This is a genomic window from Gammaproteobacteria bacterium (assembly GCA_032250735.1).
Classification (GTDB): Bacteria; Pseudomonadota; Gammaproteobacteria; order SZUA-152; family SZUA-152; genus SZUA-152.
In genome coordinates, this window is the sequence record JAVVEP010000023.1 from 1 (window position 1) to 47,921 (window position 47,921).

Genomic DNA, 47,921 nt, shown 5'->3' on the forward strand with positions numbered 1-47,921 from the left:
TCCTGTTTCAAAATTCCCGGTGGTTTTTACCCACTAATTCTGCTGAAGAGCCAAATATTCTTTTTCCGCTTGGGGTGGTAAATCGCACCCACCATGTATTTCCGCGCTTGTAGATCGACATCGGGGCACCTGTTTGCTGCGAATATAATTGATTAAATCATCTTTTAAGAAGACCCATGATTTCCCTACTTTCGCACCAAGGAGCTCTTGTGCCTTAACACGACGTCGCAGTACTTCATGATTTATCTTTAAGAATAATGCCGCCTCTTTTAAATCTAATGTTTCCATCTTCCTTTAACCCTTGTTATGGCTTCACTAGATATATAGTCAGCGTCCGGAAATTACCCCGTAACGTATTGATATTATTAATTTGTTACTTGGTCATCTAAATTAAAGCGTTGCTCAACCAGCACCCGCTGCGCAGGCACCGGTTGAGCACCACAATGAACATGAACACGTTTTTTTGATGCGTAGATAATGCTTTTGCAAAGACCATTAGATATGACGCTATAACCCATTCCCTCGATGTCAGAGGTTGTTAAGTCCCCAAGCGGTGTGCGGAATATCTTTTTGTCGAACACAGAACCAACTATAAATAAAGGCTCAATATCCCATGGTTTTTCATTTACTGTTTTTGTTATTTCTATCTGACTTTGAGGAATTTCTATTTTTGAAATGTTTTTTATTGATTGAGGTTCATTTTGAGAAGCAACCGTTTGAACTGCAAACGCTGAACCAATGCCTAGTACAAACGGTACAAACCATTGTTTAAAAATGCGAATAATTTTTTTTACTGGAGATTCATATTCTGTAAATTGACCTGTTGTTTGCCAAGGAGAAAGACAAGTATGAACACCGCTAGGATAATTAGCTGAAAAAACTTGCCGAGTATCATAGGCATCATAAAGATCTTTTGCTCTGTACCACCATCGATCAACACGCGCGGCTTGAGTGTTATCTCCATAATAAACGGAGCCAACATGTATTTTGGGAAGGGTGATGAATGATAAGAATGGAAGTTTAAGTCGATCAGAGCGCCTACAAATTACCAAAAATTCGCATAATGAATCACGTGCTTGTTTGTCAATCAAACTAATATCTTGAACAATAAATAATATATCCCAGCCAAGTTTTCTGGCATGCAAAAACCAATCAAGAACAGGCAGACGTGCCTTATCACTCCAGTTTCTAGTGTTCAACCAAGTTCCCAGCTCATCTAAAACAAGAAGGCCATACGTTGACTCGTCAACTTTATTGCTACCACGACCAATTGCGTTTAGATCATCTATGTTAGGTTTGTCAGGAATTCGAACATATGTTTTTCTGGATCTTTCCGAGTACATCTTGTCCAAATTTAGATCTACATTACTAACAACTTTTTTGCCAGAATTTAAATAATCTCGCGCACGTCCAACAGCAGCTAATGTTTTTCCTGAGCCCAATTTCCCAGTAATAAAATAGACAGACATAATTATTAAAAAAGTTTGAGTTGAATGACTTTTGTATTCCAGTCATAGGCCCACCGCAAAAGATGCGCAGAGATATAGGCTGAAATACACGCAGACGTGTTGGTTGGTAAAAACCAGCTTGCGCCGATGACAATTTCTGTAGGTAATGTAACTGCCATAGCAGTATAGAGCGCATCAATTGCAGTGATAAATGCAGCAGTCAATGACACTATGACAGTAATACCTGTTAAAACGAGCGCAACTCGCTTTGTGAGCCATGACGAAAAGAAACCGACTATGCCTGAAAATAATGAACCCATCCAAGCAGCTAATAAAGGCATTAAGAGGGTCTCCTAACAGCGATTTGGAAAATAAAAAGGCCGGTTAAAATATATAAAAACCAAGCAATTATTGTTTTCAACTGATTTAGTTTGGAACACTGATCTACGCTTGGGAATGTATAATTAAATCCAGCGTATGACATTGGAATGGTTTGGCATGTGGTTGTGCCATTGGGTATGGGTGGAGACCATGATGGTGCAGCCATTGTGACACCATCAGTTAGATTTGAAGTCAGTGCATCAATACCAATTGAATCTAGTTCAGTTTGATAGCTGACAGTAGAGCTGGGAGTTCCAGTTTCATCAATGGAAACGCCGCATTTTGGTTCATTGATACCACCACAAGCACCAATTCCGCCGGTACCGGTACCAGTGCCAGGTACAGATCCGGTGCCAGGAATAACATTTGTATCAACGCTCGTTACAGTTCCAGTTGGACCGTCAATTGTGAAATTCTGAAATTCGCCAGTTTGTGGATTTGACTGTTGAACTGTTATTTCACCAGTGGCATCTGAGTAATCAACCTGGAGAATTTTGTCATCGTCTGTAACAGATATTTGGTTCGTCCAAATTACCCCGAGGCAGTCTGGGTCTCTTGCATGAGCGACAAAAAGATCAACTCCAGGCTGAAGGGAAACATCACACGCACCGTCAGTTTTCCAAGTTGGGACAGCAGGATCAGTTAATTCGCATACGCCTGCATTTGAAGTATAGCCAGCGTCACACGTAGTTTCAGTATTTACTTTTTCAAGAGTAAACGTGTTAGACCAACCAGTATTATTAGTTACTGCAGTGTCATCAACGTTAGTGAGAGTGCATTGACAGCTAAATTTACTGGCGGTACATGTTCCAGGTAACGTGCCTTTAAAACCTGATCCATTGCCAACAGCTTGAACATAGACTGCATGCTCCTGAGCCGCAGCATTACAAGCAATGAAACGATCGGGGTCTAGTGCAGCATAATTATAAACATCCGTGGCTTTCCAGTTTTCACCACCTGACACAATTGCTTCAGATGTTGCAGGAGGAGTATTTTCATCTGGCCAGTCCGACGGTGCTCGTGATTCAGTTGGCTCATCAAGATAAATATTAATGACGCCAGAACTTGTGCCGGAGGGAGTAACTGTATCAGATGTAAAATACGTGATCGCTAATAAAGAAATATGAGCACCAATCGATATTCCCCACCAAATCGGAGCGAGCGCAAAGCTCGATGCACTTAATGAAATAAGTGCAATAAAAACTATTTTTTTTGTAATTTTTTTCATTTTAAAAAATAACGGGCCAAATTAATTGACCCGTTATTAATATTGCTTTTAAAGCTTTGCGATACCACGTTTGACAATTTTGAACAGGAAAAACCCACCAACGATCGCTGCGAAAATCGGCCAGATAAGATCGATTACCGAGAGGGCGTCAGTCTGCATTCCAGTGATGGTTGTGCCGACAACAGCCGGTACAGCAGCAAATGCACCAACTGAAGCGGTACTCAAAATGCCAGCTACAATGATTTTCATTTTTTTCATTTTATTCTCCATTTAATAGTTTAAAAGTAGATCAGAGTTGATCCACGCCTTTTTTGAAAGCCAACAAAACGTTAGCCATTGAGAAACCGATTACCCATGCGCCCATGAGGTAACCGATCACTTCGAGAAGCGCTGAATCCCAGGTCATCTTTGAAATCCAGCACTGAATCCCAGCGCCCACATCAACACAATGGCGACTGTTAAAATGACGTCCGACAAATTATCGAGTGTGAGAACTTCCACTATGACTATGCAGCCCGAGTTTTACTGGAAACATGAAGAGGTAGGAGTTTGAGACGACCAACTGATAAATTTTGAAACCGGTCAATGACAAAAGATTTTTCATCAACTTGATATTCGCCAGGTGGGTAAGGTTGTTGCTGATCGTCGAGTTGAATTTTCAACTCCATTGGATAAGGTTTATCGCGTAGATGAATCCAGCCAAATTGATTTCGAATTGAAAAGGGATTGCCGGTTTTCTTCGAGTTGCCAGTAAAGACGTCGATTTCAGTAGTTTTAATTTCAATTTTGAACATTTCATTCTCCTTTAATTTTTAATTGCCATCACAATACTAATAGGCAAGGGGCGGAAATATCTGTATAAGTATTTGTTTTGTATGAAAATACTGCTTGTCTTAAAATAAAAGCGGCCGTGATTATAAAATTATAAAAAGACAAAATTATAATTACAGTAAATAATCAAACAAGTCAACGAAAATTGTTTATAATTTTGTCATGATTAAAAAAGCGTCTGATGAAAAAAAAATAAGGAGAGATAAAGTGACGATCTGGGTAGATCGGGGGCTGCGCGACGATCTGAAAATTGCTGCAGTAAAAAAAAGAGTAACAATTGAAGAGCTGGTTGATGCCTTGCTGCGAGAGCACCTAAAATCAAAAAAAAACCAGATTGATGATCAAATTTAAACTTTTCTTAATTCCAAATTCACCAATTGAATCAATAAGATGCGAGCAGATTCGGAAACCCGAATCTTTTGAAAAATAAAGAAGGGGAGAACAATGAAAAAGATATTCATTTTGCTGGGTGCAAGCTTTTTTATGGCTACTGTGAATGCCGATGATGGACGGTACTGTAATGTTGATGTTAGCGCCTCTTTGCGAAGCGATAACGCGTTTGGTAACTGCCAGGCAGGTGATGTTATCCAAACTGGTTTAAACAAAATAACTACCGTCTGTGACTTCAGTAAGACTATATTTTTGGCTGATCAATCAAAGTTTGGAAGAGACCAGGCATTTTGTGTATATCGAGGCTCACCCAGGACAACCGTTAAATAAATAATATATGGAAACAGGGAGAGAAATGAGCGAAGCAGGGCTAGCAGCCTTCTTCTCGATCGCCCGAGAGATTGGACTGAGTACTGAGCAGCAAATTACCCTGCTCGGCTCCCCAGGCCGCACAACCTTCTTTGAATGGAAAAAGAAACTTCACGGTCAGCTTAGCCATGATGCGATGGATAGGCTGAGTTACATCATAGGGATATATAAAGCTGTACAGATGCTCTTTTCGGGTGCGAATGTGCAAGAATGGCTGACGAACGTTAATAACAACCCTATCTTCTGTGGTAAATCACCGTTGGAATACATGCTGAGTGGGCATTTAGTGGCCTTAGCTGATGTCCGGCGCTACCTTGATTCAATTGTTCAATAATTAATCAATTATTCCCATGGTGGGACAAAAGTCCACTGGTTATATACGTGGACCTAAAATCAAGCAGCCTGGTACCAGCCTGGATATTGCGCACAAAAATCAACCTCTATAAACCGAATCATCGGCACGACCTCAGAGGCAAGACCATGACCGCGATGCTGCTGTAACAGAGCCTTACTTAGACCGACAGAGTGTAAACCAGCCAAATGACGAGAACGAGTAGATGAAGGGGTGTTTTTAGACCACTCAGCATACCCCTCACTTCTAATCAACCGATAACTCTTATACATGGCAATGGCATTCGCATTAGAATATTTACCTGTTTTTTCACTAATCACACCATAATTTAATTCTAAAAGACTTAAAACATTATCATCAGAAGGTATTCTCATTTCTTTATTTCCTATACATTTCAATAACTTATCAAAAGATTCTTTCCAAATATCTATTGCAATTTCACGAGTCCAATATTTACATAACATTTTTAAATTAGTTGGATATTGATTTCTTATTAACCATCGAGATTTTACTTTAGCTTCCCACCGAACCATACACTTAGCAAAGTCTAATAATTTTTCATCATAAATCGCCAATTTATGTTGATTTTTTATTTCATTTTTTTTTAATTTTTCAAGTGTAGTCAAAACCTCAGGATACTTCGCGTACACTGTTTGAGTTTTCAGACGAGAATGTTTTTTACCAAAGTAAGAAGTTGTAGCGTATCCACCATTTGATTTTGTATGTCCGTTGGAGACATTTTGTAGAGCTTGAATAAATAAACCTGCTTCGCGTTCTGATTTCGCGCGAGAAAAAAAAGTCACATGCATTTCAGCAACTTCCCAAGTTGGTTCATCCAAATGAAATACTAATTCTGGATATGTCGTGTATAAAACCTCAAACAACGCCATTGAACATTCCAACAAATTTGTACTTCCAAAAACATTATGACCCAGCATCAATTTTGCAGGCGATGCCTTAATCTCAATGTATGGCTCAGGCTTAATTTTATTTTCAGGTGAATGAAAAACCTTAAAAGACAACCCAGAATTCGAGGTAGGAATACTTTGCCAAGGAACACGAAGATCCTCAAAAGTATCATCAGGCATTAATGTGCCGGCTAAAGGAATTTTCAGATTAGTAATACTAAAATCCATCCATGGATCAGAAATTTTTTCACGCTTTAAAGGATTTTTTTCTGCAAGATAACTAGCATCCTTTTTAAAAGTACATCGTAAAACAAGCATATCAATCATGACGAAATGCCTGGTGTATCAATTTTGTATCAAAGCAATATTCGAGAAACCTAGAAATAGATATGGGTGGAATAGGTTCTGATGGGGGTGGATTCTGTAAACCTTTGATTTTATTGAGGTGATCATCAGCCAGTCTGGCTACGAACCAGGCGGTCGGGAGTTCGAATCTCTCCGGGCGCACCATATAGCAGCAAAATCAGACGGTTACCGAGTTGCTCGGTAACCGTTTTTTTTTTGCGCCTATTGTTTGCCGGGCCGTGAATACCTAAATCTCCCTCGCGCACCATCGCTGCGGCGCCCTTTACCGGCCTGTCGAAATGGCCCGCTATTTGGACACGATAATGAGCACGGCGACCAGGATCCCGGCGCCGAGGGCGCACAGGCTGTACTTGCGATGCTCCTTTTCCGCCTGCGGCAACAGATGGGTCGCGCCCACATACACCAGCGCGCCGGCCGACAGCGAGAGCAGGGCGCCCAGCAGGGGGGGGTCGATGCGGTTGATGTAGGGCCAGGAAACCAGCATGCCCAGCGGTGTGGAGAGTGATGCGGCAAGCACAGCCAGCAGCAGCGCGGTCTTCTCGCTGAATCCGCTGCGCAACAGCAGCAGGTAGGTGATGATACCTTCGGGAAATTCATGCAGCACCATGCCGGTGGCAGCCAGCACGCCGGTGAAGATGCTGACGGTAAAGGTGATGGAGTAGACGAAGCCGTCGATGAAGGAGTGAAAGCCGATGCCGATCATGGGCACCAGGCCGATGCCGTAGTCTGGATCCACGCCCCGCTCACAGACGAAGGCGGTGATGAAACGATTGAACAGGTGCATCATCAAAAACCCGCCAAGCAGGTACAGCGGGGCGTGGGGGCTCAGCTCGAAGGACTTGGGGATGATGTGCAGGAAGGACACCGAGATCAGCACGCCGGCGGCGAAGCACACAAAGTAGATGCTGTACCTGCGCCCCCAGGCCTCGAAGTGGCGGATGGTGTAGATGCCGACGCCCGTCACCAGCGCCGCAAGCATACTGGCGCCAAACGCCGTCCAGAAGGTGTTTCCCATATTATTTGCCCTCTGCTGCGCTGTGCATCAGCGAGGGCCGTTTGACCCTCACCACCACAAAGGCCCCCGCACCATGGCCGGCACTCAGGGATTCGATCTCATGCGTTGCTTCCAGCGTCTTTGATAGGGTCTGCACCCAACGCGGTTCGATAAATCCCGTGTCGTGAAGTAACTGGTCCACTTCGGTGGCCGAGAAAAAGTGCGCATCACGATAGAACACATTCTCGACCTGGTGCACCAGATAGTGCTGCCCCAGTGCACTGGTGCGATCGATAAAACCGATCACCAGTACGCCGCCGGGTTTCAGTACGCGCCAGGCCTCGTTCAGCATCGCGCCAACGTCATTCACGAAGCAGATCGTGGTGACGCACAGCACACGGGCGAAACGGTGATCCGCAAAGGGCAGCGCCTCGGCCACCGCCTGCACGGTGGTGATACCGCGGCGTGCCGCATAGCCCAGCACGGCGCGAGCCGGATCGATGCCGACCTGCACACCCAGCGGAGCGGCAAAGCGCCCAGTGCCAACACCAATGGAAAGCCCCGGCCCTTGCCAGGGCAACTGCGCACGCACCGCCAGCAGCTCCGAGTGATAGGCCGCCGCATGCTGCACGAACCAATCGTCATAGCGCTGGTGATGGCTTTCAAATGGCGCGGTTTTAGGCATCGCCAGGGTCACTCCCGTAGGCTCGCGACTGGATGGATAGGGTTCACAGGCACCGCTGACTTTTTCAGGTATCGATGACATGGTTTATCTGGTGCAGTGCGCGGATTATTCTGCGTGCCTATAGGGTCCGCGCAACGCGCACATTGCGCAACGTGGGTGTTCTGAAAGCGCCCAGCGTTGCACTGTGCCAGATTGATTTATAGCACGTAAATCAGGCGGCAATTTGATTAGTAGCTTTGGCTGAGCACTCTGGTGGGGCACTTCGGCTGATGGTGTGCTACGTTTTTAATGGCATAGGAGCCTGTCGGGCCTGGGACAGGGTCAGACAAAACACAGCGCACAGTCAAGAGAGAACGGACAACAACAAGGAGGTTACGATGAAGATGACAATCGATATGCCAGTGGTTAAGGCCTGTAGCATCAGCGAATGTGGCTATAACCGGGCCAACAAGTGCCATGCCCGCGCCATCACTATCGGTGGGGGTACCCATCCCGGCTGTGACACCTCGTATCTGGGGGCGCCGGTGCGCACGACGGGGAATAATACGGCGGGTGTCGGTGCCTGCAAGATTACAGGCTGCACATTTAATGATGACCTGGAATGTAACTCGAGCAACATCACGGTTAGCATGAAAAATGACAGCATTCAGTGCATGACCTTCCAGGTGCGCTAGGCGTCTGCCGACCGACAATGGCCGGCTGTAGCTGGTCATTACCTGTAGGCGGTGCGAGGCCGGAGCATGAGACCTAGCGCCGGCACTGGCGGCCAGGGCCTATACTAACGAGACGTAAACCAATGGGTCAGGATGAGAGTCCTGGCCCATTTTTTTGCATTGCCGGTCGCTGAATAAAAAACGTTGTGCGATGCGTCCGCAGGCTGCGTTTCGCGCTCCCCCATTCCCTCGCCGCAATCCCCCTGTATCTCCACCAACTCCCAGGCCGCAGATGTGGGTCAAGTTTCAGGCTGTTCTGCCACTAATACCAGGGTGTTCGATGCTTTCCCGGCAGGGGAGGTAGCGAAAGTTGTTGTCTCATATGGATAAGTGCCGCGTGGCAGCAATCCAGACTTCATGGATAAACATGTCAATGCCCTATATGCACGAAAGAAGTCCGGAACAGTTGGTAGAGGCCGGGATCCGACCGGATGCCACCTTTGGGCTTCCTGTTGCGCCTGCAACCATTGGCCGGGAGTCGTCGCTCCACGATGCCCCCGTTGTCGCCTACAGAATGCAGGGTGAACCGATACACGGCATGTTGAAAGCGTTCGACGGCGCACATAAAACGCTGGTTATCGAATCGCAACAGGCGGCCAGTGTCACGCTTGACTTTGACGCATTGCGCTACCTGGCGTTTTCCCGTTGCCTGCTTACTGAAACGGAATCTGCTGCGACTCGAGCCCAGGCAGCGGCACACCAGGCCACCAATACTGCGGTGGCGGCAGCCGACAAAAGTTTTGAACTGGTCTACAGGGACGGTAAAAAATTGCATGCCAGCGCGGAAACCATTCTGCTGGACGCCATTGGCCTGCATATCTTTCTCGACAAGACCGATGGCCATGTCTATCGACTATTTGCGCCCAACACCACACTGGAAAAATACAGCGCTAATAACGCTCTGGTACAAACAGTGGCTGAACATCGCATGGCCCACCCAATGCATGAAGCGGTGCATGCGGCGGTGGTGGGGCAGGTCAAGGACGGGCCGCATCTTGCCTCGTCGCCGGCGCCAGGTAGTATCCGCACCTTGCCGCCGGCGACCTGCCGCAGTGAGTTGATTGAACGGTTAGAGGACCGGTGGCCATTGCCGGCGCAGCGTTTGGGCGAGTTATTGCTGGCGCAGGGGCTGATCACCTACAAGCAGTTGGACGATGCACTGGCCTATAAACAGCGGCTTCCCGAAAAGCGTATCGCTGAAATTCTCGTGCAGAAGGGGGTGGCGAACGCGGACGATATATACGGCATCCTGGCCTTCAAGCTGGGACTGCACTTTGTGAAGCTTGGTGCATTTGATATCGATTCCGCGTCGCTGACCCATTTCCCGCGAGAGCTGGCGATTCGTTTCCATGTGCTCCCGCTGTTTGTCCATCACCACCTGTTGGTGGTCGCGATGTCTGATCCGACGAATTTCGATGCCTGCAAGATGGTGGAGTTTGTCACCCAGCACCGGATCGAGGCCGTCATGGCCCAGCATGAGGATATCGAAGCGGCGATTGATAAATTCTATGGCCAGCAGGAGGATGATGAGGCGATAGAAGAGTTTAGCGAAAACGGTGCCGCTGGCGGAGAAAACGAGGAAGGACTCACCAAGGAGGCTGCGCGCCTGAGTCAGGAGAAACCCATTGTTCGCCTGGTCCACAATATGATTATCGAGGCCGTGCACAGAAGGGCCTCGGATATCCACATTCGCCCCGGAGAAAAGGCCGTTGACATCATATTGCGCATAGATGGCACATTGATCCCGGTGCGTAATTTTACCAAATCCATACTGGCGGCGGTGGTCAGCCGTATCAAGATTATCGGCCGCATGGATATCAGCGAGCGCAGGATTCCGCAGGATGGCCGGGCAAGCACCAATATATACGGCAACAAGGTCGATCTGCGAATTTCCGTTATGCCGACGATCAATGGCGAGAGTGTTGTGATCCGCATCCTGGATACCATGGCGGGCCTGCGGAATATTGATGAGCTCGGCTTCAATGATCATGACCATCATCTATTTAAAGATATGATAAGTCACAGCTATGGAATTCTGCTGGTCACCGGTCCGACGGGCTCTGGAAAATCAACCACACTCTATGCCGCACTGGAACACATCCGAAAAAGCAACGTCAATATTATCACCGCGGAAGATCCCGTGGAGTATCACATCGACGGCATTGAACAGATGCAGGTCAATCACCAGATTGATTATTCTTTTGCCCGCATTCTGCGCAATATTCTACGGCATGATCCCGATGTCATTATGGTGGGCGAGATTCGCGACCAGGAGACGGCGAAAACCGCCATTGAAAGTGCGCTTACCGGGCACCTTGTGCTGAGCACCCTGCACACCAACAGCGCCGCGGTAACGGTCACGCGTCTGCTGGAAATGGGGGTGGAACCCTATCTCATTAATGACACCCTGCTGGGCGTTTTGGCGCAACGTCTGGTGCGTGCCAACTGCCCGCTATGTCTTGAGGAGGAAGCGGTCGACCCGGTTGTGAATCAGGCGCTGGGTGTCGACAGTAAAGAAAAATTCTATCGTGGCAAGGGTTGTGAGAGTTGTAATAATACCGGCTACAAGGGTCGCCTGGCGGTGTATGAATTGTTGCAGATGAATCAGGCAATACGCTCGCACGTATTGAATGGGGTGAGCGCGGATATCATCCACGCCGAGGCCGTAAGCAATGGCATGACGGTGCTGACCCGGAATGCGCTCAATGCCGCCAGAGAAAAGAAAACCTCGCTTGCCGAGGTCTATCGTATCCGTCTTGAATAGCTGGGTGTCGAGATGGTCATTGCCTGTTAAGCAGGAAAAGTTAAGCATGAAAAATCAGTCATGAAAAATACTGTTTTATGCAATAGGCGCAAGTCGGTGTGTTATATGGGAGTGCTACGTTGATGGATATCCTGCCCTATCTGAAGCTGATGGCCGAAAAGGGCGCCTCCGATCTTTTTTTCAGTACCGGCGCGCCGGTCAATATCAAGATTGAGGGAGTCAGCGCTGCGTTGAACGACACGTCGCTTCCGCCCGGGGTGGTCAAAAAACTGGCCTACAGTGTTATCAGCGATGATCAGCAAAAGACCTTTGAAGCGGAGATGGAACTGAATCTCGCGATCTCTGTGCATGACATAGGACGCTTTCGCATCAATCTGTACCGTCAGCGTGGCGAAGTCGCCATGGTGGTCCGATATCTCAAATCGCATATCCCATCCATTGAAAACTTGCACCTGCCCGCTGTGTTGAAGGAGCTGATCATGGAGCCGCGCGGATTGATCCTGCTGGTTGGCTCCACCGGTTCAGGCAAGTCTACGACCCTGGCCAGTATGATTGATCACCGCAATGCCAACAATACCGGCCATATCCTGACCATTGAAGAGCCCATCGAATTTATCCATCAACACAAGAAATCCATCGTTGACCAGCGCGAGGTTGGGCTGGATACTCTAAGTTATGCCAACGCCCTGAAAAATGCCATGCGCGAGGCGCCGGACGTGATTCTGATCGGCGAGATTCGCGATCGGGAGACCATGCAACACGCCATAGCCTATGCGGAAACAGGCCATCTCTGCCTGTCGACGCTGCATGCCAATAACGCCAATCAGACGCTGGACAGGATTATCAATTTTTTCCCCGATCCCATGCATCATCAGTTATTGCTGGATCTCTCGCTGAATCTGCGGGCGGTTGTTTCCCAGCGTCTGGTGTCTGGCGTGCAGGGCAAGCGCGTCCCCGCCGTTGAGATCATGCTTAAATCGCCCTATATCTCCGAGCTCATCGAGAAGGGTGATATCGAAGGAATCAAGGACGCCATTGGCAACAGCACCGAGATGGGCATGCAAAGTTTTGATCAGTCTCTGTATGAACTCTACAGTATGGGAAAAATCAGCATGCAGGAGGCGCTGAACAATGCGGATTCCCGCAACAACCTGATGCTAAAGTTTCGCCTGGCCAGGGGTGTCGCAGGCGGGAACTCCACCGATGACCTGTCCATTACGGAAGAGAATGACCGATAGTCATGAGGTTGCCTGGTGTGGGAAATCGCTATCACCGGCGGTGCTGATCAGAAGACCCGGTTCACTAGGAGCCTGAATAATACACTTATGGCGAGTGTGAAATTCGACCAGGGCCGCAGGCGTCATCCCAGCGGACTGCTGCGCTCTACCGGAGCGGATAGACAAACACTCAAAGCCTGTGAAAAATTCGATGCCCGGTCCTCCTGGCGTACAAGATAATTCCCGCATTGAAACCACGTTGTATTTTTTCTGCGCCTTGTCAGAATGATTCCATGCGTACCCTTGAACAGCTGAATTTCGACAACACCTACGCCAGCCTGCCGGAGATCTTTTTTTCGGAACATCAGCCGCAGGCCCTGGCGGGTGATTTTCTGATCCACTTTAATCCGCAGGTGGCGCAGCTGCTGGGCATGGATGCGGCCGAGGGCCGGCGAGGCGATTTGCTCGATATCTTTGCCGGCCGAAAACCCTTTGCGGGGTTCAGACCGATTGCCGCCTGTTATGCCGGCCATCAGTTCGGCCAGTATGTCTCGCGCCTCGGCGATGGGCGCGCCATCCTGCTCGGCCAGTTGCGCACGGCGCAGCATCAGCCTTGGGATCTGCAGTTGAAGGGCGCGGGCCAGACCCTGTATTCACGCGGCAGCGATGGCCGGGCGGTGTTGCGTTCGTCGATCCGCGAATACCTGTGCAGTGCCGCCATGCAGGGCTTGGGGATTCCGACCACCCACGCCCTGTTTCTGTCCGGTAGCCGCGAGGAGGTCTATCGCGAACAGATTGAGCCGGGTGCGATGGTGTTGCGGGTGGCGCCCAGCCATATTCGCTTCGGCAGTTTTGAATACTTCTTTTATGCCGGGCATTACGACGAGCTGCAACAGCTGACCGATTATGTGCTGCACCACTATTATCCACACCTGTTGAGCGCACAGAATCCGGTCCTCGCCTTTCTGGAGGAGGTCATCGTGGCGACGGCCGGACTGATCGCGCAATGGCAGGCGGTCGGTTTTGCCCACGGCGTGATGAATACCGATAACATGTCGATCCACGGCATTACCCTGGACTACGGGCCGTTTGGTTTTGTCGAGCAGTATGAGCCGGGTTATATCTGTAATCACTCCGACCCCCACGGGCGATATGCCTTTGATAAACAGCCGGAGATCGGCCTGTTCAACCTGAGCTGTCTGGCTCAGGCCCTGTTGCCGGTATTGCATGGCGAGGTGGATGAGGCGGTGGCGCTGGCCAAGGCGGCCCTGGCAAAATACCAGGACCAGTTTGTCGGCCATTATGCGGAGCTGATGCGGCGAAAACTGGGTTTTTCACAGTCGCGGGCAGACGATCAGCAGCTGGTCAGCGCGCTGCTGGATCTGCTGGCGACGAACCGGGTGGACTATACGATCTTCTTTCGCCAGCTGAGCGAGGTCGAGCCTGGCGGCTGCCGGGATCTGTTTGTTGACCGGGTCGGGTATGACCGGTGGTTTGCTGTCTATCAACAGCGTCTCGGGCAGGAGGCGGTGCCTGCCGAGGCCCGCAGTGCCCAGATGAAGCGGGTGAACCCCAGATACATACTGCGCAATTACCTGGCCGAAATGGCCATCCGTAAGGCCCAGCATGAGGACGACTATTCCGTCATCGAACAGCTGATGCAGATTCTGCAAGACCCCTTTGCCGAACATGAGGCCTTTGCCCGGTATGCGGGGCATCCGCCCGCGTGGGCGCAGCAGATCGAGGTGAGTTGTTCCTCCTGACTTCGACAGCCTACTGGCCTGACAAATGCCTAGCGCAGTAGCAGTACCGGGATCCGGGCGTTGCGGATCACGCTGGTGGTGGTGCTGCCGACCAGGAAGCGGCGGATCACCGAGTGGCCGTAGGCGCCCATGACCAACAGCTCGATGTCGTGTTCGCGGCGGTAATCGCAGAGCACCTGTTCCACCTCTCCCTGCTGTAGCACGGTGGTCACCACGAAGTCGGCGGCCTCCAGGCTGTGTCGTGCCCATGCCAGCTGGGCCTGATGTTCTTCGGTGTCGGCACCGACCATCAACACATGGCAGGGCAGGCCGCGGCACAGCGGACTGGCGGCCACCATCTCCACCGCCTTGCGCGTGGTGGCGCTGCCGTCAAAGGCGATCATCACTCGTTGCGGGGCGGTGAAGTCGGGCGGACAGACCAGGATCGGCCGCTGCAGGCTGCGCACCACGGTCTCCAGCCGGCTGCCGACATGCTCGCCCAGATGTTCGTCGTGTTTGCCCAGCACCAGCAGGCGGGTGTCCGGTTCAATGGCCAGCAGCGAGTCCAGCAGACTGCCGTGGCGTTGATGCACGATGGGCTCGGCCACGCCATCGGCCACCGCGCGCTGGCGGGCGGTCTCCAGCATCAGCCGGCCCTGTTCGAGGGCGAGCCTGCCGCGTTTTGCGTCGAGCTCCGCCAGCTCCTGCAGCAGGGCCTCGCGACTGCCGAGGCCGATGTTGCCGCTCAGGTCGGCGGGGATGGGGTACTCCGCCTTGTCCAGCACGTGCAGCAGCACCAGCGACGCCTCCAGCCGCAGGCTGGCCCAGGCGGCGCAGTCGCTGACCGCGGTGGAGACCGCGGTGCCGTCGATACAGGCGATTACATTGGTCTTGGTCATGGCGATTCCCCTTCCGGTCAGTGACCCATCAGTTGGTCGACGGCATCCGGTTTATCATGCACGGCGAATTTATCGACGATGGTGGCGCTGGCCTGGTTGAGGCCGATGATCTCCACCTCGGTGCCCTCGCGGCGGAATTTCAATACCACCTTGTCCAGCGCGCTCACCGAGGTGATGTCCCAGAAGTGCGCCTGGGTGAGGTCGATGACGACCTTGTCCAGCGCCTCCTTGAAGTCGAAGAACTCGATGAACTTGTCCGCCGAGGCGAAGAACACCTGGCCCACCACGTGGTAGCTGCGGGTGGTGCCGCCTGCGCTGAGCGTGGAGCTCACGTACTTGAAGCGGGCCACCTTGTTGGCGAAGTTCATGGCCGCCAGCAACACGCCGACGAACACGCCGTAGGCCAGGTTGTGGGTGGCCACCACCACCACCACGGTGGCGATCATCACCATGCTGGAGCTTTTCGGGTGTTTTTTCAGGTTGCGCAGCGACTCCCAGCTGAAGGTGCCGATGGCGACCATGATCATCACCGCCACCAGCGCGGCCATGGGGATCTGCGCCACCCAGTCGCCGAGAAACACCACCATCAGCAGCAGGAAAACCCCGGCCGAGAGGGAGGAGAGGCGCGTGCGCCCGCCGGATTTCACGTTGATCACCGACTGGCCGATCATCGCGCAGCCGGCCATGCCGCCCAGCAGACTCGAGCCGATATTGGCGATGCCCTGGCCCTTGCACTCGCGGTTCTTGTCGCTGGGGGTGTCGGTCAGGTCGTCGATGATGGTGGCCGTCATCAGCGACTCCAGCAGACCAACCATCGTCAGCGAGATGGAATAGGGCAGGATGATCAGCAGGGTCTCCAGGTTAAGCGGCACGTCGGGCCAGAGGAAGATCGGCAGGGTATCGGGCAGCTCGCCCATGTCGCCCACGGTGCGCAGGGGCAGGTCCAGCACCATGGCGATAAGGGTCAGCACCACGATGGTCACCAGCGGCGATGGAATAGTTTTGGTGATATAGGGAAACAGATAGATGATGCCCAGGCCGGCCGCGGTCATCGCATACACGTGCCAGGTGACCCCGACGGTGGCGGGGTTCAGCTCCGGCAACTGGGCCATGAAGATGAGGATCGCCAGCGCGTTGACAAAACCGGTCACCACCGAGCGCGACACGAAACGCATCAGCGAACCTAGCTTGATATAGCCGGCGATAATCTGCAGTACCCCGGTGAGCAGGGTGGCGGCCAGCAGGTATTCCAGGCCGTGGTCCCGCACCAGGGTCACCATCAGCAGCGCCATGGCGCCGGTGGCGGCGGAGATCATGCCGGGCCGGCCGCCGACAAAGGCAATCACCACCGCGATGCAGAAGGAGGCGTACAGACCGACCTTGGGGTCGACCCCGGCGATGATGGAGAAGGCAATGGCCTCGGGGATCAGCGCCAGGGCGACGACCATGCCGGCGAGCAGGTCGCCGCGGATATTGCTGAGCCAGTGGGCGCGCAGGGAAACAAACATCTCTTACCTATCTATCAATCGACAACGTTTTCATTATGGCCGTCCGCGGGCGCAGAGCCGCGCAGACGATGCGGGGCAGGAACAGGGCCAGTCCCGTGCCTTAAAGGCCGCGTAGTCTAACAGATGTTGGGCCGCATATCCCGCCAGGCAGGCTAGAAAAAATAGCGCAACCGCAGTTCATAGCGCTGGCGGTTGCATTTCTCACCAAACTCGCGTTGTCTGATGTTGGCAAACAACATGATGGACTGATAGTTTTGGTGCAGCGGGCCGGTGGGCATCGGCCTTTTTATTGTTAGAGATTGTTTGCCATGACTGGAGTAGTGTTAAAAATGACCGTCGCACATTCGCCGATGCCGGACTATCAACCCCCGACCGATGACGGCCTCGCGGTGCTGTATTGTGATGAGGGCCTGCTGGTGGTGGATAAACCCAGCGGCCTGTTGTCGGTGCCGGGGCGGGGGGATGACAAACAGGACTGCCTCCTGTCGCGGGCGCAGCGGGACTATCCCGAGGCCCTGATCGTGCACCGCCTGGACATGGAGACCTCCGGGGTGATGGTGCTGGCACGCAACAAGGTGATGCACCGACAGCTGAGCCTGTTATTTCAAAACCGTGAGGTGACAAAGCGCTACATCGCCGTGGTGGACGGGCGGATAGCGGATGCGGCCGGGAAGATAGACCTGCCCCTGATCTGCGACTGGCCCAATCGGCCTCGCCAGATTGTCGACCATCAGCAGGGCAAGCCGTCCCTGACCTATTACAAGGTGTTGTGGCGGGATGTCGAGCAGGGCATTACGCGGGTCGAACTACAGCCCGAAACCGGACGGTCGCACCAGTTGCGGGTGCATCTGCAGTCGCTGGGTCATCCCATCCTGGGGGACCGTCTCTATGCCAGCCCGGCGCAGCAGGCGAAAGCGCCACGGCTGTTATTGCACGCCCTGTCGCTGGCCTTTGTGCATCCGCTCAGCGCGGAACCGTTACGGTTTATCTGCGAGCCGGGATTCTGACCCGCTGCTGGATGGCCGATCGGCCATCGAAAACGCGGGCAAAAAAAAGCCCTGCTGGTGCTCGGAGGAGGGAGGAGCAAGGGGTAGCAGGGCCAAAATATGTTCTACAGAGGGGTCAGTAGAACGTGGGAAGGAGTTTAGCCTGGGTCTAATATTATTGTCAACTAATATTCTAAATATCTAATGATAATAAAATTCGCCCCGCTTATATGCCGGTATATATGACGCTATAACGGCGATAACAGCGGTCACCGTCCTGGTACAGGGCCGCGGCGCACAGGGCATTATAAGGCAATAAGAATCAATAGCTTATACGATCCGTGTGTGCCAATCGGAGAGGGATTATGATACAGCGACGTGAGGTGCCGGGCAGTCAGCCGACGCAGGGCCAGCTGGCGTCTGGGGTCATCCGGCCCCTGTATCTCAGCATCGATCAGGGCGGCCATGCCAGCCGGGTGATCGTGTTTGATCAGGCCGGACGCATGGTGGCCCAGGCGCACCGATCGGTGGCGGTGAGTCGACCTCGGCCCGATCGGGTGGAACAGGATGCCGATGCCTTGGTGGCATCGGTGCAGGCCGCTCTGGCTGAATGCCTGCAAACACTGGGGACGCGTTGTCGGGATATTGTGGCCGCGGGGCTGGTCACCCAGCGCTCCAATATCGTCTGTTGGGACCGCGACAGCGGTCGCGCCCTGTCGCCCGCGATCAGCTGGCAGGATCGGCGCGGCCAGTCCTGGCTGCAAGACTTTGCCCCTCACACCGAGCAGATTCGCCGCATTACGGGGCTGCTGCCCTCCGCGCACTATGGCGTCAGCAAGATCCACTGGTGTCTGGACCAGCTGGAGGTGGTGGCGGCGGCCCATCGGCGGGGCACCCTGGTCTGCGGCCCGCTGGCAAGTTTCCTGCTGTTTCGACTGTTGAAGGAGCGGCCCCTGCTGGTGGACTCGGTGAATGCCTCGCGTACCCTGCTGTGGGACCGGCGGACCCGGCAGTGGTCGGACGAGCTGCTGGGGCTGTTTGGGCTGGCGGCGGATTACCTGCCGCGTTGTGTACCGAACCGCCATGCCTTTGGCAGCCTGGTGGTGGCCGATGGGCTCTCTATTCCGCTCACCGTGTGCAGCGGCGACCAGTCGGCGGCCCTGTTTGCGACGGGTGCGCCCGCGGCGGGCAGCGCCTACCTGAATATGGGCACGGGCGCCTTTCTGCAATGCCTCACGCCAGCCGAACAGGCCCTGCCGGCCCGCCTGTTACAGAGCGTGGTCTGGCATGAGCCCGGGGCGCTGCTGCAGGTGTTGGAGGCGACCGTGAATGGCGCCGGCAGCGCGCTGGCTCTGGTCGAAAAGGGCTTGGGTATTTCGGCCCGGCAGGCGCAGAATCAGGCGGCGCACTGGTTGGCGACGGCCGACAGGATTCCGCTCTACCTCAACGGCGTCTCCGGCCTGGGGTCGCCTTTCTGGCGAGCGGATTTCGTCTCCCGCTTCGTGGGTGATGGGGACGAGAAGGCCGAGCCGGGGGCGAAGTGGGTGGCGGTGATGGAGAGCATCCTGTTTCTGCTGCGTATCAATCTCGAAGAGCTGGTCAGCGAGGCGGTGGATGTGCAACAGATTGTCTTGAGTGGGGGGCTGTCGGTGCTGGATGGGCTGTGTCAACGCCTGGCGGATATCAGCGGCCTGCCGGTAGAGCGCCTGGCGCAGAGCGAGGCGAGCGCCCAGGGGCTGGCCTTCCTGCTGGCCAGCCCGCCGGCAACGCCGGTCGCGGAGGGTTCCGCTGTTACCGAGGACGGGGTGGCCGACCATTGGGTTGCTGAGGACTGGGCCAGCGACAATCGGTGCGAGCGATTTGCGCCCGCCGCCAATCCCGCCCTGCTGGATCGCTATGCGCGCTGGCGGCGCGCGTTGCAGGCGGAACTGGACAGGACGTCAGCATCATGAATCCATCGACCGCACGCCCCCGGCTCATCGCCCATCGCGGTTACAGTCAGCGATATCCCGAAAACACCCTGCTCGCCCTGGAGGCCGCGCTGGACGCCGGTGCCGACTATATTGAGTTTGACGTACAGTTTACGGCGGACCAGGTGCCGGTGGTTTTTCACGACAGCGAGCTGGCGCGCATGACCGGCAGTGAGGGGATCATTCAGGAGACCTCTTTTGCGGCCCTCGCCCGGTTGCGGGTGAGCGAGGTCGACAGACTGGGCGAGGCCTGTGCGCCACAGCCCATACCGAGCCTGGAGGCGGTGCTGGCGTTATTGCAACGCTGGCCGCAGGCCACCGCCTTTGTGGAGATCAAGACCGAAACGCTGAGGCAGTTTGGCGTGGATCCGGTGGTGGAGATTCTACTGGCCGCACTGCAACCGGTCCGCTCCCAGTGTTACCTGATTTCCTTTGATGAGACGGTGCTGGCGCGCGCGCGACAGGCGGGTCAGTCGCGGATTGGCTGGGCGATTCGTGACTGGAGCAGCGCCGCGCAGCAACAGGCGCGGGTGCTGGCCCCTGATGTGCTGTTCTGTAATGCGCAAAAGATCGGCGCCGAGGCGCTGTGGCCGGGGCCGTGGCAATGGGCCCTGTACGACATCGTCGACCCGGAGGAGGCGCTGCGCTGGTTCGCCCGCGGCGCGGATTTTATCGAGACCTGGGATATCGGCGGCCTGCTGCAGGATCCTCGCCTCAGGGGGGAGCGGGCCGATGACTGAGCACGCCGGTCTCGCCCCTGATCACGGCTCTGGTCAAGCCGCTGCGCACACCCCCGCACACTACGATGTGCTGGTCATCGGTGGCGGCATTCACGGCGCCGGGGTGGCCCAGGCCGCGGCGGCGGCCGGCTACTCCGTGTTAGTGGTGGAGCAGGGCGAGGTGGCCAGCGGCACATCGAGTCGCTCGAGCAAGCTGATTCACGGCGGTCTGCGCTATCTGGAACATGGCCAGTATTCGCTGGTACGCGAGTGCCTGCAGGAGCGCGCCTTGCTGCTCAGGCTGGCGCCGGATCTGGTGCAGCTGCGGCCCTTCTTTATTCCGGTGTATGCCGACTCCTCCCGCAGCCGTTTTCGGGTGTGGGCCGGATTGAGCCTGTATGCGCTGCTCGGTGGGGGCGGTGCCGATACGTGCTTTCGCAGCCTGCCCCGACGCGAGTGGAGCGCGCTGGACGGGCTGAAACGGGACGGGCTGCGTGCCGTGTTCCAGTACTGGGACGCGCAAACGGATGATGTCCAGCTGACCCGTGCGGTGATGGCTTCGGCACAGAAACTGGGCGCAAGGCTACAGACGCAGACCACGTTCTGTTCGGCCATTCGCCCGCCCGCTGCGACGACGACGACGACGTCGCCGGTCGCCGATCACTGGCAGGTGCAGACCCGCTGTGCCCGCACCCACACCGAGACCACCTGCACCGCCCACAGCATCGTCAATGCCGCCGGCCCCTGGGTGAACGAGGTGCTGGCGCGCGTGCTACCGGCGATCGCCGCAGTGGACATTGCCCTGGTGCAGGGCACCCACCTGGTGTTAGCGGGTGAGGCATCGCACGGCATCTACTATCTGGAATCGCCTCGTGATGGACGGCCGGTGTTTGTCATGCCCTGGCACTGTGCGGCGGAGCCGGCAACGACCGGGGTGTCGCAGCATTCCCACTCGTCGTTACGCAGCGCCATCCTGCTGGGCACCACGGAGACCGGTTTCAGCGGCGATCCGGCCACGGTGCGGCCGCTCGCGGCGGAGCGGGAGTACCTGCTGGAAACCTATCGCCACTATTTTGGGGATGATGCGTTTGGGGGTGATGCGTTTGGTCATGCGCTGGCTGACGACAAGGGCGACCCTGCCGGGCAGACCCCGCCCGTGGTGCTCGACGCCTTTGCCGGGCTGCGGGTGTTGCCGGCGGGGGGCGATGCGCAACAGGGCGGGCATGCCGCGCGACCCCGGGAGACGCTGTTGCAGCCGGATCGGCCGGGCTCGCCGCGCCTGGTCAGCGTGTACGGTGGCAAGCTGACCACCTACCGTTCCACCGCCCACAAGGTCCTGCAACTGCTGGCGGCGAGCCTGCCGCGCCGCGCGCCGCTGGCGGACACACGCTGCCTGCCGCTGGAGCGGGTGGTGGATTAACGCCGTGAGACCGGCCCGGCGGCTGCGGGCGGCTGTGAGTCAGGGCCACTTTGGCTTACTAACTCAAGTTTCGGAGTTCATCGTCATTACCGATGCGTCTGGAGGGAGGGGTCTTTTGCTGGACACGCCGTAAATCCATCCCTGGAGGCTCGGTTGCCGCATCCCTGCGGCAAACGGTCCTGCAAAAGACTCCTCCCTCCAGACGCTTTGCTCCGGCGAACTCCGAAACTTGAGTTAGTGAGTATGGCTCAAGGCTACTGCGAGGCCTGCTGTCTGATCTGCAAGACCTTGGGGTCGTCCGGTTGCAGACGGACGGTCTTGGTCGCGCCGCTATTGCTGGCCAGGTAGGGGGCCGCGGCGGCGGCCATCACCGGCATCACGCTACGCAGATCATTGCTTTCACTGGTGGAGCTGATCAGGGTCTTCCATAAAACGCTGTGTTGTTTTGGATCGCCGGCATGAATCCTGTAGGCCTCGAGGGCGACCGAGCTGGTGTATTCAACATAACTGCTTCTTTCCAGCACGGTGCCCACGTACTGGGTCTGTAGCGGCACATGCACAGTGCCCTGGGTGGTGGTGGTTACGCCGCCGGAGTCGGTCTTGGTTTCGGTGAAGGTGATGGTATTGCCGCCGAAGGTTTCATACAGCGGATGGGCGAAGGTGTGAATCCCCACCCGCCCGTCGGAGACCGCATAGCGGAGGAAGACCTCGATATCCGCCTGCTCGCGCGCGGCGACCTTTTGATAGCCCTTCTGCTCCAGAATCGGGATGAAGTAGGCGCTAAACTCGCGAAAAAACAGATCGTTTTCCTGACCCTCGGCGTTGCCGTTGAGCAGCACATAACGCGTGGAGGCCGCGCTGTCCGCCGGGTCTGCGATGGCGCTGACCTGCACCGACAGTCGGGTGGCGCAGCCGAATAGTGTCAGGCTGAGCCCGATGAGCACCACAGTGCGCCAGATGGATCGACTCTTCATTGTCTTGTGCCTCGTTGTGAATAAATCTATTTTAAGTGTAGATCCTGAAGTGCCACAGCCCAAGCCATCTTGCCTATCAGGTTGTTTATTAGTGTTCGCTAATATACAGAATGCTGCTATGCTCCTGTTTTATCTACTTTTGGCCCGCAGCCGGGTAGCATGCCCTGATACCTATGTCGACGAACCGGAATAATTTTATGCGTAACAATCATCCGTTTTTTATCCGCCCTGCCGCCTGCCGGATCGCATCTGCAATGGTGCTATGGCTGGGCGCGCTGGGCCTGATGAGTGCCCCGGGCAGCGTCCTGGCCGAGGAGTCACTGGCCGTTGCGGTGGCGGAACAACGCCTAGTGCCCGAGGTGTTTGTGGCCGATGCGGTGATCGAGGCGGTGCATCAGGCCACCCTGGCGGCGGAAACCACCGGTCGTATCCAGCAGATCTTTTTCGATGTGGATGATGTGGTGGAAAAGGGCGCGCTGTTGTTGCGCTTCACCGACAAGGAGCAACAGGCCGGCGTGGCCCGCGCGGAGGCGCAGTTAAAGGAGGCGCTGGCGCGCTTGCAGCAGGCCGAGGATGAACACACGCGGGTGCAGTCGGTGTACGAGAAAAAGCTGGTGGCGAAATCCGCTGTCGACAAGACCCAGGCCGACCTCAAGGCGGCGCAGCAACGCGTCAAGGCCGCCGAGGCGGACCTCAAGAGCGCCCGCGAACAGCTGGAATATACCGTAGTGCGGGCCCCGTATTCGGGCATCGTGGTGGAGCGCCATGTCAATGTAGGTGAACGGGTACAACCCGGCACGCCCTTGATGACCGGCTTCTCGCTGGCAAAGTTGCGCGCCACGGCCAGCGTGCCGCAAGGCGTGGTGGAGGCGGTGCGCCAACACAGCCGGGTGACCATCTCCCTGGCCCGGCCGAGCGAGAATGCCGCAGTGGACAGCAGTCTGAACAGTGACCAGCTTACCGTGTATCCCTATGCCGATGCCGCGACCCATGATTTTACGGTGCGGGTCGAGCTCTCTGCCGTGCCCCCCGGTTTTTATCCCGGCATGTTCGTGAAGGCGCAATTTGTGACGGGCGAGGTATCGCGGCTGCTGGTGCCGGCGACGGCGGTGGTGCATCGCAGTGAAGTGACGGCCGTGTATGTGGTGGATGAACAGGGGCGGGTGGAGTTTCGCGCCGTGCGTATTGGCGCCTATCTGGATAAAGATACCATCGAGGTGCTGGCCGGTTTGGTCGCCGGCGAGCAGGTGGCCCTGAATCCGGTGCAGGCCGGTGTGGTGCTGAAGGCGCAACGCCGGCGCTAGATCTTTCAGCTGCTGCGGTGCGGGGCATCAGCCGGTATGTCTGTCCGGCACGCATTCGGGCAGGCATTGAAACAACAACTCAAACAAACAACCAAGCAAAGCTAACCAGCCAGGTGTGAATACAAAAATGGGACTGTCCGGGCGTATCGCGAAAACGTTTCTGCTGTCAGAAATCACCCCCTTGCTGGCCCTGGTCGGCCTGTTGCTGGGTGTGTTTGCCGTACTGGTGACGCCGCGCGAAGAAGAGCCGCAGATCAATGTGACCTTCGCCAATGTGTTCGTTGCCTTTCCCGGCGCCAGCAGCCAGGAAGTCGAGCAGCTGGTCAGCACCCCTGCCGAACAGATCCTGTCGGAGATCTCCGGCATCAAACACGTCTATTCCATCTCCCAGCCGGGGCAGTCGGTGCTGACCGTGCAGTTTGAGGTCGGGGAGGATCGCACCCAGGCCATCGTGCGCCTCTATAACGCCATCTATTCTAACCAGGATTGGTTGCCCAGAAATCTCGGTGTGGCCCAGCCGATCATCAAACCCAAGGGTATTGATGATGTGCCGATCGTGACCCTGACCCTGTGGGATGAGAATGAGGCCATCGGTGGCTACGAGTTGCAGCAGGTGGCGCATGCCATCGAGGCCGAGCTGAAGCGGGTGCCGGGCACGCGTGACATCTACACCATCGGCGGCGCCGACAAGGTGGTCAGGGTGATGCCCGACGCGGCGCGTCTGTCGGCTTACGGTATTGCGCTGGACGATCTGCGCCGCGCCCTGCAGCAGGCCAATCAATCGCAGGCGGCCGGACAGCTGGTGGCCGACAATACAGAGATACCGGTACATGCCGGGCGCTTCCTGGCCAATGCCGATGAGGTCGCCGAGCTGGTGGTGGGGGTGAGCGGGGGACGACCGATCCGCCTGTCCGATGTCGCCCGTATTGCTTATGGCGCGGATCAGCTTGACAGCTATGTCTGGTTAGGTGCCGGCGGCGGCGAATATCCCGCGGTGACCATCGCCATCGCCAAAAAGCCGGGCGTCAATGCCGTGGATGTGGCCAATCAGCTGATCGAGCGCTTCGAGCAACTCAAGGGTACCTTTATTCCGGATGGCATACAGGCCACGGTGACTCGCAATTACGGCGCCACGGCGGATGACAAGGCCAAAAAGCTGATCGGCAAACTGGTGTTCGCGACGGCATTTGTGGTGTTGCTGGTGTTGTTTGCGCTGGGCCTGCGAGAGGCGTTTATCGTCGGCAGCGCCGTGGTCATCACCCTGGCCGCGACCCTGTTCGCCTCCTGGGCCTGGGGCTTTACCATCAACCGGGTGTCGCTGTTCGCGCTGATCTTTTCCATCGGCATCCTGGTGGATGATGCCATTGTGGTGGTGGAGAATATTCATCGCCACATGCAAAAGGGCGCGAAGGATCTGCGCACCGCCATTCCGCTGGCGGTGGATGAGGTTGGCGGCCCCACCATCCTGGCCACCTTTGCGGTGATCGCCGCCCTGCTGCCGATGGCCTTCGTGAGCGGACTGATGGGCCCTTACATGAGTCCGATCCCCATTAATGCCAGCATGGGGATGTTGATCTCGCTGGCGGTGGCCTTTGTGGTGACCCCGTGGATGGCCTACAAGTTTTTGCGCCGTGCGGCCGATGCCGGTGCGCACGCGGAAACGCCTGCCGATGATGGCAGGCTGTTTGTGTTTTTCCGGCGTTACATGGGACCGATGCTGGGCGGCGCCGCCGGGCGCGGGCGTCGCTGGTTATTGTTAGGCGTGATCCTGTTGTTGATCGCCATTTCGGTTGCCTTGCCGGTCTTTAAAGCCGTGGTGCTGAAGATGCTGCCGTTTGACAACAAATCGGAATTTCAGGTGGTGGTGGATATGCCCGAAGGCAGCAGCCTCGAACAGACCGCGCGCGTGCTGCGCGAGATCGGGGCCTATGTGTCGGGCGTGCCGGAGGTGGAAAATTATCAGGCCTACGCGGGCACCGCCTCACCGATCAATTTTAACGGCCTGGTGCGTCAGTATTATCTGCGGCGGGCGGCCAACGTGGGTGATATGCAGGTCAATCTCGCGCCCAAGGATGCGCGCGACCGGCAGAGCCACGAGATCGCCGCAGCGATGCGTGAACCGCTGGCCGCCATCGGCAGGGCCTTTAATGCCAGTGTCAAGGTGGTGGAGGTGCCCCCGGGCCCGCCGGTGCAGTCGCCGCTGGTGGCGGAGATCTATGGCATCGACTATGCCGGGCAGCGGGCCATCGCCAAACAGGTGCGCGGCGTGTTTGACGCCACTCCGGATGTGGTGGATGTGGATGACAGCGTGGAGTCCCCGGCCAGCCGTCTGCTGCTGAGCATCGATCGACCCAAGGCCGCCCTGCTGGGCGTCGCACAGCAGACCATTGTCGCCGACATCGCCACCCTGCTGGGGGGTGAGGATGTCGGTTATCTGCACGGCGCCCAGGTCAAATACCCGGTCCCCATTCGGCTGGCCTTCCCGGTTGCTGAGCAGGCGCACATCGATTCCGTGCTGGCCCTCAAGCTGCGCGCGGAAAACGGCAACCTGGTGCCGATGTCCGAGCTGGTGAGCGTGCGTCGCACCCCGCGCGAGCAGGCGATCTATCACAAGGATCTGTTACCGGTGGTGTTTGTTACCGGTGATCTGGCGGGCGAGCTGGACAGCCCCCTGTACGGGATGTTTGATATCGCCGCTGCGCTGTCCGCGACCGACCTGGAGGGTGTCACCGACGGCACGACGCTGGAACAGAACTTTTTCCGTCAGCCCGCCAACCCTTACCAGTACAGCCTGAAGTGGGATGGCGAATGGCAGATCACCTTTGAGACGTTTCGCGATATGGGCATCGCCTACGGGGTGGGGATTGTGCTGATCTATCTGCTAGTGGTGGCCCAGTTCCGTTCCTATCTGGTGCCGCTGATTATCATGGCGCCGATCCCGCTCACCATCATCGGGGTGATGCCGGGACATGCCCTGTTGGGCGCGCAATACACGGCGACCTCGATGATCGGCATGATCGCCCTGGCCGGTATCATCGTGCGTAACTCCATCTTGCTGGTCGACTTCGTGCAGCAGCAGGTGGCCGAGGGCATCGCCCTGGAAGAGGCCGTGCTGCGCGCCGGGGCGGTGCGCGCCAAACCCATCGTGCTGACCGGGCTGGCGGCCATGCTGGGGGCGCTGTTTATTCTCGATGACCCGATCTTCAGTGGCCTGGCGATTTCGCTGATTTTCGGCATCCTGGTCTCCACGGTGTTGACCCTGGTGGTGATTCCGGTGATGTATTACGCCTTTCACTACCGGGCCGCGCAATAGATGGCGGCGGGCAGATGGGGCGGTGGGTCGGTGAACTCTCTCTACAGAGATATCGCGGCAGCCGATAAATCATGTGAATATTCACATCATCTAAACTAATTGCCGCGGTTTGACGTCGCCTTCCGCAGGGTGGGGCTGTGAGAGTTGCGGTACAGCATGAGGTAGGAACCGACCATGGCTGATCGTAGATTGCATGTATTTTATAGCGTGGCGCGTCTGCTGAGCTTTACCAAGGCCGCCGAAGCGCTACACATGACCCAACCCGCCGTCACCTTTCAGGTGCGTCAGCTCGAAGAACATTTCAACACGCGGTTGTTTGACCGCACCCACAACAAGATCAGCCTCACCGCTGCCGGTGAATGTGTCCTGTCCCGGGCCGAGAAGATCTTTGAGATCTATGACGACCTGGAAAACAGCGTGCGCGAACTCACCGGCGAGATAAGTGGGGTGTTGATCCTCGGCGCGAGCACCACCATTGCCGAATACATGCTGCCGGCGCTGCTGGGCGACTTCAAGGAAAAATACCCCGACGTCAATATCCGTCTCAAGGTCTCCAACACCGACGGTATTGTGTCCATGGTGGAGAACAATGTGATCGACCTGGGGGTGGTAGAGGCCCCGGTGACCAACAAGAACCTGGCGGTGGAACCCTGTCGCACCGATCGGCTGGTGGCGATCACCCCGCCCGGACACAAGCTGGCGAAGGCCGGAAAGATTCCGGTGCAGGCGATTGTGGATTACCCGTTTATCCTGCGCGAGGAGGGTTCGGGTACGCGCGAAGTGATTATGGATTATCTGCGCGAGGCCGGCGTTGACCCTTCCTCTATCGACGTGATTATGGAACTGGGCAGCCTGGAGGCGCTCAAGGGTGCGGTGGAGGCCGGCATCGGCATCAGCATTATCTCGCGGGCCACCCTGGTCAAGGAGATCAAGCTGGGGTCGGTGGCGGTGCTGGAGCTGGATCCGCCCCTGGAGCGGCCCTTCTCGTTTGTCCACCAGAAACACAAGTTCCGCCAGCGGGCCATGGATGAGCTGCTGGATTTTGCCCGCAAGTATTGCGTGACCCATCAGGCCGAAGAGTAGGTTGTCGCAATCGCCCGCCGAGTGATGTAGATGAGTCCGGCCGAAAAGAAGCTCCTGCGACTGTATAAAAAGCTGTCGGCGAGCGAGCGGGAGAACCTGCTGGCCTTCGCCGAGTTTTTGCTGTCGCGGCAGGGCAGTGGCTTGGCGGAACCGATTCCCGAACCCCGGCACATCCCCCGCGCCGAGAATGAAAGCGTGGTGGCCGCGCTGAAACGACTCTCGGCCAGCTATCACATGTTAGACGAGCCGCGGCTGTTGAACGAATCCTCCACCCTGATGACCCAGCATGTGATGCAGGGCCGGGATGTCAATGAGGTGATCGACGATCTGGAGGCGCTGTTTGAGCGGTTTTATCGGCAACTGCTCGATGAGGTCGCCGCCGACGATCGGTCTCCTGACTGAGCGCCTGTCGGAATCCGCGTTACAGCCCGTAGTCCAGCGGGTCAAGCAGGTCGGTGTCGGTGCCCGCCCGCTTTGCCGTTTCGATGGCGCGCAACAGCTGGCTGTGTTCATGCCCCCCATGCCCGGAATGCAGATAGACCTCGGCGGCGTGTAATACCTTTTCCAGTTGCCTGATGCGGTAGTGGTGGTTCAACAGTACCTTGGCGAGATGCTGGGGGTCTTCGCCGTGCTCACGCATGCGCGCGGCCTCTTCAAGTGCCTGTTCCAGTTCCTGCTGAGTGGGGACGCCCATGGTTTGATCCTCTGTCTGGCTTTAAAAATATCCGGAATCGGTAGCCGAAGCGGGAGTCGATCCGCCGCGCTGAAAGCTCCGGTCTGCGGATCGCGGCGGGAGCCCCGGTCAAATCGCCTTGGCGGCCGCCAACACCGCTTCCACGTGACCGGCGACCTTCACCTTGCGCCACTCGGCACGCAGCACGCCCTGGTCGTCGATGAGAAACGTGCTGCGTTCGATGCCCATGAGCTTTTTGCCATACATATTCTTTTCCTTGATGACGTCGAACAGGGCGCAGAGTTTCTCCTCCTGGTCGGACAGCAGCTCAAAGGGAAAGCCCTGTTTGCTCTTGAAGTTTTCGTGGGATCTGATGCTGTCACGCGAGACCCCGAGGACCACGGTGTTGGCGCGTTTGAACTGGTTATAGTGGTCGCGAAAGTCCTGGCCCTCGGTGGTGCAGCCGGGGGTGCTGTCCTTGGGATAAAAGTAGATCACCACCTTTTTGCCCTTGAGTTCGCTGAGCCGGATGTCCTGCTCACCGGTGGCGGGTAGCGCAAAGTCGGGGACCTTTTTTTCGATGCTTGCCTTGCTCATGTCTTTTCCGTTGCTGTCAGATGAATGTTCAGGATCGGTTACGGTTTCGAGGGTTCCATTGTGGCATCCATGTTGAGCGTTTCGCAAAAATCGAAAAACTCGTCACGCAGTCCGGCGATATGCTGGCTGGCCGGAACATTGGCGGTGATCTGCAGGGCAAACATGGGGGTGCCGGTGTGTGCCGCGGCATACTGGGTGGTATTGAGTTCCTGAATATTGATCTTGCGGCTGGAAAAGAAGTGGGCCAGCTGGTGCACGATGCCGGGCTGGTCGATGGAGATCACCTCGATGCTGTAGGGCATCAGGTCGGTGGAGGGCTCGCTCATCTCGGTGCGTTTACAGGTAATACTGAGGCCGAGTGACTCGCTGGCCGTGCTCAGGGCGTCTTCCAGCTTGGTCAGTTCATTCCAGCGGCCGGAGACCATCAGCATGATGGCGAATTCACCGCCCAGCACGCTCATACGGCTGTCGATGATGTTGCAGTGGCAGGCCATGACCGTTTCCGACAATTTGTCGACAATGCCCGGTTTGTCCTCGCCCAGCGCCGTGATGACCAGTAAGCTTTTCATGTAGTGCCTCTTTTCATGTAGTACCTCTTCAATTAAATAGTCGGGTGATGTCCCCGCATCCGCGCTGCGATCGGCCATCGGTGATCCTCTGGGGTGTGATTATCTCTGTTGTTGAACACTATTGTTAGTCCATGCAGGGCCGATTTTGAAGGCCGTTGACCGTGCCGTGCCTGGGTCATGGCTCGGGGCTACCATCGCTAGTGTGGTGCTTCATATGAAGCGTGCATTTAGAAAGCCACTCAAGGCGCGAGTGCACCAACAGTAGGCGCTTTAGGCGACGCGGCAATCGCGCCTTGAGTGGCTTCCCGTAGGGCGAGATAGAGTCTTTAGGGCCCACCTCAAGTCTATCTCGTCTAAATGTGCGGTTTATATGAAGCACCACACTGGCGTCAATGCGGTATAGCTGTTGTCATCAAGGGGGTGGGTCAGTACCATTACGCCTTTGAATCTTGGGCCTCGGATCCTTCCGGCCCGGTCGCGGAGAATTCCCATGTTTCACGGCAGTATGGTGGCCCTGGTCACGCCCATGCAGGCAGATGGCTCGATCGACAATGAGTGCCTGGATCGTCTGGTGGATTTTCACATCGAGAACGGCACGGACGCCATTATCGCGGTCGGCACCACTGGCGAGTCCGCCACCCTGGATGAACACGAGCACTGCGCCACGATTCGCCGCATCGTGGACCATGCCGCCGGACGCGTCCCCGTCATCGCCGGTACCGGCGCCAACTCCACCCGGGAAGCCATTGACCTGACCCGCTGCGCAATGGAGGCGGGCGCCGATGCCTGTCTGCTGGTGACGCCCTATTACAACAAGCCGACTCAGGAAGGGCTTTACCTGCACCATCGCGCGGTGGCCGAGGCGGTCTCGATCCCGCAGATTCTGTATAACGTTCCGGGTCGTACTGCGGTGGACATGCTGCCGGCGACCGTGGAACGGCTGGCCGCGATCAGCAACATCATCGGCATCAAAGAGGCCACCGGCAATCTCGCCCGCGGTCAGGAGATTCTCGACCGCTGCGGTGACCGGCTGGATCTGTACAGCGGCGACGATGCGACAGCGATGGAGCTGATCCTGATGGGCGCCAGGGGCGACATCTCGGTCACCGCCAACGTTGCCCCCCGGGCCATGCACGAGATGTGCGCCGCCGCCCTGCGGGGAGATCGCGCCGAGGCCGAACGCCTCAATGCCGGCTTGATGCCGCTGCACGAGAAGCTGTTTCTCGAGGCCAATCCGATTCCGGTGAAATGGGCCCTGCAGGAGATGGGCCTGATCCCGGGCGGGATCCGTCTGCCGCTCACGCCCCTGGCCGAGTCATGCCGGGAGCCCTTGCGCAAGGCCCTGCAGCAGGCGGGCGTGCTGTAGTATCCGTGCGGGTGTAGCCGTTGCCGCCGTTGGCGGGTAACCCACCGACCCGATTTTTTGAGTAGCCCACTTACTATTGAGTCGCATGAACAGGATGCCTTTCAATCAAGACACGCTGAGAATACATCCGTGTACGCTCGACAGCAGCATCCCTGCTGCTGACGGTCTTGATTGAAGGGCATCCTGTTCATGCGCCTTGTTAGCAAGGTAAGCCAATCAAGTGGCCCACTGTAATTTTACCCGTTCGATTAATGGTGACTCTGTAATGCCGATGTCCTTTCTGTTTCAAAAAAATCTGTTTCAAAAAAGCCGGTTTCAAAAAAGCCTGTCTCCTGCCCTGGGCCGTCTGCTGCTGGTGGGCATCACGACCCTCAGCCTGGGCGCCTGCAGCTGGTTTGCCGGTGATGACCCCGAGGCCGGAGAGGCCCTGGTATTGTCGCCGCTGGAGATTCCGCCCGATCTGGTGACGCCGCAGGGGGATCCCCGTCTGGCGCGGCCCCCGCTGCCCGAGCCGAAGGAGCCGGGCAGCGCGGCGCTCGCCGGCACCGCGCCGGCCGATTGTCAGTGCAGCGAGCCCCCCCGTATCGGCGAGCAGGTCTTGCCGCAGGGCAAGGGCGTGCAACGCATGCGCGAGGGACAACGCCGCTGGCTGATGGTACAGGCCGAGCCGGAACAGGTGTGGCCGCTGGTGCGCGGGTTCCTCGAGATGCGCGGCTATCGCGTACAGCGGGATGAGCCCGCCATCGGTGTGCTGGAGACCGACTGGAAACCGATCGTGGCCGAGGTGGCTGCGGGACAGGAAGACGCCGCCGGCGACCCAGGTCAGGCCAACTGGCGCGAGCGGCTGCGCCTGCGCATCGAGCCCGCCGATCAGGCCGGTCGCACGGAAATCTATCTGAGCCAGCATCTCAGTCAGCGGGTGTCCGACACCGAAGACCCGTCGCCACGCTGGGAGCTGCGTCCGGCCGATCTGGACCGGGCGGTGGAAATGCTCAATCGCCTGGCCCGCTATCTGGCCGCCGAAAATGTGCAGGACGCCGCGCCGCTCACCCCCCTGGCCGCCGAGATCAAGGTGGATGACGGGGGGCACACCGTGTTGCAGCTTGGCGCCGGTTTTGACCTCGCCTGGCGGCGCACCAGCCTGGCGCTGGCGGCGCTGGGGTTCACCATTGAGGATCACGATCGCGCCAGCCGCATCTTCCATGTCTACAATGACCTGCCCTCGGGCCTGAGCGAAGAGGAGCTGAAATTCGGCAAGCCCAAAAGCGCCACGGTGCGTGAGGAATACTGGCTGCATCTGCAGGAGCGCGGTGAGCACGTCCATCTGAGCGTACGCAATAAGGACGGGCAGGTGGATGAGTCGCAGATCGCCCATCACCTGCTGAATCTGTTGCTGGGCCAGTTTCGCTAGGAGCCTGTCGGACTATGGGAATCGTAGCGAGCATGGTGGGAAATCGAGTCCATTTTTTCGATCATTTGAGGAGAATAGTGGGCCTATTTAACGAAAATGATCGGAAAAATGGGCCGATTTCCCATCGGCGCAGTAGATTCTTCCATAGTCCGACAGGCTCCTAGGGTCGCCGGGACTGCGCATGCGCTTTGCGTCCCTCGGCAGCGGTAGTGGCGGCAACGGCACCCTGATCGAGCAGCAGGCGACCTGCGTACTGGTGGACTGCGGTTTCACCATGAAGGAGACGGAGTCGCGGCTGGCAAAACTGGGCCGCTCGGCGCACGATATCAGCGCGATCCTGGTGACCCACGAACACGGCGACCACATCCATGGCGTTGGCGCCCTGGCGCGAAAATACCGGATTCCGGTGTGGGCCACGGGCGGCACCCTGGCCGCGGATCGTCTGGGGGAGCACGTGGTGGTGCATCGCATCTGCAGCCACACGGCGTTTGCCCTTGGCGATATTGAGGTGCAACCCTTTCCCGTGCCGCACGATGCGCGCGAGCCGAGCCAGTTTGTGTTTGGTAACGGCGATAAACGCCTGGGGCTGCTGACCGACGTGGGCAGCCGCACGCCGCACCTGGAGCAACAGCTATCCGGTTGCGATGCGCTGATACTGGAGTGCAATCACGACAGGACCCTGCTGGAAAACGGCGAGTATCCCTTATCGCTCAAGCGCCGGGTGGGCGGGGATCTGGGACACTTGAGCAATGTGCAGGCGGCCGATATTCTGGGCCGTCTCGACACCGCCAGACTGACCCAGCTGATCGCGGCCCATTTGAGCGAAAAACACAACACCCCCGCCCTGGCACAGGCCGCCCTGGCCGGGGTGTTGGGCTGCTCGCCGGACTGGGTGCAGGTGGCGGACCAGCAGGCCGGGTTTGACTGGCGTGATGTCTGAGATATCCGCAGCAACTGAATTATTTGAATCACTCTTTAACTAACCAAGACTAGACAGGCAGGTAGACAATGCAAAAACGTGACGAGCTCTATGCCGGCAAGGCCAAATCCGTCTATACCACCGATGACGCCAACAGGCTGATCCTGCACTATCGCAACGATACCTCGGCCTTTGACGGCGTAAAGATCGAACAGCTGGATCGCAAGGGTGAGGTGAATAACCGCTTCAGCGCCTTCATCATGCAGAAGCTGGAAGCCGCCGGCGTACCGACGCATCACGAAGGCCTGTTGTCGGCGAATGAGTCCCTGGTCAAGCGGCTGGAGATGTTTCCCATCGAGTGCGTGGTGCGCAATATTGCGGCGGGCAGCATCTGCAAGCGGCTGGGGGTGACGGAGGGGATCGACCTCAATCCGCCGACCTTCGAGTTTTTCCTCAAAAACGATGCCCTGCACGACCCGATGATCAACGAATACCACATCCGCTCCTTCGGCTGGGCCGACGATGCGTCCATCGAGAAGATGAAGCAGCTGACGTTCAGGGTCAATGAGGTGCTCAAGAAGCTGTTTGCCGATGCCGGTCTGCTGCTGGTGGATTACAAATTGGAGTTTGGGCGTTTTCAGGGCGAGATCTACCTGGGGGATGAATTCACGCCGGATGGCTGTCGCCTGTGGGATGCCGAGACCCGTAACAAGCTCGATAAGGACCGTTTCCGTCAGGGGCTGGGCGGTGTGGTGGAGGCCTACGAGGAGGTGGCCCACCGCCTGGGCGTCGATCTGGATTCCAATCTGGGCTAATCGCCTCACGCCAGCCTCCCTGCTCAGGCCGCGCCCGCCGCCGGAGCAGGGGGCGGTGGTTGCCTTAGTCGGCGCTCCCGCCGGCCGCTCTTCCCTGTTTCCCTCCCTTTTTCAAAACCCCCCTTCTAAATTCATCCTTATTGTTTCCTAAAGTATTTTTTCCCGACTGCCGATGTGCAGGGTAATCGGGGCTTGACGGGCGAGAGCGCGCCCAGGCCATCATTTACACTCAGGTACGGGGTCGATCGTGAAATTTCTTAATGACTGGTCCATCAAGATAAAAATTAGCGCGGGTTTTGGCCTGATGCAGGCGATTATCGCCATGATCTCGATAAGCGCCCTGGTAAGCCTCGTCTCCGTACAGGAGGAGGTGGCGGTGATCACCACCGAGATCCAGCCGACGGTGCTGCTGGGCAACGAATTCGCGATCAATCTGGAAAAGGCCAACAGCGCGCTGGGGTTCTATCTGCTCAGCAAGGAAGACAGCCACAAACAGGCATACCTGGAGAGCCTGGCCAGGGTCGACCGCATCCTCACCGATTTTCGCGCCATGCCCATGGTGCAGGCCGATGCCGCGATTGCGGCCCAGATCGAGGACATCGCCGGCGGCGTGGAACGGTTTAAGGGTTACCAGGAGCGCATGCTGCATCTGGCCTCGAATAACGCCGACAATATTCCCGCGACCAAATACACCGCCGAGAACCTGAGCCCGCGCGCGCAGCGCCTGCTGCAGTTTGTCAGTGGCATGATCCAGACCGAGAGCGACGAGGAGGCGACGGCCGAGCGCCGCCAGATACTGCTGGCCCTGGGCAAGCTGCGTTACAACTGGACCAACATCATGAATGGCCTGCGGGCCTATCTTGCGTTTCGGCAGCAGTCTGCGCTGGATGAAATCAAGCTCTATCGTGAGAGCCTGGAAAGCACGCTGACCACCATTCAGGGATTTAAGGATGAGCTGACCCTGGATCAGGCCGATGCGATCGAGCAGTTTGTGCCCCTCAAAGACGAGTTCTTTTCCCACCTGGAGAAGGTGATTGCCCTGCACAGCGGCGACGCCTGGCGTACCGATGCCCACCTGATCCGTACCGAGGTCGGCCCCCTGCTGGTCGACATCGACGACAAGGTGAGCCTATTGGTGCATGAGCTGAACGAGCGCATCGGCAAGACCGGCGAACTGCTGTCCGCCGAGGTGAGTTCCACCAATGCCCTGGTGACCACCCTGTTGATTGTGGGTCTGGCGCTGGGAGCGTTGATCTCCTGGGGCATCAAGAAGGTGATCGTGGCACCGTTGCAGGCGGCGCTGGATGCGATGGCCGATATCGTCGGCGGCGAGGGGGACCTGACCCGGCGGCTGGATGACTCCGGCAAGGATGAGATAGGCAAGCTGGCCAATGGATTCAATATGTTCGCCTCGGTGGTGCATCACATTATCAAGGAGGTGCTGGGTTATACCGAGCAATTGACCAAGTCGGCAGACCGCCTGACCGTGGTCACCGAGGAGACCAGCCGCGGTGCCGACCGTCAGCAGGTGCAGACCGATGAGGTGGTGGCGGCCGTCAATGAGCTGGCCGCCACCGGTCAGGAGGTGGCGCGCAATACGGCGGAGGCGGCGGAGGCGGCACAGCACGCCGAGGACGCCTCGGCGGAAGGCCGTGGCGTGGTGGGTCAGACCATCGATGCGATCGAGAGTCTGGCCGATGAGGTGGAGCGCGCCAGCGAGGTGATCAATCGCCTGGGCGCCGACAGCGAGGCCATTGGCGGTGTGCTGGACGTGATACGCGGCATTGCCGAACAGACCAACCTGCTGGCCCTGAATGCAGCGATCGAGGCCGCCCGTGCCGGTGAGCAGGGCCGCGGTTTCGCGGTGGTGGCCGACGAGGTGCGGACCCTGGCGTCGCGCACCCAGGAATCCACCGCCCAGATCCAGACCATGATCGAGCGGCTCCAGTCTGGCACCCGGGAGGCAGTGAGCGTCATGGGCACCAGTAAAGAGCGCGCCAGCTCGACGGTGGAACAGGCGGTGCGGGCGGGTGCCTCGCTGCAGACCATCTCCGACGCGGTGAAGGTGATCAATAACATGAACCTGCAGATCGCCACCGCCGCGGAAGAGCAGAATGCCGTGGCCGAAAATATCAATCAGTCAGTCACCAATATCAGCAGCATCACCGAACAGACCGCCGCCGGCGCGCAGCAGACGGCCTCCGCCAGCAACGAACTCAATACCCTGGCCGAAAAGCTCTCCAGCATGGTCAAGCAATTCAAGGTCTGACCGCCGGAGTGCCGTGTAGGAGGCCAGCCCCCTGGCCGATAGGTTGAGAGAGCCAGGTAGGGTGGGCACGTTTTTTGTGCCCACCCGGTCACTCAGTGCAAGGGCGCAATAACCGAAGGGCATTGCGCCGCATGGCTGTCAGCACCAGGTCTAACCCCAGGGCAACACCCGCCAAAATACAGTATCATTACGGCCTTTTTCACGTCCTCGATCGTTAAACGGGAAGGCCTATGTTTCAGTTACGCGGCACCGCCGCACTCTCAGAATTCCGTCTCAATAAACTACTGGCCGCAGCACGGCTGCATGTCCCGCAACTGGCGTCGGTCAAGACGGCCTTCGTGCACTTCGTGGACCTGCACCTCGCCCTCAGCCCGGAAAAGCAGGCGGTGCTCGAACAGCTGTTGCAGTACGGCCCGGCAACCCCGCCGGCCACGGACGAGATCAGTGCCGAGACGTTGTCGCTATTGGTGGTGCCGCGACCGGGGACCATTTCGCCCTGGTCGTCCAAGGCCACGGATATTGCCCACAATTGCGGGCTGGCGGAGATCCGCCGCATCGAGCGCGGGGTGGCCTATGCCTTTGCCACCGCCGATGGCGGGGGGTTGACCGACCATCAGCTGGCGCAGATCCGGCCCCTGATCCATGACCGCATGGTGGAACAGGCGATGGACAGCTTCGAGGATGCCGAGGCGCTGTTTATACAGGCCGAACCGGCCCCGCTGGCGACGGTGGATATCCTCGGCGGCGGTCGCGCGGCCCTGTTGCGCGCCAACACCGAGCAGGGCCTGGCGCTGGCGGACGATGAGATCGACTATCTGCTGGAGAACTTCACCGCGCTGGGGCGCAATCCCTCGGACGTCGAGCTGATGATGTTCGCCCAGGCCAATTCCGAACACTGCCGCCACAAGATCTTTAATGCCGACTGGATTATCGATGGCACGCCACAGGAACACTCCCTGTTTGGCATGATCCGCAACACCCACCAGCAGCACCCCGAGGGCACCCTGTCCGCCTACAAGGATAACGCGGCGGTGATGACCGGTAGCGCGGGACAGCGGTTTTTCCCGCACGCCCAGACCGGCCAGTACGCGTATCACGCGGAAGATGTGCACATCCTGATGAAGGTCGAGACCCACAATCACCCCACCGCCATTTCACCCTTTCCAGGGGCGGCCACCGGCGCCGGGGGCGAGATCCGCGACGAAGGGGCGACCGGGCGCGGTTCCAAGCCCAAGGCCGGGTTGAGCGGTTTCTCGGTGTCTAACCTGAATTTGCCCGACGCACCGCAGCCCTGGGAAACGGATCACGGTCGGCCGGGGCGGATCGTGTCGGCGCTGGATATCATGCTGGAAGGCCCGATCGGCGCTGCGGCGTTTAATAATGAATTCGGCCGACCCAACATTTGCGGTTATTTCCGCACTTTTGAGGAACGGGTGCCCTCGGCTGGTGGTGGAGAGCCGTCAGCTGGTGGAGAGCCGTCAGCCCATGTAGCGCCGTCGGTGCACACAGATAACGATGGCACCGAGGTGCGCGGTTATCACAAGCCCATCATGCTGGCCGGCGGTCTGGGTAATATTCGTCCCGCCCACGTCGAAAAGAATGACATCCCGCCACGGGCCCAGCTCATCGTGCTCGGCGGCCCGGCGATGCTGATTGGCCTGGGCGGTGGCGCGGCCTCCAGCATGGCCACCGGCGACAGTCACGAAGACCTCGATTTCGCCTCAGTGCAGCGCGGCAATCCGGAAATGGAGCGCCGGGCGCAGGAGGTGATCGATCGCTGCGTGGCGATGGGCGACAACAACCCGCTGATCTCCATTCACGATGTGGGGGCCGGTGGCCTGTCCAATGCGATGCCCGAGATCGTGCACGACTGTGGCCGCGGCGCGCGTTTTGAATTGCGCACCATCCCCAGTGATGACCCGGGCATGTCACCGCGGGAGATCTGGTGTAACGAATCACAGGAACGCTATGTGATGGCGGTCAGCCAGAAACGCATGGCGGAGTTCGAGGCCATCTGCGAACGCGAGCGCTGCCCCTTTGCGGTGATCGGCGAGGCCACCGAGGAAGAGCAGCTGGTGTTGGGGGATGGCTATTTCGACAACACCCCCATCGATATGTCCATGGAGGTGCTGCTGGGCAAGCCGCCGAAGATGTTGCGCGACGTGCATCACAAATCCTTCCACAAGCCGGAATTCGACACCGCCGGTATCGATGTCATGGGCGCGGCCATGCGCGTGTTGCGCCTGCCCGGGGTCGCCGACAAAACCTTTTTGATCACCATTGGTGATCGCACCGTGACCGGGATGGTGGCGCGTGACCAGATGGTCGGCCCCTGGCAGGTGCCGGTGGCGGACGTGGCGGTGACCACCACCGACTTTGTCGGTTACGCCGGCGAGGCCATGGCGATGGGGGAGCGCACCCCGATCGCCCTGCTGAACCATGCCGCCTCGGCACGCATGGCCGTGGGCGAGGCGATTACCAACATCGCCGCCGCGCGTATCGGCCGGCTCAGTGATCTCAAGCTGTCCGCTAACTGGATGTCGGCGGCCGGTCACCCGGGCGAGGATGCGGGGCTGTTTGATGCGGTCAGGGCCGTGGGTATGGAGCTGTGTCCAGCGCTGGGGATTGCGATCCCGGTGGGCAAGGATTCCATGTCGATGAAAACGGTCTGGCAGGATGACGCCGCCGATGGCGGCCAGGAGCGATCGGTGACGGCGCCGATGTCGCTGATCATTACCGCCTTCGCCCCGGTCGTGGATGTGCGCGCCACCCTGACGCCGCAGATGCGCACCGATGGCGACCTGATTCTTATCGACCTGGGCAAGGGCGAAAATCGTCTGGGCGGCTCCGCGTTGGCGCAGGTCTACAAACAGATAGGCCATCACGCGCCGGATGTGGATGATGCCGGCGCCCTCAGCGCGTTTTTTACCGCCATCCAGGAGCTCAATCAGCAGGGCCTGTTGCAGGCCTACCATGACCGCTCGGATGGCGGTCTGCTGGCGACCATCTGTGAAATGGCTTTTGCCGGCGGCAAGGGAGTCAACATCCAGTTAGATGAACTGGGCGATGATCCGGTCGCGGCATTGTTCAATGAAGAGCTGGGTGCAGTGATCCAGGTGCGGCATACCGATACCGATGCCGTGCTGGACTATCTGCATGACTGCGGCCTGGGTAAACACAGTTTTGTGATCGGCGCACCCGCCGATGATAATCGCATCAGCTTCAGCTACGAGGGCGGCGAGGTGCTGGGTGCGGAGCGCATGGAGTTTCGTGCCGCCTGGTCCGAGACCACGCTGCATATGCAGTCGCTACGTGACAATCCCCATTGCGCCCAACAGGAAATGGAGGCCCGGCTGGATGCGCAGGACCCGGGCCTCAACGTGGCCCTGGGTTTTGACCCGGCTGATGTCTCGTTTATGGGCAATAGCGCCGCGCCGATGATTCACGGCGGGGCGCGGCCGCGCATGGCGATTCTGCGTGAGCAGGGTGTGAATGGGCAGATCGAGATGGCCGCGGCATTTGACCGGGCCGGGTTTGACACCATTGATGTGCACATGAGCGACATCATCGCCGGGCGTGTGTCGTTGGCCGATTTCAAGGGCATGGTTGCCTGCGGCGGTTTTTCCTACGGTGACGTGCTGGGGGCTGGTGAGGGCTGGGCGAAATCGGTGCTGTTTAACGCCCGTGCGCGTGACGAGTTCGAGGCCTTTTTCCAGCGCCCCGACAGCTTTGGTCTCGGGGTCTGTAATGGCTGCCAGATGATGTCCAACCTGCATGAGATGATTCCGGGCGCGGAGCACTGGCCACATTTTGAACGTAACCAGTCGGAACAGTTTGAAGGCCGCTTTTCACTGGTGGAGGTGCTGCCCTCTCCCTCGCTGTTCATGACCGGCATGGCCGGTTCTCGCCTACCCATTGCGGTTGCCCACGGTGAGGGGCGCGCGGTGTTTGCCCACGGTGTGCAGCCGGTGCTGGATGCCGGGCTCGCTACCCTGCGTTATGTCGACAACCACGGCCGGGCCACGGAAACCTATCCGGCCAATCCCAACGGCTCGCCCCAGGGGGTGACCGGGCTGACTACCGCTGATGGCCGCTTTACCATCATGATGCCGCACCCGGAGCGGGTGTTTCGCAGTGTGCAGTACTCCTGGTCGCCGCAGGAGTGGGGTGAGGACGGCCCGTGGCTGCGCCTGTTCCGTAATGCGCGGCTGGCGGTGGGCTAAGGTCGGCGCCAGAGCGGCCGCTAGTATGTTTGATCGGTGGGGGTTTAATTGTTGAACAGGATCGTCACCCCAGACGGGTTTAGTCCATAGAGTCCATACGAGGACGCGCGGAATCATGGTGGGTTTTTTCAAGAAGGTGTTCAGTTCGGCTGAGGGCAAAGTCGCAGCCCGGAACAGGGCTGGCGCGGATAACGCGTCGCAGCCCCTGGCGATCGCCAGGCTGATGGAGCTGTTCCGGTATTTTCCGCTTGGCGAGAAGATCCGCTATTTCCCGGAATACCAGGAGAAGGGCGCGCTGGACACCATCGTGCTGGGTTACAGCGTCAACGACCTGCAGATCTTTTCCCCCATCGATATCCGCTGTCAGCAGGACGGTGAGCGCGACGTGTTTCGGCTCATGGTGGAGGGACAGGAACGGCAGGTGCAGACGGTGGACAGTTTCAGTCTGCTGATTCCGGTGAATCAGGACGACGAAAACAAACGCGATTACATGCGTCGTGCCGAGCTGGGTCCGCGTGGTCCGTTTCGGCGGCAGAACATCATCAGCCTGCTGGCCTGCTCAAGGGGCGGCACCCTGAGTCAGGTGGATACCGAGGTGCGCAAGGTATTGTCGCTCACCAGCGGGATCTATGCCGGCCACGATGTGGTGGTGCTGGATGTGCTGCCGGACACCCTGCGCCTGACGGACCAACGACAGCACTATCGGTTGCAGACCGACCTGCCGGCTAGCCTGACGATAAAAGACGGTGAGACGCACGACTGCGTGCTGATGGATTTTTCCGAGGAATCCGCGCAACTCCTGTTTGCCAAACTGGGTGCGGACATCCGGGCGCTGACCGAATACCGGCGTCTGACCCTGAACTTCGATGTCCCGCTGGACGGTCGCGGCAAGTCCTATTCGCTGGATGGCGTGATGTACCGCAGAACGGACAACAGCCTGGTGATGAAGCTGCAGGGGATCTACAACGGGGGCAAGTTGCGCACCATGGGCCTGGTGGATATCCTGGATATCAAGGCCAGCCTGCTGCAGCACCCCGCGACCCAGCAGGCGCTGCAAAACCAGCGCAACGCCTGATCTCTCTTAATCAATCCAGGTCACTTCTGCGTATCCCCGACTGTCTGTACCACCGTGCAGCGTGGTCAGAATAATCGCGCGCCATCTGTTATTCTACGTCGGGTCACCGCACATTAGGGCCAGACCTTGGACGAATATCTACTGCTGTTGCTGAACCAAACGCTCGCCACCCCCTGGCTGGATATTGCGTTTGCCTGGATCTCTCAACACCGCTTTTTTTCGACGCCGCTGTTGCTGCTGGTGCTGGCATTTTTCGCCTGGCGGTTTGGCCGCGATGGCGTCCGCTTCTGGTTGCTGACCATCGCTCTGATCATCCTGGGTGATCAGCTGGGCGGGCTGCTGAAAGACTTCACCGGTCAGTTGCGACCCTGTGCGGCACTGGGCGACACGGTGCGGCAGGTGGATACCCTGTTTGACATCAACTGTAGTCGTCGTCTCAATGGCATGCCGTCCAACCACGCGCTGAATTTTTTCCTGTTCACCGTGTTTACCGGCTACGTGCTGCGTTGGCGTGCCTGGCTGTGGGGCTTCGGGACGGTGGCCATGCTGGTGGCCCTGTCGCGGGTCTATCTGGGCGTGCACTATCCCAGCCAGATTCTGGCGGGCGCGCTATTGGGCGCGGTGCTGGGGCTGTTGACGGGCTGGTGGGGTGTGTCGCGACTGCCGTTACTGCAACGCGTCACGCGCGCCAGTCGTTGCCGGCGTTACACTCAAGCCACGGATTCAGGTTAGACCTAAACCTAAACCTTGAAGCGGGAGATGCGCTCGCGCAGCGCCACCGCCAGCTGATTGAGCCCCTTGGTGCCGAGGAACACGTGCTGCGAGGCGTTTTCCGTGGTTTTTGCCAGCTGGGCGACGTTGGCGATATTCTGGCTGACCACGTTGGCCACCTCGGATTGCTGTTCGGCGGCACGGGCGATGTGATCGCTCATCTCGGTGATGCGCGCCACGGCCTGGGTGATGGCCTCCAGCGAGGTGCCGGCCGTGCTGGTGAGCTGGATCGTGTTGTCGGCGATCTCGCGATTATGCAGCATCTTGGTGACGGCGTTTTCGGCGTCTTGCTGCAGGGTGACGACCTTGTCCTGTATCTCCTGGGTGGACTGCTGGGTGCGCGAGGCCAGGGTGCGTACCTCATCGGCGACCACCGCAAAACCCCGGCCCTGTTCGCCGGCGCGTGCCGCCTCAATGGCGGCATTGAGCGCCAGTAGATTGGTCTGTTCGGCGACGCCGCGGATCACATCGATGACCGAGCTGATGCCCTGGATGTCCTTGCCCAGCTTCTCTATCACATCGGCGGCGGCCTGGGTCTCGTCGGCAAGATCGCCGACGGACTGCAGGGCGTTGGTTACGATGCGCCGGCCTTCGGTGGTTTCCTCATCGGCATTACGCGCGGCATCGGCGGCCAGCTCGGCATTCTGTGCGACTTCCTGCGCGTTCATGGACATCTCTTCCACCGCCGTGGAGATCTGTTCGGTCTCGGCGTTTTGCTTGAGGATGCTGCTTTCCGCATTGGAGGAGGCCGCGGCCATCTCCTGCGAAGAGCTGGAGATCTGGTCTGCCGAATCCAGTACCTGTCCCAGCAGCTCCTGAATATTGGCCGCAAACTGGTTGAAGGCCTTTGCCAGCTGGGCCACCTCATCATCACCACGGCTCTGCAGGCGTTGGGTCAGGTCACCTTCGCCTTCGGCGATGTTGCGCATGGCGGTCACCGCCTGACTCAGGGGTTTGCTGATCAGCTGTGTCGTAATCCAGGCGATGCCGCCACCCACCAACAGACCGATGAATAACAGGCTGGTGACGATGCTAGTGGTCGATTCGGTCTGCTCGATGAGGCTGGCGCTGGTGATCTCAATGTTGCGATGCTGCCGCTCCACCAGCTCGTTCAGCAGGCCATCGATTTCGGCCAGCAGGGGGCCGATCTCGGTGCGCAGCAGAAAGGCATCGGTCCGCGCCTTGGCGCCCTTATGGATCTCTGCCAGGGTATTGGTCTTTTCGCCGTAGCTGGCCACGGACTTGCGTAATTCGGTGATGGCCACTTCCTGCTCGAAGGTCAGCATGTCGTCGTAGCCGGCGATCTTTTCAATCAGGGCCACCGTTCCCTCGTGAAACAGTCTGATGTTAGACAGCACGGCAGGGTCACCGAACATCAGGAAGATACGCACGTTGTTCAACACGTTTGTCCAGGTGTAGCGCAGCTCCTGAATGTCGGTATACAGTAGCTTGCGTTCCTCGCTGGCCTCCTCTTCGGCCTCGGAGAGGATCATGTCGCTCAGGTGTTGCACGATGACGGCGCTGATCGGATTCAGATCCGTCGAGGCATAACCCAGGGCGGCAAAGTTCTCCGTCTGCACCTCGGTCAGTTGAATCATACGGGCTTCATAGGCCTTGAACCGGGCCACGCGTTGCTCGATCTCGGCCAGTGTGGCCTGGGTCTCCACGCTGTCCCTGGCAACCGGTGTGTCTTTCAGCGTCTGTAGTTTTTCATCGATGCCGGCGAGATGGGTGTGATAGCTGGTCTTGTGGGAGTCTTCCTTGGTGAGCAGAAAAAAACCGAGATAGGCGGCGGCCTCCTTCAGCTCGGTCATCAGCGCCATGGACGCGATCAGGGTGGGTTGCACCTCTTCGGTCACCGTGGAGGCCTGGTCCTTGATCTTGGCAAGACTGAACAGTGTGTTGCCGACGACGACTGCCAATATCGTCAGCACAATGGCAAAACCCGCCCATAATTTGTGTGAGATCGAGAGCGTCGCGAAGAATTTATTGATAGCGGCCATAAACATACCCTGATAATCCGTGTCGGTTATCAAGCTATAGCGACAGTTGCGGGCAGAAGTTTACGCCCATCAAGCGTTTACGCTCATTCGCAGGGGGCGCTGCGCCTCCCTTTGGGGGTATTCGGTCCGCCGGGCTTTGTGTCTATCATCATTGCCTATATAAACTATGGGTTTTATTCGAGAGGTTACTATGCGCCCGGCACTCCTTGCCCAGGTTCTGGAGAAAGAATTCGAAAGCACCGTCCATGGCCACCACACCCCGGTGATGCTGTGGGGGCCGCCGGGCGTGGGCAAGTCGCAGATGGTGGCCCAGGTCGCGGAGCGTCATGGGGTGCCGATGATCGATATCCGCCTGTCGCAGATGGAGCCCTCCGACCTGCGGGGTATCCCTTTTCGTCACGGCGAGCGAGTGGAATGGGCCCCGCCGGCCATGCTGCCCGATGCCGAGCGGCATGGCGTGGCGGGCATCCTGTTTCTGGATGAGATCACCTCCGCGCCGCCCACCGTCTCCGCCGCCGCCTACCAGCTGATCCTCGACCGGCGGCTGGGGGAATACCGGGTGCCCGAGGCCTGGGCCATCTTTGCCGCCGGTAATCGGCAGGGCGACCGTGGCGTCACCTATTCCATGCCCGCGCCCCTGGCCAACCGCTTCTCCCATTATGAGGTAGAGACCCACCTCGACGACTGGGCCGCCTGGGCCTACGCCCATGGCATCGACGAGCGGGTGATCGCCTTTCTGCGGTTTCGCCCCGAGCGCCTGTTTGATTTTGACCCGGCCCACAACCCGGTCGCGTTTCCCTCGCCGCGCTCCTGGGAATTCGCCCACCGTGCGGTGCAGAAATTCGCCGATCGTCCCCATCTGATGCAGGGCGGCCTGCAGGCCTGTGTCGGCCCGGCGGCCGGCATCGAACTGCATGCCTTCCTGGAGAGCCTCGACCAGCTACCCGACCTTGACGCCATCGTGCGCGGCGAAGAGGTGGCTGTCCCCACCGAGACCGATCTGCAATATGCGGTGGCCGCCGCCCTGGTGGGGCATGCCATTCGCACCAAAGACACACCCGAGGCCCAGGCGGTACTCGGCCATATCCTCGACTACGCCGCGCGCTTTCCCACCCGCGAAATGGGCGTGATGCTGGTATCGGATATACACCGCGCCATCGGACAAGACCTGTTCGCAGTACCCGCCTTTGCGGCCTGGGCGAATCGCATTGCCGATGTGATGCTGTATGAATAGCCACCCTTCCTGATCCGCCCCGTGCAGGGCGGCTGGCATTACCAAATAGATCTCCCGCAACAAAACAGCCAGGTAGGGTGGGCACGTTTTCTGTGGCCACGCGGAAATGAACTAACTGCCTTCGACTCTGCCCCGAATGACCATTCTGCATCGCTGGAGCCACGCTCCGGTTTATCGCCATGTGCGACAAAAAGGCGCGCACCTCAGGCTCCGCTCAAACAACGGCGAACGCAAAGGCCTATTCATAGTGGCATCCTGCCCGGTGAAATAGAGCCAATGTAGGCGGCATGAGTAATATGCGTCAATGTGAAACATTTCCGCTTGCTGAAAGGGGAATGCAGTCGATGGGTTCGTTGAATATTAGGGAGCCCTGAATAACCGTAACTGGTTGACAGGAAAAGTGATATTTACATTTGCTGAATAGGGCGGAAAAGGTGTATTAATGGTGCAGAAGAAATGGGGGCGCATAATATGCGTCAGAGTGACGTGTTATTCCGCGTCGGGTTAAAGTCCATTCACCGTTAGGCTAAAAAATCATGAACTACAACGCTCAATTTCCACCATCATTTCATTTTCTTCAACAGGAAGCGTACTTACTACGTTCTTGTCTTACTACAGGGCTTACCGAGCTTCGTTCTGCCAACGTCCATAACAAAGGGGCATTTTATTCCGCCCTGTTTAATCTATCGGTAGGTGTAGAGAGGCTACTAAAAGCAATTGTCATAATGGAGCATATGCTTAAAAATAGTCTTTCAGTTCCGACAAAAAAGCAATTGAAAGGCTATGGGCACAATATTACAGACTTGTATGATGAATGCGTAAAAATATCTAATACATATAGCGGCAATTTACCGAGCAGGAACTCATTAGATAATATAAATCAAGAATTGATAGGGCTTCTCAGCGACTTTGCTCAGACTACTCGGTACCATAATCTTGATGCGCTTAGCGCTCAACAATCTGGAAAAGATCCTCTAGAGCATTGGGGTGAAATAATACTATTAATACTTGGGCAAGACGTGCCCGAAAAGCAAAGAAACAAAATCCTTGGAGAAGCAAAATTAATTGCTGATGCAATCAGTGCTATTTCAATAACCATAATGCACGGGCTTGATAAGCAACCTCTTTCAACCGAAGAGGCTTTGGCATTACCAGGGTTACACGATCAAGCCGTTAAATTTGCTGTATATCGAATTATTTGCATACTTTCACCGCTTCGAGACTTGATCTCTACACTCAGTCATGAAGCATACGACTTAGGTTTAGCAGAGCCTCCATTTCCTCAGATGCAAGAATTTCTTGATTGGGTGTGGGATGATCGACAGTATGTTTTGCGGAAAAAGAAATGGCCATAAAAAAGCCGGGAAGACGGAGTCAGGGGAAGACGGGGTCAGTTCTCGCATTGTAACATCTCTCCAGGCGGATTCTAGTT

The 47,921-nt window shown here is 57.5% G+C and carries 41 protein-coding genes; 25 read left to right on the forward strand and 16 right to left on the reverse strand.

Annotation, left to right across the window (positions count from 1 at the left end; genetic code table 11):
• Window positions 1-33: 33 nt before the first annotated feature.
• From RRB22_12150 to RRB22_12175, 6 genes are all read right to left on the reverse strand, one after another.
• Window positions 34-288, reverse strand: coding sequence for a helix-turn-helix domain-containing protein (locus RRB22_12150; protein MDT8385156.1), 255 nt, complete (start codon window positions 286-288; stop codon window positions 34-36).
• A gap of 77 nt (window positions 289-365) precedes the next feature.
• Window positions 366-1,469 carry a zonular occludens toxin domain-containing protein gene (locus tag RRB22_12155; protein MDT8385157.1) on the reverse strand — a complete coding sequence of 368 codons (1,104 nt, stop codon included), beginning with the start codon at window positions 1,467-1,469 and terminating at the stop codon, window positions 366-368.
• A gap of 5 nt (window positions 1,470-1,474) precedes the next feature.
• Complete coding sequence (locus tag RRB22_12160; protein MDT8385158.1) at window positions 1,475-1,789, reverse strand: DUF5455 family protein; 315 nt, start codon at window positions 1,787-1,789, stop codon at window positions 1,475-1,477.
• Window positions 1,789-3,057 (reverse strand): hypothetical protein, encoded by a 1,269-nt coding sequence (locus RRB22_12165; GenBank protein ID MDT8385159.1) that lies wholly within the window; start codon window positions 3,055-3,057, stop codon window positions 1,789-1,791. The genes RRB22_12160 and RRB22_12165 overlap by 1 nt, the downstream gene beginning before the upstream one ends.
• Window positions 3,058-3,105: 48 nt before the next feature.
• Complete coding sequence (locus RRB22_12170; protein ID MDT8385160.1) at window positions 3,106-3,315, reverse strand: major coat protein; 210 nt, start codon at window positions 3,313-3,315, stop codon at window positions 3,106-3,108.
• A 248-nt stretch (window positions 3,316-3,563) separates the two neighbouring features.
• Window positions 3,564-3,851: a single-stranded DNA-binding protein gene (locus RRB22_12175; protein MDT8385161.1), complete on the reverse strand. Its 288-nt coding sequence runs from the start codon at window positions 3,849-3,851 to the stop codon at window positions 3,564-3,566.
• Between the two features lie 244 nt (window positions 3,852-4,095).
• Here RRB22_12175 and RRB22_12180 point away from each other — a divergent pair, with 244 nt between their 5' ends.
• From RRB22_12180 to RRB22_12190, 3 genes are all read left to right on the forward strand, one after another.
• Entirely contained in the window at window positions 4,096-4,239 is a 144-nt protein-coding gene (locus RRB22_12180) for a hypothetical protein (GenBank protein MDT8385162.1), read from the forward strand.
• Window positions 4,240-4,332: 93 nt separating this feature from the next.
• Window positions 4,333-4,608, forward strand: coding sequence for a hypothetical protein (locus RRB22_12185; GenBank protein ID MDT8385163.1), 276 nt, complete (start codon window positions 4,333-4,335; stop codon window positions 4,606-4,608).
• A gap of 25 nt (window positions 4,609-4,633) precedes the next feature.
• A complete protein-coding gene (locus tag RRB22_12190; protein MDT8385164.1) occupies window positions 4,634-4,981 on the forward strand; it encodes an antitoxin Xre-like helix-turn-helix domain-containing protein in 348 nt (115 codons plus the stop codon).
• A 59-nt stretch (window positions 4,982-5,040) separates the two neighbouring features.
• On the opposite strand, the gene RRB22_12195 is transcribed toward RRB22_12190, so the two are convergent.
• The 3 genes from RRB22_12195 to RRB22_12205 form a co-directional block, all read right to left on the reverse strand.
• Window positions 5,041-6,234, reverse strand: coding sequence for a phage/plasmid replication protein, II/X family (locus RRB22_12195; GenBank protein MDT8385165.1), 1,194 nt, complete (start codon window positions 6,232-6,234; stop codon window positions 5,041-5,043).
• Between the two features lie 325 nt (window positions 6,235-6,559).
• The gene (locus RRB22_12200; GenBank protein ID MDT8385166.1) at window positions 6,560-7,288 is read right to left on the reverse strand and encodes a ZIP family metal transporter; all 729 of its coding nucleotides are present in this window, start codon (window positions 7,286-7,288) and stop codon (window positions 6,560-6,562) included.
• A 1-nt stretch (window position 7,289) separates the two neighbouring features.
• Window positions 7,290-7,952 carry a class I SAM-dependent methyltransferase gene (locus tag RRB22_12205; GenBank protein ID MDT8385167.1) on the reverse strand — a complete coding sequence of 221 codons (663 nt, stop codon included), beginning with the start codon at window positions 7,950-7,952 and terminating at the stop codon, window positions 7,290-7,292.
• A 377-nt stretch (window positions 7,953-8,329) separates the two neighbouring features.
• Between RRB22_12205 and RRB22_12210 the strand changes: the two genes are divergently transcribed.
• The 4 genes from RRB22_12210 (at window position 8,330) to RRB22_12225 (ending at window position 14,409) form a co-directional block, all read left to right on the forward strand.
• Window positions 8,330-8,626: a DUF1540 domain-containing protein gene (locus RRB22_12210; protein ID MDT8385168.1), complete on the forward strand. Its 297-nt coding sequence runs from the start codon at window positions 8,330-8,332 to the stop codon at window positions 8,624-8,626.
• A gap of 577 nt (window positions 8,627-9,203) precedes the next feature.
• Entirely contained in the window at window positions 9,204-11,429 is a 2,226-nt protein-coding gene (locus RRB22_12215) for a GspE/PulE family protein (GenBank protein ID MDT8385169.1), read from the forward strand.
• Window positions 11,430-11,551: 122 nt separating this feature from the next.
• The gene (locus tag RRB22_12220; GenBank protein ID MDT8385170.1) at window positions 11,552-12,667 is read left to right on the forward strand and encodes a PilT/PilU family type 4a pilus ATPase; all 1,116 of its coding nucleotides are present in this window, start codon (window positions 11,552-11,554) and stop codon (window positions 12,665-12,667) included.
• A 272-nt stretch (window positions 12,668-12,939) separates the two neighbouring features.
• Window positions 12,940-14,409 carry a YdiU family protein gene (locus RRB22_12225; GenBank protein ID MDT8385171.1) on the forward strand — a complete coding sequence of 490 codons (1,470 nt, stop codon included), beginning with the start codon at window positions 12,940-12,942 and terminating at the stop codon, window positions 14,407-14,409.
• Between the two features lie 29 nt (window positions 14,410-14,438).
• On the opposite strand, the gene RRB22_12230 is transcribed toward RRB22_12225, so the two are convergent.
• Together RRB22_12230 and RRB22_12235 are read right to left on the reverse strand one after the other, a co-directional pair.
• Window positions 14,439-15,287 (reverse strand): universal stress protein, encoded by an 849-nt coding sequence (locus RRB22_12230; GenBank protein MDT8385172.1) that lies wholly within the window; start codon window positions 15,285-15,287, stop codon window positions 14,439-14,441.
• A 17-nt stretch (window positions 15,288-15,304) separates the two neighbouring features.
• Window positions 15,305-16,795 (reverse strand): SulP family inorganic anion transporter, encoded by a 1,491-nt coding sequence (locus RRB22_12235; GenBank protein MDT8385173.1) that lies wholly within the window; start codon window positions 16,793-16,795, stop codon window positions 15,305-15,307.
• Between the two features lie 329 nt (window positions 16,796-17,124).
• Here RRB22_12235 and RRB22_12240 point away from each other — a divergent pair, with 329 nt between their 5' ends.
• The 4 genes from RRB22_12240 to RRB22_12255 all read left to right on the forward strand — a co-directional run bounded on the left by RRB22_12240 (window position 17,125) and on the right by RRB22_12255 (window position 21,890).
• Window positions 17,125-17,802: a pseudouridine synthase gene (locus RRB22_12240; GenBank protein MDT8385174.1), complete on the forward strand. Its 678-nt coding sequence runs from the start codon at window positions 17,125-17,127 to the stop codon at window positions 17,800-17,802.
• Window positions 17,803-18,146: 344 nt separating this feature from the next.
• On the forward strand, window positions 18,147-19,733 hold the full coding sequence (locus RRB22_12245) for an FGGY family carbohydrate kinase (GenBank protein MDT8385175.1): 1,587 nt from the start codon (window positions 18,147-18,149) through the stop codon (window positions 19,731-19,733).
• Entirely contained in the window at window positions 19,730-20,491 is a 762-nt protein-coding gene (locus RRB22_12250) for a glycerophosphodiester phosphodiesterase family protein (GenBank protein ID MDT8385176.1), read from the forward strand. Before RRB22_12245 ends, RRB22_12250 begins: the two co-directional genes overlap by 4 nt.
• Complete coding sequence (locus tag RRB22_12255; GenBank protein ID MDT8385177.1) at window positions 20,484-21,890, forward strand: FAD-dependent oxidoreductase; 1,407 nt, start codon at window positions 20,484-20,486, stop codon at window positions 21,888-21,890. The genes RRB22_12250 and RRB22_12255 overlap by 8 nt, the downstream gene beginning before the upstream one ends.
• Before the next feature lie 254 nt (window positions 21,891-22,144).
• Here the strand turns inward: RRB22_12255 and RRB22_12260 are convergent, their stop codons facing one another.
• Window positions 22,145-22,864, reverse strand: coding sequence for a hypothetical protein (locus tag RRB22_12260; GenBank protein ID MDT8385178.1), 720 nt, complete (start codon window positions 22,862-22,864; stop codon window positions 22,145-22,147).
• A 197-nt stretch (window positions 22,865-23,061) separates the two neighbouring features.
• On the opposite strand from RRB22_12260, the gene RRB22_12265 reads away from it, so the two are divergent.
• From RRB22_12265 to RRB22_12280, 4 genes are all read left to right on the forward strand, one after another.
• Complete coding sequence (locus RRB22_12265) at window positions 23,062-24,168, forward strand: efflux RND transporter periplasmic adaptor subunit (protein ID MDT8385179.1); 1,107 nt, start codon at window positions 23,062-23,064, stop codon at window positions 24,166-24,168.
• A gap of 127 nt (window positions 24,169-24,295) precedes the next feature.
• Window positions 24,296-27,481 (forward strand): efflux RND transporter permease subunit, encoded by a 3,186-nt coding sequence (locus RRB22_12270; protein MDT8385180.1) that lies wholly within the window; start codon window positions 24,296-24,298, stop codon window positions 27,479-27,481.
• Between the two features lie 174 nt (window positions 27,482-27,655).
• The gene (locus tag RRB22_12275; protein ID MDT8385181.1) at window positions 27,656-28,564 is read left to right on the forward strand and encodes a selenium metabolism-associated LysR family transcriptional regulator; all 909 of its coding nucleotides are present in this window, start codon (window positions 27,656-27,658) and stop codon (window positions 28,562-28,564) included.
• 30 nt (window positions 28,565-28,594) lie between these two features.
• Window positions 28,595-28,966, forward strand: coding sequence for a Crp/Fnr family transcriptional regulator (locus RRB22_12280; protein MDT8385182.1), 372 nt, complete (start codon window positions 28,595-28,597; stop codon window positions 28,964-28,966).
• Between the two features lie 19 nt (window positions 28,967-28,985).
• On the opposite strand, the gene RRB22_12285 is transcribed toward RRB22_12280, so the two are convergent.
• The 3 genes from RRB22_12285 to RRB22_12295 all read right to left on the reverse strand — a co-directional run bounded on the left by RRB22_12285 (window position 28,986) and on the right by RRB22_12295 (window position 30,403).
• A complete protein-coding gene (locus RRB22_12285) occupies window positions 28,986-29,258 on the reverse strand; it encodes a hypothetical protein (GenBank protein ID MDT8385183.1) in 273 nt (90 codons plus the stop codon).
• A gap of 108 nt (window positions 29,259-29,366) precedes the next feature.
• Complete coding sequence (locus tag RRB22_12290; protein ID MDT8385184.1) at window positions 29,367-29,834, reverse strand: peroxiredoxin; 468 nt, start codon at window positions 29,832-29,834, stop codon at window positions 29,367-29,369.
• Between the two features lie 38 nt (window positions 29,835-29,872).
• A complete protein-coding gene (locus RRB22_12295; protein MDT8385185.1) occupies window positions 29,873-30,403 on the reverse strand; it encodes an ACT domain-containing protein in 531 nt (176 codons plus the stop codon).
• 490 nt (window positions 30,404-30,893) lie between these two features.
• On the opposite strand from RRB22_12295, the gene dapA reads away from it, so the two are divergent.
• From dapA to RRB22_12335, 8 genes are all read left to right on the forward strand, one after another.
• Window positions 30,894-31,769, forward strand: a complete 876-nt coding sequence (dapA, locus tag RRB22_12300; GenBank protein ID MDT8385186.1) for a 4-hydroxy-tetrahydrodipicolinate synthase — start codon at window positions 30,894-30,896, stop codon at window positions 31,767-31,769.
• Window positions 31,770-32,034: 265 nt separating this feature from the next.
• Window positions 32,035-33,180 carry an outer membrane protein assembly factor BamC gene (gene bamC, locus RRB22_12305; GenBank protein ID MDT8385187.1) on the forward strand — a complete coding sequence of 382 codons (1,146 nt, stop codon included), beginning with the start codon at window positions 32,035-32,037 and terminating at the stop codon, window positions 33,178-33,180.
• A gap of 181 nt (window positions 33,181-33,361) precedes the next feature.
• A complete protein-coding gene (locus RRB22_12310; GenBank protein MDT8385188.1) occupies window positions 33,362-34,120 on the forward strand; it encodes an MBL fold metallo-hydrolase in 759 nt (252 codons plus the stop codon).
• Window positions 34,121-34,188: 68 nt separating this feature from the next.
• The gene (locus tag RRB22_12315; GenBank protein ID MDT8385189.1) at window positions 34,189-34,914 is read left to right on the forward strand and encodes a phosphoribosylaminoimidazolesuccinocarboxamide synthase; all 726 of its coding nucleotides are present in this window, start codon (window positions 34,189-34,191) and stop codon (window positions 34,912-34,914) included.
• Window positions 34,915-35,161: 247 nt separating this feature from the next.
• Entirely contained in the window at window positions 35,162-37,183 is a 2,022-nt protein-coding gene (locus RRB22_12320) for a methyl-accepting chemotaxis protein (GenBank protein MDT8385190.1), read from the forward strand.
• 230 nt (window positions 37,184-37,413) lie between these two features.
• On the forward strand, window positions 37,414-41,406 hold the full coding sequence (gene purL, locus RRB22_12325) for a phosphoribosylformylglycinamidine synthase (GenBank protein ID MDT8385191.1): 3,993 nt from the start codon (window positions 37,414-37,416) through the stop codon (window positions 41,404-41,406).
• Window positions 41,407-41,521: 115 nt separating this feature from the next.
• A complete protein-coding gene (locus RRB22_12330) occupies window positions 41,522-42,481 on the forward strand; it encodes a hypothetical protein (protein MDT8385192.1) in 960 nt (319 codons plus the stop codon).
• Between the two features lie 126 nt (window positions 42,482-42,607).
• On the forward strand, window positions 42,608-43,213 hold the full coding sequence (locus tag RRB22_12335) for a phosphatase PAP2 family protein (protein MDT8385193.1): 606 nt from the start codon (window positions 42,608-42,610) through the stop codon (window positions 43,211-43,213).
• An 8-nt stretch (window positions 43,214-43,221) separates the two neighbouring features.
• Here the strand turns inward: RRB22_12335 and RRB22_12340 are convergent, their stop codons facing one another.
• Window positions 43,222-45,255: a methyl-accepting chemotaxis protein gene (locus RRB22_12340; protein MDT8385194.1), complete on the reverse strand. Its 2,034-nt coding sequence runs from the start codon at window positions 45,253-45,255 to the stop codon at window positions 43,222-43,224.
• A 190-nt stretch (window positions 45,256-45,445) separates the two neighbouring features.
• Between RRB22_12340 and RRB22_12345 the strand changes: the two genes are divergently transcribed.
• Both RRB22_12345 and RRB22_12350 read left to right on the forward strand, forming a co-directional pair.
• The gene (locus RRB22_12345) at window positions 45,446-46,489 is read left to right on the forward strand and encodes a MoxR family ATPase (protein MDT8385195.1); all 1,044 of its coding nucleotides are present in this window, start codon (window positions 45,446-45,448) and stop codon (window positions 46,487-46,489) included.
• A 536-nt stretch (window positions 46,490-47,025) separates the two neighbouring features.
• Entirely contained in the window at window positions 47,026-47,844 is an 819-nt protein-coding gene (locus RRB22_12350) for a hypothetical protein (GenBank protein ID MDT8385196.1), read from the forward strand.
• Window positions 47,845-47,921 lie beyond the last annotated feature (77 nt).

Excerpts from the sequence above, each read along its gene's own strand:
- RRB22_12150 (MDT8385156.1), bottom strand. The coding sequence starts at position 288 with ATGGAAACATTAGATTTAAAAGAGGCGGCATTATTCTTAAAGATAAAT.
- RRB22_12155 (MDT8385157.1), bottom strand. The coding sequence starts at position 1,469 with ATGTCTGTCTATTTTATTACTGGGAAATTGGGCTCAGGAAAAACATTA.
- RRB22_12160 (MDT8385158.1), bottom strand. The coding sequence starts at position 1,789 with ATGCCTTTATTAGCTGCTTGGATGGGTTCATTATTTTCAGGCATAGTC.
- RRB22_12165 (MDT8385159.1), bottom strand. The coding sequence starts at position 3,057 with ATGAAAAAAATTACAAAAAAAATAGTTTTTATTGCACTTATTTCATTA.
- RRB22_12170 (MDT8385160.1), bottom strand. The coding sequence starts at position 3,315 with ATGAAAAAAATGAAAATCATTGTAGCTGGCATTTTGAGTACCGCTTCA.
- RRB22_12175 (MDT8385161.1), bottom strand. The coding sequence starts at position 3,851 with ATGTTCAAAATTGAAATTAAAACTACTGAAATCGACGTCTTTACTGGC.
- RRB22_12185 (MDT8385163.1), top strand. The coding sequence starts at position 4,333 with ATGAAAAAGATATTCATTTTGCTGGGTGCAAGCTTTTTTATGGCTACT.
- RRB22_12190 (MDT8385164.1), top strand. The coding sequence starts at position 4,634 with ATGAGCGAAGCAGGGCTAGCAGCCTTCTTCTCGATCGCCCGAGAGATT.
- RRB22_12195 (MDT8385165.1), bottom strand. The coding sequence starts at position 6,234 with ATGATTGATATGCTTGTTTTACGATGTACTTTTAAAAAGGATGCTAGT.
- RRB22_12200 (MDT8385166.1), bottom strand. The coding sequence starts at position 7,288 with ATGGGAAACACCTTCTGGACGGCGTTTGGCGCCAGTATGCTTGCGGCG.
- RRB22_12205 (MDT8385167.1), bottom strand. The coding sequence starts at position 7,952 with ATGCCTAAAACCGCGCCATTTGAAAGCCATCACCAGCGCTATGACGAT.
- RRB22_12210 (MDT8385168.1), top strand. The coding sequence starts at position 8,330 with ATGAAGATGACAATCGATATGCCAGTGGTTAAGGCCTGTAGCATCAGC.
- RRB22_12215 (MDT8385169.1), top strand. The coding sequence starts at position 9,204 with ATGTTGAAAGCGTTCGACGGCGCACATAAAACGCTGGTTATCGAATCG.
- RRB22_12220 (MDT8385170.1), top strand. The coding sequence starts at position 11,552 with ATGGATATCCTGCCCTATCTGAAGCTGATGGCCGAAAAGGGCGCCTCC.
- RRB22_12225 (MDT8385171.1), top strand. The coding sequence starts at position 12,940 with ATGCGTACCCTTGAACAGCTGAATTTCGACAACACCTACGCCAGCCTG.
- RRB22_12230 (MDT8385172.1), bottom strand. The coding sequence starts at position 15,287 with ATGACCAAGACCAATGTAATCGCCTGTATCGACGGCACCGCGGTCTCC.
- RRB22_12235 (MDT8385173.1), bottom strand. The coding sequence starts at position 16,795 with ATGTTTGTTTCCCTGCGCGCCCACTGGCTCAGCAATATCCGCGGCGAC.
- RRB22_12240 (MDT8385174.1), top strand. The coding sequence starts at position 17,125 with ATGACCGTCGCACATTCGCCGATGCCGGACTATCAACCCCCGACCGAT.
- RRB22_12245 (MDT8385175.1), top strand. The coding sequence starts at position 18,147 with ATGATACAGCGACGTGAGGTGCCGGGCAGTCAGCCGACGCAGGGCCAG.
- RRB22_12250 (MDT8385176.1), top strand. The coding sequence starts at position 19,730 with ATGAATCCATCGACCGCACGCCCCCGGCTCATCGCCCATCGCGGTTAC.
- RRB22_12255 (MDT8385177.1), top strand. The coding sequence starts at position 20,484 with ATGACTGAGCACGCCGGTCTCGCCCCTGATCACGGCTCTGGTCAAGCC.
- RRB22_12260 (MDT8385178.1), bottom strand. The coding sequence starts at position 22,864 with ATGAAGAGTCGATCCATCTGGCGCACTGTGGTGCTCATCGGGCTCAGC.
- RRB22_12265 (MDT8385179.1), top strand. The coding sequence starts at position 23,062 with ATGCGTAACAATCATCCGTTTTTTATCCGCCCTGCCGCCTGCCGGATC.
- RRB22_12270 (MDT8385180.1), top strand. The coding sequence starts at position 24,296 with ATGGGACTGTCCGGGCGTATCGCGAAAACGTTTCTGCTGTCAGAAATC.
- RRB22_12275 (MDT8385181.1), top strand. The coding sequence starts at position 27,656 with ATGGCTGATCGTAGATTGCATGTATTTTATAGCGTGGCGCGTCTGCTG.
- RRB22_12280 (MDT8385182.1), top strand. The coding sequence starts at position 28,595 with ATGAGTCCGGCCGAAAAGAAGCTCCTGCGACTGTATAAAAAGCTGTCG.
- RRB22_12285 (MDT8385183.1), bottom strand. The coding sequence starts at position 29,258 with ATGGGCGTCCCCACTCAGCAGGAACTGGAACAGGCACTTGAAGAGGCC.
- RRB22_12290 (MDT8385184.1), bottom strand. The coding sequence starts at position 29,834 with ATGAGCAAGGCAAGCATCGAAAAAAAGGTCCCCGACTTTGCGCTACCC.
- RRB22_12295 (MDT8385185.1), bottom strand. The coding sequence starts at position 30,403 with ATGAAAAGCTTACTGGTCATCACGGCGCTGGGCGAGGACAAACCGGGC.
- dapA (MDT8385186.1), top strand. The coding sequence starts at position 30,894 with ATGTTTCACGGCAGTATGGTGGCCCTGGTCACGCCCATGCAGGCAGAT.
- bamC (MDT8385187.1), top strand. The coding sequence starts at position 32,035 with ATGCCGATGTCCTTTCTGTTTCAAAAAAATCTGTTTCAAAAAAGCCGG.
- RRB22_12310 (MDT8385188.1), top strand. The coding sequence starts at position 33,362 with ATGCGCTTTGCGTCCCTCGGCAGCGGTAGTGGCGGCAACGGCACCCTG.
- RRB22_12315 (MDT8385189.1), top strand. The coding sequence starts at position 34,189 with ATGCAAAAACGTGACGAGCTCTATGCCGGCAAGGCCAAATCCGTCTAT.
- purL (MDT8385191.1), top strand. The coding sequence starts at position 37,414 with ATGTTTCAGTTACGCGGCACCGCCGCACTCTCAGAATTCCGTCTCAAT.
- RRB22_12330 (MDT8385192.1), top strand. The coding sequence starts at position 41,522 with ATGGTGGGTTTTTTCAAGAAGGTGTTCAGTTCGGCTGAGGGCAAAGTC.
- RRB22_12340 (MDT8385194.1), bottom strand. The coding sequence starts at position 45,255 with ATGGCCGCTATCAATAAATTCTTCGCGACGCTCTCGATCTCACACAAA.
- RRB22_12345 (MDT8385195.1), top strand. The coding sequence starts at position 45,446 with ATGCGCCCGGCACTCCTTGCCCAGGTTCTGGAGAAAGAATTCGAAAGC.
- RRB22_12350 (MDT8385196.1), top strand. The coding sequence starts at position 47,026 with ATGAACTACAACGCTCAATTTCCACCATCATTTCATTTTCTTCAACAG.